This window comes from Chryseobacterium sp. MYb328, from assembly GCF_037572595.1.
In the GTDB taxonomy this organism is placed as follows: domain Bacteria; phylum Bacteroidota; class Bacteroidia; order Flavobacteriales; family Weeksellaceae; genus Chryseobacterium; species Chryseobacterium pennae.
This window is the reverse complement of sequence record NZ_JBBGZQ010000030.1, coordinates 1-57671: the sequence shown is the minus strand read 5'-3', so window position 1 is coordinate 57671 and position 57671 is coordinate 1. Positions and strand designations below refer to the sequence as shown.

Annotated in this window: 51 protein-coding genes, 1 tRNA gene and 1 pseudogene (1 of these 53 running past the window's edge); 36 read left to right on the top strand and 17 right to left on the bottom strand. The window is 35.4% G+C overall.

Annotated features, from left to right (window positions below; translation table 11 throughout):
- From WH267_RS22670 to WH267_RS22645, 6 genes are all read right to left on the bottom strand, one after another.
- Positions 1-844 carry the beginning of a DUF6443 domain-containing protein gene (locus WH267_RS22670; protein WP_340011158.1) on the bottom strand. It extends 2672 nt beyond the left edge of the window, so 844 of the gene's 3516 nt are visible here — the first part of the coding sequence; it begins with the start codon at positions 842-844; its stop codon lies beyond the left edge, outside the window.
- A gap of 133 nt (positions 845-977) precedes the next feature.
- Positions 978-4520, bottom strand: coding sequence for a DUF5977 domain-containing protein (locus WH267_RS22665; protein ID WP_340011157.1), 3543 nt, complete (start codon positions 4518-4520; stop codon positions 978-980).
- Between the two features lie 11 nt (positions 4521-4531).
- Positions 4532-6151, bottom strand: a complete 1620-nt coding sequence (locus WH267_RS22660; protein ID WP_340011156.1) for a T9SS type A sorting domain-containing protein — start codon at positions 6149-6151, stop codon at positions 4532-4534.
- A gap of 418 nt (positions 6152-6569) precedes the next feature.
- Positions 6570-7064 (bottom strand): hypothetical protein, encoded by a 495-nt coding sequence (locus WH267_RS22655; protein ID WP_340011154.1) that lies wholly within the window; start codon positions 7062-7064, stop codon positions 6570-6572.
- 25 nt (positions 7065-7089) lie between these two features.
- Positions 7090-8286: a hypothetical protein gene (locus tag WH267_RS22650; RefSeq protein WP_340011153.1), complete on the bottom strand. Its 1197-nt coding sequence runs from the start codon at positions 8284-8286 to the stop codon at positions 7090-7092.
- 580 nt (positions 8287-8866) lie between these two features.
- Positions 8867-8937, bottom strand: a tRNA-Gln gene (locus WH267_RS22645).
- A 370-nt stretch (positions 8938-9307) separates the two neighbouring features.
- Between WH267_RS22645 and der the strand changes: the two genes are divergently transcribed.
- The gene (gene der / locus WH267_RS22640) at positions 9308-10618 is read left to right on the top strand and encodes a ribosome biogenesis GTPase Der (RefSeq protein ID WP_115970043.1); all 1311 of its coding nucleotides are present in this window, start codon (positions 9308-9310) and stop codon (positions 10616-10618) included.
- Positions 10619-10872: 254 nt separating this feature from the next.
- Positions 10873-11523, top strand: a complete 651-nt coding sequence (gene upp / locus WH267_RS22635; protein WP_340011150.1) for a uracil phosphoribosyltransferase — start codon at positions 10873-10875, stop codon at positions 11521-11523.
- 2 nt (positions 11524-11525) lie between these two features.
- Here upp and WH267_RS22630 read toward each other — a convergent pair whose 3' ends face one another.
- The 3 genes from WH267_RS22630 to WH267_RS22620 all read right to left on the bottom strand — a co-directional run bounded on the left by WH267_RS22630 (position 11526) and on the right by WH267_RS22620 (position 14522).
- Complete coding sequence (locus WH267_RS22630) at positions 11526-12212, bottom strand: alpha/beta fold hydrolase (RefSeq protein ID WP_340011148.1); 687 nt, start codon at positions 12210-12212, stop codon at positions 11526-11528.
- 122 nt (positions 12213-12334) lie between these two features.
- Positions 12335-12991: a ComF family protein gene (locus WH267_RS22625; RefSeq protein WP_115970046.1), complete on the bottom strand. Its 657-nt coding sequence runs from the start codon at positions 12989-12991 to the stop codon at positions 12335-12337.
- Positions 12992-13049: 58 nt separating this feature from the next.
- On the bottom strand, positions 13050-14522 hold the full coding sequence (locus WH267_RS22620) for a helix-turn-helix domain-containing protein (RefSeq protein ID WP_115970047.1): 1473 nt from the start codon (positions 14520-14522) through the stop codon (positions 13050-13052).
- Between the two features lie 126 nt (positions 14523-14648).
- On the opposite strand from WH267_RS22620, the gene aceB reads away from it, so the two are divergent.
- From aceB to WH267_RS25205, 12 genes and pseudogenes are all read left to right on the top strand, one after another.
- Entirely contained in the window at positions 14649-16223 is a 1575-nt protein-coding gene (gene aceB, locus WH267_RS22615) for a malate synthase A (RefSeq protein ID WP_340011145.1), read from the top strand.
- 117 nt (positions 16224-16340) lie between these two features.
- The gene (gene aceA, locus WH267_RS22610; protein WP_115970049.1) at positions 16341-17621 is read left to right on the top strand and encodes an isocitrate lyase; all 1281 of its coding nucleotides are present in this window, start codon (positions 16341-16343) and stop codon (positions 17619-17621) included.
- Between the two features lie 227 nt (positions 17622-17848).
- Complete coding sequence (locus WH267_RS22605) at positions 17849-18421, top strand: OmpH family outer membrane protein (RefSeq protein WP_115970222.1); 573 nt, start codon at positions 17849-17851, stop codon at positions 18419-18421.
- Between the two features lie 99 nt (positions 18422-18520).
- Entirely contained in the window at positions 18521-18910 is a 390-nt protein-coding gene (locus WH267_RS22600) for an acyl-CoA thioesterase (RefSeq protein WP_115970050.1), read from the top strand.
- Positions 18911-18949: 39 nt separating this feature from the next.
- Positions 18950-19615, top strand: a complete 666-nt coding sequence (locus tag WH267_RS22595) for a DUF6624 domain-containing protein (protein ID WP_340011143.1) — start codon at positions 18950-18952, stop codon at positions 19613-19615.
- 97 nt (positions 19616-19712) lie between these two features.
- Positions 19713-21155, top strand: coding sequence for a serine hydrolase (locus WH267_RS22590; protein ID WP_340011141.1), 1443 nt, complete (start codon positions 19713-19715; stop codon positions 21153-21155).
- A gap of 72 nt (positions 21156-21227) precedes the next feature.
- A complete protein-coding gene (locus WH267_RS22585; RefSeq protein ID WP_340011140.1) occupies positions 21228-21674 on the top strand; it encodes a 6-pyruvoyl trahydropterin synthase family protein in 447 nt (148 codons plus the stop codon).
- Between the two features lie 24 nt (positions 21675-21698).
- Complete coding sequence (locus WH267_RS22580) at positions 21699-22469, top strand: UDP-2,3-diacylglucosamine diphosphatase (RefSeq protein WP_123317975.1); 771 nt, start codon at positions 21699-21701, stop codon at positions 22467-22469.
- Between the two features lie 194 nt (positions 22470-22663).
- On the top strand, positions 22664-23656 hold the full coding sequence (locus WH267_RS22575; protein WP_340011138.1) for a LuxE/PaaK family acyltransferase: 993 nt from the start codon (positions 22664-22666) through the stop codon (positions 23654-23656).
- Between the two features lie 52 nt (positions 23657-23708).
- A complete protein-coding gene (locus WH267_RS22570) occupies positions 23709-24254 on the top strand; it encodes a hypothetical protein (protein WP_340011136.1) in 546 nt (181 codons plus the stop codon).
- A 156-nt stretch (positions 24255-24410) separates the two neighbouring features.
- The gene (locus tag WH267_RS22565) at positions 24411-25079 is read left to right on the top strand and encodes a hypothetical protein (protein ID WP_340011135.1); all 669 of its coding nucleotides are present in this window, start codon (positions 24411-24413) and stop codon (positions 25077-25079) included.
- 130 nt (positions 25080-25209) lie between these two features.
- Positions 25210-25355 (top strand): annotated as a pseudogene (locus WH267_RS25205) (penicillin-binding transpeptidase domain-containing protein); the annotation flags it as partial.
- A gap of 167 nt (positions 25356-25522) precedes the next feature.
- Here WH267_RS25205 and aqpZ read toward each other — a convergent pair.
- On the bottom strand, positions 25523-26239 hold the full coding sequence (gene aqpZ, locus WH267_RS22560; protein WP_123319053.1) for an aquaporin Z: 717 nt from the start codon (positions 26237-26239) through the stop codon (positions 25523-25525).
- A gap of 220 nt (positions 26240-26459) precedes the next feature.
- On the opposite strand from aqpZ, the gene WH267_RS22555 reads away from it, so the two are divergent.
- The 15 genes from WH267_RS22555 to WH267_RS22485 all read left to right on the top strand — a co-directional run bounded on the left by WH267_RS22555 (position 26460) and on the right by WH267_RS22485 (position 44193).
- Positions 26460-27080 (top strand): DUF5715 family protein, encoded by a 621-nt coding sequence (locus WH267_RS22555; RefSeq protein ID WP_165852187.1) that lies wholly within the window; start codon positions 26460-26462, stop codon positions 27078-27080.
- A gap of 66 nt (positions 27081-27146) precedes the next feature.
- A complete protein-coding gene (locus tag WH267_RS22550) occupies positions 27147-27917 on the top strand; it encodes a hypothetical protein (RefSeq protein WP_340011134.1) in 771 nt (256 codons plus the stop codon).
- Between the two features lie 16 nt (positions 27918-27933).
- Positions 27934-28557: a hypothetical protein gene (locus WH267_RS22545; RefSeq protein WP_123317979.1), complete on the top strand. Its 624-nt coding sequence runs from the start codon at positions 27934-27936 to the stop codon at positions 28555-28557.
- A 95-nt stretch (positions 28558-28652) separates the two neighbouring features.
- Entirely contained in the window at positions 28653-29339 is a 687-nt protein-coding gene (locus WH267_RS22540) for a sensor histidine kinase (protein ID WP_115970060.1), read from the top strand.
- Positions 29308-29985, top strand: coding sequence for a response regulator transcription factor (locus WH267_RS22535; RefSeq protein ID WP_115970061.1), 678 nt, complete (start codon positions 29308-29310; stop codon positions 29983-29985). The genes WH267_RS22540 and WH267_RS22535 overlap by 32 nt, the downstream gene beginning before the upstream one ends.
- A 153-nt stretch (positions 29986-30138) precedes the next feature.
- Complete coding sequence (locus WH267_RS22530; RefSeq protein ID WP_340011132.1) at positions 30139-31482, top strand: T6SS phospholipase effector Tle1-like catalytic domain-containing protein; 1344 nt, start codon at positions 30139-30141, stop codon at positions 31480-31482.
- 262 nt (positions 31483-31744) lie between these two features.
- Complete coding sequence (locus WH267_RS22525; protein ID WP_340011130.1) at positions 31745-32476, top strand: hypothetical protein; 732 nt, start codon at positions 31745-31747, stop codon at positions 32474-32476.
- Between the two features lie 27 nt (positions 32477-32503).
- On the top strand, positions 32504-32752 hold the full coding sequence (locus WH267_RS22520; protein ID WP_123317984.1) for a hypothetical protein: 249 nt from the start codon (positions 32504-32506) through the stop codon (positions 32750-32752).
- Between the two features lie 138 nt (positions 32753-32890).
- Complete coding sequence (locus WH267_RS22515) at positions 32891-34819, top strand: ABC-F family ATP-binding cassette domain-containing protein (RefSeq protein ID WP_340011128.1); 1929 nt, start codon at positions 32891-32893, stop codon at positions 34817-34819.
- 147 nt (positions 34820-34966) lie between these two features.
- Positions 34967-35320, top strand: a complete 354-nt coding sequence (locus tag WH267_RS22510) for a hypothetical protein (protein ID WP_340011126.1) — start codon at positions 34967-34969, stop codon at positions 35318-35320.
- 271 nt (positions 35321-35591) lie between these two features.
- On the top strand, positions 35592-37976 hold the full coding sequence (locus tag WH267_RS22505; protein ID WP_340011124.1) for a TonB-dependent receptor: 2385 nt from the start codon (positions 35592-35594) through the stop codon (positions 37974-37976).
- A gap of 20 nt (positions 37977-37996) precedes the next feature.
- Positions 37997-38551, top strand: a complete 555-nt coding sequence (locus tag WH267_RS22500) for a hypothetical protein (protein ID WP_115970067.1) — start codon at positions 37997-37999, stop codon at positions 38549-38551.
- A 176-nt stretch (positions 38552-38727) separates the two neighbouring features.
- Positions 38728-40062 (top strand): trigger factor, encoded by a 1335-nt coding sequence (locus WH267_RS22495; protein WP_123317986.1) that lies wholly within the window; start codon positions 38728-38730, stop codon positions 40060-40062.
- Between the two features lie 207 nt (positions 40063-40269).
- Positions 40270-40956: a hypothetical protein gene (locus WH267_RS22490; protein WP_340011123.1), complete on the top strand. Its 687-nt coding sequence runs from the start codon at positions 40270-40272 to the stop codon at positions 40954-40956.
- Between the two features lie 393 nt (positions 40957-41349).
- The gene (locus tag WH267_RS22485; protein WP_340011121.1) at positions 41350-44193 is read left to right on the top strand and encodes a M16 family metallopeptidase; all 2844 of its coding nucleotides are present in this window, start codon (positions 41350-41352) and stop codon (positions 44191-44193) included.
- Positions 44194-44273: 80 nt separating this feature from the next.
- Here the strand turns inward: WH267_RS22485 and WH267_RS22480 are convergent, their stop codons facing one another.
- The gene (locus tag WH267_RS22480; RefSeq protein WP_340011120.1) at positions 44274-44858 is read right to left on the bottom strand and encodes a DUF3109 family protein; all 585 of its coding nucleotides are present in this window, start codon (positions 44856-44858) and stop codon (positions 44274-44276) included.
- A gap of 6 nt (positions 44859-44864) precedes the next feature.
- A complete protein-coding gene (locus WH267_RS22475; RefSeq protein ID WP_115970071.1) occupies positions 44865-45770 on the bottom strand; it encodes a DUF6427 family protein in 906 nt (301 codons plus the stop codon).
- A 42-nt stretch (positions 45771-45812) separates the two neighbouring features.
- On the opposite strand from WH267_RS22475, the gene WH267_RS22470 reads away from it, so the two are divergent.
- Positions 45813-46046, top strand: coding sequence for a DUF6341 family protein (locus tag WH267_RS22470; RefSeq protein ID WP_115970072.1), 234 nt, complete (start codon positions 45813-45815; stop codon positions 46044-46046).
- Positions 46047-46128: 82 nt separating this feature from the next.
- Here WH267_RS22470 and WH267_RS22465 read toward each other — a convergent pair whose 3' ends face one another.
- The 5 genes from WH267_RS22465 to WH267_RS22445 all read right to left on the bottom strand — a co-directional run bounded on the left by WH267_RS22465 (position 46129) and on the right by WH267_RS22445 (position 49248).
- Entirely contained in the window at positions 46129-46566 is a 438-nt protein-coding gene (locus WH267_RS22465) for a universal stress protein (RefSeq protein ID WP_115970073.1), read from the bottom strand.
- A 59-nt stretch (positions 46567-46625) separates the two neighbouring features.
- The gene (locus WH267_RS22460; protein ID WP_340011119.1) at positions 46626-47231 is read right to left on the bottom strand and encodes a fumarylacetoacetate hydrolase family protein; all 606 of its coding nucleotides are present in this window, start codon (positions 47229-47231) and stop codon (positions 46626-46628) included.
- Between the two features lie 77 nt (positions 47232-47308).
- Positions 47309-47710: a putative signal transducing protein gene (locus tag WH267_RS22455; RefSeq protein ID WP_115970075.1), complete on the bottom strand. Its 402-nt coding sequence runs from the start codon at positions 47708-47710 to the stop codon at positions 47309-47311.
- Positions 47711-47712: 2 nt separating this feature from the next.
- On the bottom strand, positions 47713-48477 hold the full coding sequence (locus WH267_RS22450; RefSeq protein WP_115970076.1) for a 3'-5' exonuclease: 765 nt from the start codon (positions 48475-48477) through the stop codon (positions 47713-47715).
- A gap of 57 nt (positions 48478-48534) precedes the next feature.
- Complete coding sequence (locus tag WH267_RS22445; protein WP_115970077.1) at positions 48535-49248, bottom strand: CDP-alcohol phosphatidyltransferase family protein; 714 nt, start codon at positions 49246-49248, stop codon at positions 48535-48537.
- 89 nt (positions 49249-49337) lie between these two features.
- Here WH267_RS22445 and WH267_RS22440 point away from each other — a divergent pair, with 89 nt between their 5' ends.
- The 6 genes from WH267_RS22440 (at position 49338) to WH267_RS22415 (ending at position 57487) form a co-directional block, all read left to right on the top strand.
- On the top strand, positions 49338-51266 hold the full coding sequence (locus tag WH267_RS22440; protein WP_340011118.1) for an LTA synthase family protein: 1929 nt from the start codon (positions 49338-49340) through the stop codon (positions 51264-51266).
- A 124-nt stretch (positions 51267-51390) separates the two neighbouring features.
- Positions 51391-51810, top strand: a complete 420-nt coding sequence (locus WH267_RS22435; RefSeq protein ID WP_340011116.1) for a DUF2147 domain-containing protein — start codon at positions 51391-51393, stop codon at positions 51808-51810.
- A 294-nt stretch (positions 51811-52104) separates the two neighbouring features.
- Positions 52105-53085: a pyruvate dehydrogenase complex E1 component subunit beta gene (locus tag WH267_RS22430; RefSeq protein ID WP_115970080.1), complete on the top strand. Its 981-nt coding sequence runs from the start codon at positions 52105-52107 to the stop codon at positions 53083-53085.
- 123 nt (positions 53086-53208) lie between these two features.
- Complete coding sequence (locus tag WH267_RS22425) at positions 53209-55200, top strand: KUP/HAK/KT family potassium transporter (protein ID WP_115970081.1); 1992 nt, start codon at positions 53209-53211, stop codon at positions 55198-55200.
- A 67-nt stretch (positions 55201-55267) separates the two neighbouring features.
- Positions 55268-55741, top strand: coding sequence for a Fur family transcriptional regulator (locus WH267_RS22420; RefSeq protein ID WP_027374694.1), 474 nt, complete (start codon positions 55268-55270; stop codon positions 55739-55741).
- A gap of 3 nt (positions 55742-55744) precedes the next feature.
- Positions 55745-57487: an OstA-like protein gene (locus WH267_RS22415; RefSeq protein ID WP_340011113.1), complete on the top strand. Its 1743-nt coding sequence runs from the start codon at positions 55745-55747 to the stop codon at positions 57485-57487.
- The last annotated feature ends 184 nt before the right edge of the window (positions 57488-57671 follow it).

Sequence of the window (57671 nt, the reverse complement as noted above, 5' to 3'; positions counted from 1 at the left end):
CTACCAGACGGTTTCTGCTATCATAACGATATTGATAACAAAGGTCGTTAAGCAAAGGCTCTGCCGTTCCTTTGTTGACTGCTTTGGGGGGAATGACAAAGGCTAGCTGATCATATTCATTATACACATAGTAGGTATCTGCATTTTCAGTAGAATTCACCTTCCTTACCATCAGAGTCTGGCCTCTTCCATTCTTAAATTCTACCGTTGGATTTCCGTCTTCGTCTGTGACAGTATTTTTATATAATGTTCCGGGAGCATAAGTTGTAGCAGGAGATAAACTTAGCTCACTTTTAGTAGCGCCGTTCTCCCATGTCGTCTTGGTTGTATATTGGTATACTTCATTGGCTACATTGGCTTCATATCCAAAGCCTACAGGTTTATTAGCCCAGTCGTTACCCGGCTGAATCTGTTGCAAGATTCTGTCCAGCGGAGATTTTTCCAATACTTTCTCAGAATAGATCTTTTCGGATCCATAAGAGTTTGCAGCATTAGATAAAGGATTAGAAATAATAGCACCATTCTGAGTTCCTGACTGAGGAATGGGTAAATAATCTTTTACCTGTCTTCCAAACGGATCATATTCAATAGGAATAACCACATCTTTTCCTTGAGGAGAGGCTTTTACATTTACCACCTGCTTGGGTCTTCCCAAACCATCAAAATACTGAACAGTTTGGGCTTGTTTAGCAGCAGGATCACTCTGGGTTTTCTCTTCCAGATAGGTTCTGGTATATACATAGTTTTCATTAGCAGTTCCAGCCAAACCACTCGGCAGCTGAACCTGCGCTTTGATAGTTCCCATCATAAGAAGGGCACTTATTGGGATTATTATATTTTTCATCAGTATTAGTTTATATGTTTTATTCTTTCCTTATGCTGATCATGAATGCAGTGTAGCTCATCTTCTATGCATTTACTTTTTAGAGGTAATAATTTCATTGCGGAAAATATTTTGAGGTTAGACATAGAACTCATTATTCAGCATAAAAAATGAAGGATAACTGATAAGGTATGATCGGCTCAAGACTATCATATTTTAAAAAGACCTGTCCTTTAGGATCTACATACACCGTCCATATAGAATTAGGATTTATTATTCCAATATCATATCTGAATGTTTTATAGACAGGAGCACATTCTAATTCAAGCTGCGCTATTTTTACTCCTTCTTTCCAAGGATAGGATAAATAATTGAAGGGGAGATCAATATTAACTTTTACTTTTCTATACCCTATTTTATTTATACTCAATCCGTTCCAGAATGAACTCATATATATACACTGTGTGATATCACAGCTTTCGTATAAATTAGCCTCTTGTTGTCCACTTATGGTGAGATCCTGCTGAGCTTTACTATCTGCATCCTGCTGGCTAATGAATGAAACATATCTTCCAAACGGAACAATATATTCATAATCACCTCCTTCAGCTCCATTGGGACAATCATTTTTTGTAATATTCCTTTTTCTCTCATCACTGTAATAAATATCTTTTACAGGATCTACACTTGAATGGTTATATGTAAACTCTTTGATGATCTTTTGATTAGAGTCTTTAATTGCTTGTAGTCTGTGTAGGCTATCGTAGATATAATATTCTGTAATTCCTGTTGAAGGGGAAATGCTTTCCACCCCGATATTAGGAAAGTAAGTATAAGCAGTTACCTGGTGTTCCGGCAATAATATTCTAATATCTTTTTGAGCATTGATGATAGAAGTGTTTATAGAAGTATTGTTTTCACAAAGATTGATCAGTTCTTCTATTTTGGAATCAAGGGCAGTATTGCTTACAATGCCTCCTTCAATTTTCAGAATAGGATATTTTCCATTATATGCATAATAGTAATAATGATAGGCTCCCCCCTTGGTATGTCCCATCATTATATTGCCGTATTTATCATATTTGTCAATCGTCAGTTCATTTTCTACAGGACTTCCATTCGTTGACTTATTAAAGATTGTAGGAAAAATATTCTGAGTATTGGTAGCCGTTCCTTTACTATTAAATATTGGAACCTTTGTGTATTCTATTTCTGATTTGATAATAGAGACTGCATCTAATTTATTTTCTTTTGAAACTATGGTATACTGTCTTTTATTGGCAAGCTCATTGTACAAAGGAGTTGTTTTTTCAAAAGTATAGACATAAGTCTCTTCTTCTTTTCTGTTGTCAGGATAAGTTATAGCTTTTCTTTTAAGGAATTGGTCTCCAAAATTGTCTTTCTGGTCATACGCATAAGATTCTTTACTTTCAAGTACTTGCCCTCCTTCGTATGTCTTGGTAATTTTTTCTCTTAACGTAAAATCCGCATAAGGAATTTGATAGGCAGTACCGTTTATAATATTCCCTGATTGACAGGAGCCCTTACCTCCGAATTTAAATGCTTTGGCATATTGCACCGGACTAAATGTATAATTATATTTCTCCTCTTTTAGCAAAGCATTTGCTGAGCTATAATAAGATTTTAATGATAGTTTTCCTCTTTTAAATCCCATTTCGTTTTGAGGATCCATAATACTATATGCCTCTGCAATAGTGACCCCTTTTCTATTCGGATACTCCAGAGAGTTGGTGAATTGATTGATCGTATACCCTTTATCCTTTTCTTTTTCAACAACACTGCTGTATTCGATAAAGGAGCCAGAAAAATTAGAAAGTGGAATGATGGAGTTGATGCTGAAAGTCCATCCTGTATACAATTGCCCTGATGTGCTTCTTAAGCTCCAATTAGTAAAGGTATATAAATTCTTTTTGGCCAAAATCCCTGTAGAAACGCCTGAGTTTATTCCGTTAGTATATTGATATTCCACACTTTTAGCTTCCTTAAAAGTGGTGTCATAATCTGCTTTTCTCTTTATTCTTAATCCTCCTATATATCCGTTCTCAGGAACAATCTGAAAATCCGAATTTAATGCCTGAGAATACTGATGCGGCTCAAATTCAAAAAAACTGCTTCCCTTTGTTGGGTAAATAACCCTGTTTAAGGCACCATACTGAACTGTTGACCTGTTTGACTGCCTTGTTCTGGAGTGCATGTTGGGATCAAGGGTAAAATCTTTACCATTATAATACCCAAAATGATCGACCTGGGTAGATAAATATTTCGGTAACGCATCGAATTTTATATAGGAAAATTTGTAAGATTCCTTATCATTCAAATCAACGCTTTCCAGCTTAAGTCTTGTATCTGGAGAATCATCATAATTAAAACGGATCTGTTTAGAAAACTCTTTTCCGGCAATTGAGATATTATCAAGTTTTCTCCATTTAAGTCTGTTAAGAACAGTATTTATACTAAACTGATTACCGAACCCTTCGTCGGGGTAATTAGGTGTTACGCCATCCATTTCATAGAATAAATAGAAAAGTTTGCCAAGGACTTTTCTTTGGTAATCTGCTGTTGGAACAAGCTCTATATCATATGTATTTCGTAAAGTAGGTTCAGAAGCTAAATAATGAAGAGAATTACTTTCAGATGAGTTAAAGTTAAACGTAAGATTAGACTGCAATGCTGTTATTTTCTTTAAATAAGAAGGAACAATAAGATTTCCCGCAGCCCCCACCTGTCCCAGGTAAGTAGTAGAACCACAGCCGGGCTCCAGCCAACCCCCATTAGGTACTTTATAATTGGCTATTGAAAAATTATTATAAAATGCGGCCTGATAACCTCCTCTTTCATATTCCAATGCATATACTTCATTGTCGTATTTATCCAAAACCTTGGTTAGATACCATGCAGAAGAAAACATGATATAACTGGATTGATTAAAGAAGTCAGAGACGTTAAATTCAATCGAATTCATATTTCCTCCGAAAATATACTGGTTACCCACACTGTCGGTGAGTTTAATTTTACCAATGCTTTTTACTTGTGGATAATTTGAAGAAGCATAAGGGTAGCCAATAAAATCCAATCCTAAAGGCTTAATATTGTTATTAAGGTCAATCTCTACTTTGAGGTTACTATCCGATGCCACTTTCCATTCCCCATCTTCGCCCAGGAAAAATTTCCCACTCATTCCCATAAAATTGAACGTAAAAATATCAGGTTCAAGATCGGGAGCGTTAAAAGGTGATCCGGTAGCAAGATTTTTTAAATAGTTTCCATCTTGCCATAATGGTGTATTTAAAAGATCGTGAGTTAATATATAACCTCTTTGCGGGTATCCGGTGGCTAATTCAGCTTCATATTCATCAAATTGCTGCCCCTTCATAGTACGGGTGATTACACCACCAGCATTTAATGACCAGTTTTGTCCTACCCATCCCGGATGGTCATTGACACGAACCCCGCCGGTATCATAGCTCAGATTAATGTCTAGAGGAATATTACTATCATTTAAAGAATACACCGGCACATTAACGTCTGCTCTTCCTGTAGATAAATTCATGGGAATATCTCCATACTTCCCTAATGAAGCAGCATTGGGAGATTGAATATTTTTAGGTAACTCCAGGGTTTGCCCCCACATCATTATAGCCGACAATACCGTAGTCAGACTTATTATTTTCTTCATAATTAATGTTTTTATTTCTTAATCAGCTTTGCATTCGCCGTTTTATTAGTATCCGTTTTTATCGTCACCAGATAGGCTCCCTGTATCAAAGCCTGGGCATTAATCTTGGTCACTCTGTTCTTTGTTTTCAAGCTTTGAAGCTGTCTTCCGCTCATATCATACAGCATAATATCTGCTTCCTTAAAATCAAAGCCAATTTCTACATAAGCATAATCAGATACAGGATTCGGATAGATCTTGATATCGTATTTTTCGATCAGATCATTCACCTGTTTATCTCCCAGCTTTACAATCTTCCAGTTCTCTTTTCCTAATTCTTTGGCACTGGTTCCGGCTAAAACAATAGAACCATCCTTATTCAGTTTCAAGTCTGAAAGTCTTTCCTCTTTCTGTCTTGAGTCACCTGTTACATATTTTCTCCACTGTTCATTACCGTTACCATCCAGATACAGCATCCAGAAGGTTTCATCATCCTTTTCGATTCTTCCTTCAGCTTGAGTGTAACCGCCTAACAGGATTCCTTTTGAAGACTGAGCATCTCCTGAATGAATCACACTGGCTCCCATCAGGATATCACGGTTTTTGAAATTGTAAGACTTCTGCCACTGTTCATCACCTTTTTCATTTAAAGAAATCAGCCACAGATCGGTTCCTTCTTCAATTCCAACCGTCTTGTTTCCTGATCTTTCGGATCGGGATTCACCACCGATGATATAACCATTTGAGGTCAAAGACAGGGTTCTGATATGGTCATCTCCTTTTCCACCATAGTTCTTTTCCCATTCTACTTTTCCGTTTTTATCCAGTTTGATGATCCAGTAGTCGCCTTCACCGAAGTTGCTGCTGGCTTTTGGCGTCTGGCTAATGGCTGTTGAACTGACAGACCTTTCATCTGAAGATTTACTTTCAGGATTTCTTACCCCGAAATTCTTCACCTCGGAACTCCTTGAATAAATTCCCAATAATGCTCCACCATCTTTTGTGGGAATCATTTTCTCTACTTCATCCAAACCTTTTCCGCCTACTATCAATTGGGAAAGTTCTTTTCCGTCTTTGTCGAGTCTGGTGATCCAGACATCTTTGGAGCCATACCCTTGGGAAGAGTTTTGTACGTTTCCGGCAACGAAAAAGCCTAAATCTGCACTTTGAATGACTGCTTTAGCTTCTTCATCGGAAGAGGTTCCTAATGTTTTCTGCCAGATTTCATCGCCGGATTCATTGATTCGGATCAGCCAGATATCTGAGCCGCCTTTGGAATCTTCTTTCTTATCCAGTCCTTTTCCGGAGTATGAGGTTCCTGCTAAAAGAAATCCTCCCTCCTGAGTGCTGACTGTTGCAGATAAATAATCGTGATTGTTTCCTGAGAAATACTTTTCCCAGGCTTTTTCTCCTTGCTGATTGAGTTTAACCAGATGGAAATCGTAACCATTGTTCTGTTTACTTCCTGAAGTTTGCTGTTTGTCGCTTTGTATAGAGCTTCCTGTGATAAGATACTGCTGATCGATAGTGGTAGTGACCTGGCTAAGGAAATCCTGAGTAGAGGACTTGATATCTTTCTGCCAGAGAACATTCTGGGCAGATACGCCAAGAACTGTGCATAAGGTCAATGCACCGAGATAAATCTTTTTCATTCCCGTGTTGTTTTTGAGTTTAATGATAGTTTTAATTTTGCAAATTTAACTTTTTTTAACAGTTTACCTGTTTCATGATAAGGTGATTTAAGGTGATTTTTATCACAATTTAGTGGAGTTAATTTTTGTTTATTTCATCTGGGAACAAAAGTATTTATGCAGTGCGTCAAAGCATGGCGTATTAAATTTTGTTTTAATTTATTTGAAAATGATTGGAATAGAGATTAATCTGCCTTTTAAATCATAATACATCAAACTGTTTAAGCTGATTTCGCCCAGTTTTAAAGACAGCCTGACGTGTAGGTGCAACAATGATGAGTGTCTGCAGGCAACTTAAAATAAAAATGATTGGCACTATAGGTAGAGCCAATCATTTTAAATGTTGTTTTGAAAATATTAATCCTTCTTTTAGAATAGATTATTTAGCAGACCAATCTTTACTGTTATATCCGTTAACTCCTACGAATTTTATTTTTTCTATTTTCATATTCGAGAAAAATTGAGCAAAACTATTATTCCACATTCCATGATGTTGCAGCACCATACTTTTAATTTGAGGAGGAATTTCATCCTGGAAGGTAATTGTAATCCAGGGAATCTGATACTTATTATCTAATGCAGGTTTATCCATATTAGAATCACAGAAAAATAATCTTAAGATATAATATTTTATACCGGTATCTGTTTTGCTGTCATATGATAAACCAATAATGTTTATATTTTTACTTAATAATTCGTTGTGGAATTGTGAAAAGTTTTGTCCGTAGAATTGTGTTTTATTCGAGGCAATAGTATTCAACTTAGGAACAACACCATTATAAAATGTAATATAATCATTTACTGATTGAGCTTTATACGTATGTATAAAACATATACTTATGAATAATAAGCTTCTTAAAAATATAGATTTCATATTATTTTTTTTCTAAACCATTAAATTATGGACATTTTGATATTTTTATACCCTCTTTAACTCCACTGTATGGAATTGTTACTTGTGTTACTTCTGTATTTATCTTTTTAAGATTTCCATTCACATCTGCTTTAGCGACACTGATGCCAGCATTATATTTATCCAAAATATAAGCCATGGCGACAGCTTTGCTATCATAAGCTTCTCCGGAAGTATTATCATACGTTCCTGATTGATGATATACAAATGCTTTATAGAACTCTATTCCCAATTGGCTGTCTTCTTTAAACGAATGATTTTGAGAATCATAATTTTGATCCTTAGGAAATTGATTAAGAAATTGTCGGGCTAAAGTAGCATTACTAATTACAAGAGCATATACTTCACTTGTTCCTTCATCGGAATTACCATACACAAAACGATATTTCAGGTTAGGGCTGCTAATGGCAAGAGAATTTATCATACCATACAAATCTCCTCCCGAAGGATTACCCCTTCCTCCTGAATGAGAATGGCCATCACCAATGTATGAGGTTGTTAATTGAGAAGTAGGAATTGCTCCACTATCCTCATTCTGCTCTACAGCTGATGTTACTTCGTAATCTCCATTAGATTTCTCACCGATAGCAACTGCCCATTCATTGGAAGCTTGAATTTTCCCTTTTAAAACTGCATCCATTTTTTGCCTTATTTCACTGTTTTTTAGAATGGTATTGGCATCACTCATAGAGCTTTCTGCATTTTTGCATGGATTTTGGGAGTTTTCTTCCGGGCTTTCACTACCACTACCGGTACCTCCATACAAATTGGCGCCACCACTCATTCCGCCACCAAAACCTCCGAAGCTTCCATAATCCATGTAAGGCTGATAAATAACATACGAAGGTCCGGGAATACTGTCATAAGCAGTAATTATAATTTCCTGTATAGCTTCTTCCTGTTCAGGTTCTTTTCTTGAAGTTGTTGAGGGTGAATTATAAAAGTTTTGAAACTTTGCTATAACAGCCTGTACTTCGGGCGCATCATTTTTTACTACTATAAAATTTACCCAGTCTCTTTGAGGATTCACCAACCCTATAAGTATGGCATTTACTTTACCGTCTTTTATGATAGGGTAGGCAATTCCTTTTGTGGTATCCCCATAGGTAAGACTTCTCAGATTAAAATAAATATCTCCCACTTCATTATGAAATCTCTCTGTATAAGAAGGGTTTTTACTCATAAACGATTGAATAATCTGTTTAAAAGGTTCATGATAACTTACATACCCGGAGTTACTTTTTTGTGTGATTTTTTGAGAAGGTAAACTGCTCTCAAATCGACTGAAAGCTTCAATCCTCTCTCTTTCAGTTCTTTTTTCTTCTTGTGTTACTTCATCCGTCCTACAAGAGTTGAAAAAGAATAAAACTGTTACTACTAAAAGTAACCGCAAAATAAATTTCCTGTTCATCGGTTCTCTATAATTTTTTTAGGGTGGCTAAAGTAAAAATAATTTTTATTTCACGAAATATAGATTTTATCATGTTCTGAATTGTCTTTATACAAAGGTTTTTCCGGGATACGACAAATCATGTCATATTATAATTTAATTTGTTTTTACCTCTTCATTAAAATTTTATTTTGAATAGGAGATTATCTTTCTTTGGAATCTGATGACAGGAATTTTTTGAATTTAAAACTGGAACGATATCATTAGCTTGACAGTTTGTTAATTAGATATTGTAGAAAGTGAATCTAATGCTTGATTGCTTTGAGTGAAAATAAAAAAGCCTTGTAAATCAAATGATTAACAAGGCTTTTTGTAGACCCACAGGGATTCGAACCCCGACTGACGGTACCAAAAACCGGAGTGCTACCGTTACACTATAGGTCTGTTTCGATGCTGCGAAATTATAGAATTTATTTTAAATATGAAAATCAAAATTGAAGATTAATTAACATAATAGAGCGGGAATAGCTTTACTTATTGATAGCCAAATAATTATTTTTTTTATTTTTTTCGATAAATCTGTTTTTAAAGTTATATTGTAGAGTCAGAAGGCTTTTTGATGACATCATTTTCTGAGATTAACTGTAGGATAGTAACTCCCATCGTCATTTTTTCATCTTCCATCCTTCCCATCTTAGCCTTCTTTATGTTAAATAATAAAAACTTATCTTTGCAAAAAATTGGGCTCCAAAAGTTGGAGTAACCCATTAATAACGTATCCTTAGCATAGCAAAAGGATTATTAAACATTTTTTATGTCAAATATTGTTGCAATCGTTGGACGCCCCAATGTAGGGAAATCCACGCTTTTTAACCGTTTATTAGAGAGAAGAGAGGCTATTGTAGATTCTACAGCCGGTGTTACCAGAGACCGTCACTACGGAAAATCTGACTGGAATGGGGTAGACTTTACCGTAATTGATACCGGAGGATATGATGTAGGTACTGATGATATCTTTGAAGAAGAAATCCGTAAGCAGGTACAGTTAGCAATAGATGAAGCAACTTCCATTATCTTTATGATGAACGTGGAAGAAGGTCTTACCGATACCGATCAGGAAATTTACAGACTCCTTAGAAGATCAAATAAACCTATTTATATTGTTATCAATAAAGTAGACTCTTCAAAAGAAGAACTTCCTGCAACAGAATTCTATCAGTTAGGAATCGATAAATATTTCACTCTTTCTTCTGCTACTGGTTCAGGAACCGGAGACCTATTGGATGATATTGTAAATGATTTCCCAACAACAGAGTACAAAGATCCTTTTGAAGGACTGCCTAAAATTACAATCGCAGGTCGTCCGAATGTAGGGAAGTCTACAATGACTAATGCCTTATTGGATGTTGAAAGAAACATTGTAACTGATATTGCAGGAACTACAAGAGACAGTATCCAAACGTTATACAACAAATTCGGACACGAATTTGTATTGGTAGATACGGCTGGAATGAGAAGAAAGTCTAAAGTAAATGAGGATCTTGAATTTTATTCCGTAATGAGATCCATCCGTTCTATTGAATATTCTGATGTAGTCATTATCATGGTAGATGCTACACAGGGATGGGAATCTCAGGATATGAATATCTTCGGATTAGCTCAGAAAAACAGAAAGGGAATCGTTATCCTTGTTAATAAATGGGATTTGATCGAAGATAAACAGACCAATACAATGCGTGACTTCGAACAATCGATCAAAGATAAAATCGGTCAGTTCCAGGATATTCCAATTCTTTTCGTTTCTGCATTGACGAAACAAAGAATTCTGAAAGCAGTAGAAGTAGCAATGGAAGTGTATGAGGATCGTAAAAAGAAGATCAAAACTTCAAAATTGAACGAAGTAATGCTTCCTATTTTCGAAAGAACTCCACCACCGGCGCTTAAAGGAAAATATATTAAAATCAAATATTGTGTTCAGCTTCCTACACCATCACCGCAGTTTGTATTTTTCTGCAACCTGCCACAGTATGTGAAGGAGCCATATAAAAGATTTACTGAAAATCAGCTGAGAAAAGAATTCGGATTTACCGGAATTCCGATTGAAGTATATTTCAGACAAAAATAAAAGAACAGGTGTTCATATAAAGATCTGGTAAGGAAACTTACCAGATTTTTTATTTTGAAGAATTCCATCTCAAATGACAGTATTTTTAGAACAAAATAGAAATCTTCAGTTTCCATTGTTGTCACTAAGGTTTTCCTAAAATAGGACTTTTTGTTATTCAATAAGTTCATGCCCTAATCTTCAAATTCGTTTTTTAGTTGTAATTTTGCAGCAATTAATGTTTTACTAACTGTAATTAAAAAACCTAAATCTTCATGCTTACTATTTTATCGCAAAATTTTTCTCTTGTTAATGAATGGATTAATGAACTTCGAAACGTTGATGTTCAGCATGACCGAATGAGATTCCGGAGAAATATGGAAAGAATCGGAGAAATTGCGGCCTTTGAAATCAGTAAAGGATTGGAAGTAAGAGATGTTGAAATCCAAACTCCTTTAGATACTATTAAAAGTAGGGAAATTGCAGTACAACCGGTGATTACAACCATTTTAAGAGCAGGAGTTCCGTTATTTGAAGGAATTCTTAATTACCTTGACAGAGCAGATTGTGGTTTTGTGGCTGCTTACAGAAAGCACGATGCCAATGATTATTTCTCTATCAAACAGGATTACCTTACTTGTCCGAATATTGAAGGAAGACCTTTAATCGTAGCAGATCCTATGCTGGCAACAGGTGCATCCCTGATTGAAGCAATCAAAGACTTGTTGACCAACGGGAACCCAACTCAGCTTCACATTGTAGCAGCCATTGCTTCAAGACAAGGGGTAGAAACTGTACAAAATGCCTATCCTGACGCTCACATCTGGGTAGGGGCCATTGATGAACAGTTGACCTCAAAAGGATATATTACACCAGGATTGGGTGATGCCGGAGATTTAAGCTACGGAGAAAAACTTCAACGATAATTTTAAGAAAGATTCCAGAAATCTTTCATTAAATTCAACAATAAATTAGGTCGTACTTTATCCAGTGGATGCTTTGTATCCGGGAGTACGGCCAATTTTGCATTTGGAAGCTCTCTGTATACAGCTGTACTTTCGTCAATAGTTACCATATTGTCCTGATCTCCTACCATAATCTGAACCGGAATATTAATTGTAGCCAGATTATTTTTTAATGGTGGATTTTTGCCCAGAGCAATCATTAAATCAGCAATAGCCGGAAGTAACTGTTTCCATTTCGAGCCATGCTGTTTCTCTAAAGTTTGTGCATATTTTGGGATTTTTTCAAGAATAACATCAGGATTAAGCATTTTACTTTCCTTTAAAGCCTGTTCCTCTGTCCAGTTGAATTTTGTTCCCAAAGTCATAATAGAATTTATGTTTTCAGGATGTTTTACAGCATAGCAAAGGGCAACATAGCCACCCATGCTGTGTCCTAGGATGTGTACATCCGTTAGATTATTTTCTGTACAGTATTCTGTCAACTCCTGAGTATATTTTTCTATAGTGATTCCATCTGCAGGAAGATCATTACTTCCATGTCCTGAAAATAAAGGAGTGTGAATTGTAAAATAGGATGAGAGACTATCCAGATAAGGGATAAATATTTCAGAGTGACCTAAAGCTCCGTGTAATAAAACCAGGTTCGGCATGATTATTTTGTTTCCGGAAAATTAAGCAAAAGAATCGGAACACAAAAACAGGAGAATTATACTGAAGTCCTTCCATAGAAAGAACGGTGCTTGTAAATCACAATCTAAAACTTTAAACCTCTTTACACATCCATTGCCATTACCAGCACACTTACCTTGTTATGCTCACCGGCATTTAAAATCTCCCATGCAATAGACGAAACGGTGGTTCCTGTTGTAAAGACATCATCAATTAGTAATATGTGTTTTCCGTTTACAGGTTGAGTAACAGAAAAGGTATTGATGGTTTCCAGACGATGCTGCTTATCTTTTAAGGCTTGTGCTTTGGAATAATAATTTCGTTTGACTAATTGATGGTCAAAGGGAATTCTATAATATTTTGAAAGGGTTTCCGTGTATAAATGAAGCTGGTTATAGCCTCTTTCCCTTATTTTTTTAGGATGAAGGGGAACACTTACCAGAAGATCCGGTTTTTGGTTTTTGAAATCAAGTCGGTCGGTTGTCCATTCACCAAGAATTCTTCCGGTTATCTCTCTGCTTCTGTATTTCAGTTCATGAATAATTTTCCGGCTTAAACTTTCTTCTTCAAACTGTATAAGAGCATAAGTATTCTCAACAGGAAAAAGAAGCCTGCATTTTTCTTTCACAGGATTGTTTTCGAAATAGTCATAATGGGTAAAATGAATCTGGTTGAAACAGATATCACAAACCAAAAGATTAGACTCAATAATTCTGTTACAATGAAGACATCGGTTGGGGAAGAGTAGGTCCAATATCATAAGTGTGTTTTTACTAAGATATGAAATAGTTTTTAGCTCCCACTCTAAAATTTCAGGTTCAGAACTCTTTCCTTATCTTCTCAATCGAGTTCTTCATACTGAGATTGAAATGCTCCTTCTCCAATCGAACTGGTGGAGCCTGTCTTACTTCACAATCCGGGATACTGCAGGATTCACAGGTTACTCCTACATTGATGGTTTTTAGTGATGGAGATTTTATAAAGCCTATTTTTTTTATTGTTTGTGAATTCAGTAAAATACCCAGACAATAACTTCTGTTGCTGCCATCAGAAAAAGGGTTTTTCTGAGAGGTGGAAATAACAAGATAGCTTATTCCCTGATCTTTATAATGGGAGATCTGAGCATCTGTCAGAGTTTCATTTTCCTTTAAATAATGCAGGTTTTTTACAGCGATCCATTTTCTGCAATAGTGCTCATTGGTTGCATTGGCATGAGGAGCCTGTTGGTGATTAAGGTGGAGCTCTTTTAGAATTTGAATCTTTTCAGATCCTTTCTTTTTTACCAGACATAGATAGAAAAGATCTTTAATGCCCATTTCGGCAGAAAGGATATTAGTAAGGCGATAATAAAAAGTTTCAGGTGAGTTTGTAAAGCTGTTGATAAGACTGGCGAAATTCTCAGGTTCCCAGGTGTTTTGCTGAAAAAATTCTGAGGTCTTTTCAATTGTAGGCTCCTTTGAAATCAATAAAGCACCTGCAAAATAAGAAGCATAAAAATTGTTCAGAATTTCTTCAAAACTTCCGAAGTCAAGCCATGAATAGGTGGTTGGACGGACTTTTAGCTCCAGTACATTGAATCCTATTTCCTTAGCCAGAATAAATGTTTTCTGATCCTTTTCCAGTTTTTTATTCAGAAGCAGCAATTTTTTTTCAGGAATAAACAGGGATCTTAGATTGTCTAATGTTCCATATCTTTCAAAATCTTCAGACTGAATAGTATAGCTGAATTTTTCCGTAAGGATATTCTCCAGAATGTCAGACTTTAAATTCTTATCAATCTGAAGATGGTTTTCTTCAGTGAAGAGGTCTACTTTATCTTCAATTTCAGGGAAATAATTGTCATACAATTCCTGGAAGGATCGTAAAACTGCAAAATAAAACCTTTCCTTCCCGAGATTATAGTTCTGAGAAATCTCTATTAGTGCATTAATAAAAGCAGTTACTTTTTTAGGAGCGTCACTGATAATACTGATGAGATTGTTTTTATTAATCCCGAACAATTCCAAAGGAACTTCCTTGAAGAAATCAGATTGGAGGATTTCATTAAACGGAGCAAGGCTTTTGTCCAGCTTTGTGGATACCAGATCATCAAAAGTGCAGTTCAGGGCTTCAGAAAGCTGGATGATCTTGTCGTGTTTCGGATATTTTTTCCCGTTTTCAATTTCGTTAAGGTAAGATTTTGATAATCCGGTTTTTACGGCAAGATCCTGCAGAGACCAATTTTTCTTTTGTCTCAGCTGTTTCAGTTTTAGCCCGAAAACGGTCTTGATAAAGTCGCTGTCTGAATTCATTACTCAAATATAAATAAATAGATGCGATTATTCGCATAATAATTTTTAAATAAATTTAGCGAACGTTCGCTGTTTGTGAAAATTTTTATTTATGTTTGTAACATCAAATCACAAAATCAATATGTTATGGAAACTAAGACTCAATTAAAAATAACAGCTCAGAAGCAGTTTGAAGAAATTTTCACTCCGGATTTGATCGATTTCTTAATCGCCCTTCATCAGAATTTCAATCATAAAAGAGTAGAACTTTTAGAAGCAAGGAAAAAAAATCAGAAAGAATTCGATCAGGGGATTCTTCCGAAATTTTTAAAAGAAACAGAAGAGATCAGAAATGGAAATTGGGTGTGTGCCCCATTGCCGGAAGATTTGCTGGACAGAAGAGTTGAAATTACAGGACCTGTTGACCGTAAAATGATAATCAATGCTTTGAATTCAGGAGCTTTTACTTTCATGGCAGATTTTGAAGACAGCAGTTCGCCAACTTGGGAAAACTGTATAGAAGGACAGATTAATCTTACGGATGCTGTTAACAGAACTATTGATTTTGTCAACGAAAAAGGGAAAGCTTATCAACTGAATGAAAAGACAGCTGTTTTATTGGTTCGTCCAAGAGGATTACATCTTCCTGAAAAACATATTCAGATTAATAATGAAGAAGTATCAGGATCATTAACTGATTTTGGAATTTACTTTTTCAGAAATGCAAAAAACCTTTTGGAAAAGGGAAGCGGACCCTATTTTTATCTTCCAAAATTAGAACATTATAAAGAAGCAGGATGGTGGAATGAAGTTTTTGTCTTCGCACAGAATTATCTGGGAATTCCTCAGGGAAGTATTAAAGCAACTGTTTTAATAGAAACCATTACCGCTTCATTTCAGATTGATGAGATTTTATATGAATTAAAAGAACATAGTTCAGGGCTTAACTGTGGCCGGTGGGATTATATTTTCTCATATATCAAAAAATTCAGAAACCTTCCGGAATTCATTGTTCCGGACAGAGATCAGGTTACTATGACTTCACCTTTTATGAGTGCCTATTCAAAAAGGGTAATTGAAGGCTGTCACAAAAGAAACGTTCATGCTATGGGTGGAATGGCTGCACAGATTCCGGTAAAGGATGATGATGAAGCTAATACTATTGCTTTTGAAAAAGTAAGAAGTGATAAAGAAAGAGAAGTGAAAAACGGTCATGATGGAACTTGGGTAGCCCACCCTGCATTGGTTTCGGTAGCTAAAGATATTTTTGATCAGTATATGCCTTCCAAAAACCAGATCGATAAGAAATTTGAATACAGCATACAGGAAAGTGACCTGCTGGAAATCCCTAAAGGAGAAATTACAGAAAAAGGAGTAAGAAAAAATATCAATGTAGGGATTCTGTACCTGGAGAGCTGGCTGATGGGAGTAGGGGCAGCAGCTATTTACAATCTGATGGAAGATGCTGCTACAGCAGAAATTTCAAGAACACAGATCTGGCAATGGCTGAAAAATGAAGCTGTATTAAGCGGTGACAGAACATTAACCAGAAATATGGTTCTTCAGTGGGAGTCCGAAGAAATGGACAATATTGAAAAATATGTTGGTGAAACCCGCTTTAAAAATGGAAAGTTCAATCTTGCCAAAGAACTTTTCAATGAGCTGGTGTTCTCAGAAAACTTCGAAGAATTTTTAACTCTTAAAGCATATCCTTTTATTTAACCTGAGAGTAGGGGTTTTGAGTGTTTTACAGCTTGAATTTTACATCTGTAGATCATTATTCTAAACCTCAGATCTCGTATCTCGAACCCGTAATTCAACAAACAAAATCCAAATATTATGAAAACAAGACAAGAACAAATCCAGACTCTGGAGCAAGATTGGCTGACAAACCCACGTTGGAAAGGTGTAAAAAGACCATATACAGCAGCAGAAGTTTTAAAACTTCGTGGTTCTTACACAATTGATTATACCATTGCGACAGAAATGTCTAAAAAATTCTGGGAGAAATTAAATACCCAGGATTATGTGGCAGGACTTGGAGCCTTAACGGGTAATCAGGCAGTACAGGAAGTAGATGCAGGACTGGAAGCCATTTACCTTTCAGGGTGGCAGGTAGCTGCAGATGCTAACTTGTCTGGAGAAATGTATCCGGACCAGTCTTTATATCCAGCGAATTCAGTGCCTTCTGTGGTGAAAAAAATTAATAATGCTTTATTAAGAGCAGATCAGGTACAGTCTGTAAGCGGAACCGGAGATAAAGAATATCTTGTGCCCATCATTGCAGATGCTGAAGCAGGTTTCGGTGGAAATCTGAATGCTTTTGAACTGATGAAGCAGATGATTGAGGCTGGAGCTGCCGGTGTACACTTTGAAGATCAGCTTTCTTCTGCAAAGAAATGCGGGCATTTGGGCGGGAAAGTATTGGTTCCTACTCAGGAGGCTATCAATAAATTAATTGCAGCACGTCTGGCAGCTGATGTATTGGGAGTTCCAAGTCTCATCATTGCAAGAACAGATGCCGATGCGGCAGACTTACTGACCTCAGATATTGATGACAGAGATAAAAAATTCGTAACAGGAGAAAGAACTTCTGAAGGTTTTTATGTAGTAAGAAACGGGGTAGAGCAGGGGATAGACCGTGGTTTATCTTATGCGCCGTACGCAGATCTGATCTGGATGGAAACTTCAAACCCGGATTTAGAGCAGGCAAAAAGATTTGCCGATGGAATTCATGCGCAGTTTCCGGGAAAAATGCTTGCTTATAACTGCTCACCTTCTTTCAACTGGGCTGCTAAACTGAGTGTTGAGGAAATGTCTACTTTCCGCGAAGAGTTGGCTAAAATGGGATACAAATTCCAGTTTATTACACTGGCTGGTTTCCATGCATTGAATACAGCGATGTTTGAATTGGCTTTAGCATATAAAGAAAGAGGGATGGCTGGATATTCAGAATTGCAGGAACGTGAATTTGCTTTACAGGAAAAAGGATTCAGAGCAGTAAAACATCAGTCTTTTGTAGGTACAGGATATTTTGATGAAGTTCAGAATGTTGTTACCAATGGATCCTCTGCTACCGTAGCGATGAAAGATTCTACAGAAACGGCACAGTTTCATTAAATAGTCAGTTTTTTACATTATACATATTTTCGAAGCTCTCTCCAGTTTTTGGGGAGAGCTTTATTTTTTATTCAGTTTTTATGAAAAACTCTTTGCAGGATCTGAAGTATTTATAATGATATTGATGACTTAATTAAGTCTAAAAAAACAGGATGACAGTAAATGAAAAATTATATTATATTTGGGCACGGAAAAAAAGTAAATTTTTCGAAAAAGTATATATTATAATGAAACTAATTAAATTATTTTTTATTGCAGCAGGATTAACTTTAACGGCTAATGCTGTAAATGCTCAACAGAAGATCGGGAATATAAGCACTGATGAGGTTTTTGCTAATTTACCTGATGTAAAAATGGCCAGTGAAACGGTTGATAATCTGACAAAAGTTAAAAAAGCAGAAATTGATAAAGTTATTGCTGAATATCAAACTAAATTAAAAACAGCACAGGATAAAGAGAAGACTTTAACTGAGGCTAATAAGGCTGTTTTAACCAAAGAATTAGAAGCAGCACAAGTGGAATTGGATAATCTGGCTAAAAAGATAGAAGATACAAGAGCACAGGCGGCTAAAGAAATTTCAGCTAAGCAGGCTGAGCTGTACAATCCTTTACAACAGAAAGTAAAAGATGCTGTTGCTGCAGTAGCCAAGGAAAAAGGGCTGAACTATATATTTGACGTTTCAACACGTGGTTCCAACCTTGTTTATACTGAGGGAGGTGAGGATATTACGGATCTGGTAAAAGCAAAACTGGGAGCTTCTGCAACAGCTACAAAGCCGGCAGGAAAAGCTAAAAAATAAATTCAGAATATTGAATATTGTAAAAACGGAATCAGATCAACATCTGGTTCCGTTTTTCTTTAATTTAAAACCATACATTTGAGTAAATATTTCATTGGAATGAATTTAGTCTATGAAAAGCAGATCAGAGTTACAGAAGATCATATAGACCAGAACAACCACGTTAATAATGTTCAGTATGTGCATTGGGTAGAAGAAGTGGCAGCGGAGCATTGGAATCTCTTAAAACAAAAAACAGAATATGTAAACGATGCGTGGATGCTTCTGGATCATCACATCCGGTACAAAAAGCAGGTGTACCTGAATGATATGATTACAGTAAAAACTTATCCACAAACTCCTGAAGGCGCAAAGCAGCCAAGAAAAGTAGAATTTTATTGTAATAATGAGCTGGTTGTGGATTCTTCTACACTTTGGGTTCTGTTTGATACAGAAGCGAAGAAGATAAAGCGGCTGGAAACTAATTGGCTGGAGAAACTGAAAATTTAGTTGAGAATGTTGGTATTCGAAGTATTATAAATAATTAATATGAAAAAAATATTACTATCGTGGGCTGCGATAACTTTTATCAGCTGTAATTCTAATAAAAATATATCTGCTTCCGAACGTGAGAAAATTATTTCCGAATTAAATTATATTGGGAAAATAGATCAGAAATTTGCAGGAATTCCCCCGGCAGATATGGCAGAAAAATACGGGGAAAATGTTTGGAAAATATTTGAGGCAAAAAGAGACAGTGTAGGAAAAGATAACCAAAACAGAATTAAAAAGCTTTACTCTCAGTATGGTTATTTAGGTTTTAAACAGGTTGGAAAAGAAAATTCAACACAATTTTGGTTGCCCATTCAGCATGCGGATCATGATATTGAATTTCAGAAAGCAATGCTTGTGGCTATGCAAAAAGAAGTCAATAGGAATAATGCTTCTAAAAATGAATATGCATTACTGGAAGATCGAATAGCTGTTAATACTCATCAAAAACAGAGGTTTGGTACACAGGTAACTTATAATAATTTTGAACAGGCTGTTCCTAAAAATGGATTAATAGACAGTGCAAATGTTGAAAAACTGCGTGCTAAATATGATTTGCCTACGCTTAAAGAATATTATAACGGAATGACCGAGAGGCATTTTAAAATGAATGAAAAAGTCTTTTTACAGAGAGGAATTACAGAGCCAAAACTTTATAAATAAAAGATGAAAGCTTTTGCAATGATAGAAAAAAATGTTATTCAGTGTAACATAATAAAGCTAGTATTTGTCTTATAAGAAATAAATGAATAGATACACAATGAAACAGACTGTTTTAGCAGCCTTATTTTTTAATATATCCATTTTAGGATTCAGCCAGACGGCAGAACAGTCAAAAATAATTGACAGTTATATAAAAAATGTTATCCAGATTAATGAAATCCCTGGAATGGCTGTAGGAATTGTAAAAAATGATAAAGTAACATTCCAGCAATACTATGGACGTGAAAATCTTGAAAGTGATAAAAAAGTGGATTCCAAGTCCATGTTCAGAGTTTACTCTAATACAAAATTAATTGCTAATGTTGGGCTTTTTAAACTTGTTGAAGAAGGAAAACTGTCGGTGGATGATAAGATTTCAAAATATATAGAGAATTTGCCAAAAGACTGGCAAAACATACAGGTGAAAAATCTTCTTTCCCATTCTTCAGGATTACCGGATATGGCTGATATTAAAGATTTTGCCGAGAAAGCAACGCATAATGAAGTCATTGATCGCCTGTCAAAAGAAAAAATAGAGTTTGAAGCCGGAGATCATTACCGGTATAATCAGACCAATTATCTTTTGATTATGATGATCATTGAAGAAATAACAGGCAAAACCTTTGAAGAATATATTCTGGAAAATCAATTCTCTGATTCCAGAAACCAGGTCGTGTTTTCTTCCAACTCAGTTGAAAAAATTCCTAATAGAGTAGGGAAGTATAATTATAATCCGGAAAAGAGACAGTATGAGAAATTGATGACTATTGATGGAGTGAGATCTCATTCAGCAAATGGTTTGGCGATTACGCTTCCTGCTTTTCTACAGTGGAGTATCCATTTCAGCAAAAACGATTTTCTAAAACCGGAAACAAAAAAGATGATGTGGAAACCATTTAATTATAAAAATAATGACTGGGAATTCGCGCATGGCTGGGAAATTACAGACTCTAATAATATAAGATCATATGGTTTTTCCGGTGGAAATGTAAGTGCATACAGCATCTTCCCGGATAATAATATGGCGATTGTTGTGATGTATAACGGAAATAAAGGATTTCCTGTGATGTATCAGATGGTGAATCATATTGCGGGAATTATAGATAAAAAACTGATGAATCCTTATATGCTGGCTGAAGAAATCACAATTGCAGAACCTTTTGCTCATCCAAATCTGAAGAAGGAAGTGTATGGATATAGGATAGAAAATGATAAAGTGATTTTTTCCTATCAATATCCTGAAAATTCAAATACAGAATTTATTAAGAATGTTTCTGTAGCAGGTGCATTTAATAGCTGGAATATGAATGATGTATCTTATCAGCTGACTCTAAAAAAGAATAATGTCTTTGAGGTTGCAGTACCCAAATCCCAGTTCGAAAAAGGAAAAACTTATGGTTTTAAGTTTGTGATGAATAAAAGCGGATGGCTCACCATTCCTTATAATACGGCTAATACAGATGGAACTCCGGATAATAATTTCGCCCTGAAAATTGATTAGACCTTTATTTGAAAATCATTGTAATAGAGACAGTCTTTTCTTTGTTAAGCGGTTTTGTCATATCTTTGCAATATGATACGTATTACAAAAATTTTTACATTCGAAACAGCCCACGTACTGTACAACTACGATGGGAAATGTAAAAATATGCATGGACATTCCTATAAGCTGTTTGTAACAGTGAAAGGAAAACCGATTAATGACATTGAAAACCCTAAAAACGGGATGGTAGTTGATTTCGGAGATATCAAAAGTATCGTAAAATCTGAGATCGTAGATGTATGGGATCATGCAGTGCTTTTGAATGCCCTTTCTCCCCATAAAGAATTGGGAGATGATCTTGAACAGAAAGGACACAAAGTAATCTATTGCAGTTTCCAGCCAACCTGTGAAAATATGCTCTATGCTATTGCAGCTAAAATAAAATCAAGACTTCCTGAAGGAATTTCTTTGGCTTATCTTAAACTTCATGAGACTGAAAACTCTTATGGAGAATGGTTTGCAGAAGACAATCAATAAATATTATCCCATAAAGTTCAGACGGTGTTAAAAACAACAATTAATTTAGAACCTGGAAAAAAAGTATACTTTGCTTCAGATCAGCATTTCGGTGCACCTACTCCTAAAGAAAGTAAGGTTCGTGAAGAAAAGTTTATACGATGGATGGATCAGATCAAAGAAGATGCACAGGTTTTATTTTTAATGGGTGATCTTTTTGACTTCTGGCATGAATGGAAACATGTGGTACCTAAAGGATACATCCGTGTTTTAGGGAAAATTGCAGAACTGAAAGACAGAGGAATCCATATTTATTTCTTTGTAGGAAACCATGATCTTTGGATGAAAGATTATCTTGAAGAAGAGATTGGATGTACGGTTTTTTACCAGAAACAATATTTTGAAATGGGTGGAAAACAGTTTTTGCTGGCCCATGGAGATGGATTGGGGCCTGGTGATAAAGGTTATAAGAGAATGAAAAAACTTTTTACCAATCCGGTGGCACAATGGTTTTTTAAATGGCTTCATCCCGATATTGCCATGAAAGTGGCATTGTATCTTTCCCAGAAGAATAAAATGATCTCAGGAGAAGAAGACAAAGCATTCTTAGGGGAGGATAAAGAATTTTTAATTATCTATTCCAAGGAGAAGCTGAAGACAGAGAATATAGATTATTTCGTATATGGACATCGCCATCTTCCCATGGTATTGGATTTGGGAAAAAACTCAAAATATATCAATCTGGGAGACTGGATTTCCTATTTTACCTATGGCGTTTTTGAAAAAGACTTTGAACTGAAGACTTTTGAAAAATAAAACAAAAAAAATTACCCCTAAAAAGAGGTAATTTGAGAATGAGTGGGGGACTCATTCTGTTTTTAATCCATATTCCGATTAGGTAATTGCAAGAAGTTTACCAAAGTCAGATTCATATATTAAAAAAACATTAAATAAAAATATTTTATCCAGATAATTGCTTTATACAGAGGTAATAGGAAGATCGAAAAATTATGGAGCCGAAGAATATATTCAACATACAGACCGAGCAGGATTTCCTGAATGTAACATTGAAAACATTTCGTTATCAGTATGAAAATGTTGAGATATATAAGAAGTTTGTAGATTTTTTAAATATCAATACTGATGAAGTTGACGATCTGTCTAAAATTCCTTTTCTGCCGATTGAAATGTTTAAAAATCATCAGATTCTTGATAAAAATGTGAATACAGATCTCTTTTTTCAAAGTTCCGGAACCACGCAGATGAATCTTTCAAAACACTTCATAGCCAATACAGATTTGTATGAAGAAAGTATTTATAAAAGCTTTGATCAGTTTATTGGAAAACCTGAAGACTTTATTTTCCTTGGGCTGCTTCCAAGTTATCTGGAAAAACAGAATTCATCCCTAATTTACATGGTGGATTATCTGATGAAAAAATCTGACAAGTCAGAAAACGGTTATTTCCTTTACAATCATTCCGATCTTTTTGATCTTTTAAATCAGTTGCGCGATAAAAAAGTAATTCTTTTCGGGGTTTCTTTTGCCCTGTTAGATTTCTTAGATTACTGCCATTCCGAGCGAAGCGGGGAATCTATAAATGTTCTTGAAAACCTAATCGTTATCGAAACCGGAGGAATGAAAGGACGAAAAGAAGAAATGACGAAAGATGAGCTTTTGAAAATATTGCAGGAGGGCTTTAAAACCGATAAGATTTATTCAGAATATTCAATGACAGAATTGCTATCCCAGGCTTATTCTCTTGGAAATAATGAATATCAATGTCCCAATTGGATGCGGATTAAGATCAGAAACGCAGAAGATCCTTTCTCTTACGAAAAAGAAGGAAGAACAGGAGCAATCAATATCATTGATTTAGCCAATATCCATTCCTGTGCCTTTATTGCCACTCAGGATCTGGGTAAAATAACAGGTGATAAATTTCAGGTGCTGGGAAGAATAGATCACTCTGATATCAGGGGTTGCAGCCTGTTGGTAAGTTAACAAAGAACATTCTTTGTATGAGGTTTCAGGTCTCCGGTCTAAATTCTAAATTATGCTTAAAATAGAAGAACTTGTTCACGCATACATCCATACCCACTGCGATTTTGAAAAAGAACTCGTCTTGACGAATTATTTTCAGGCGGATTGGGAAGCTGATATCCTTATTATTGACGCTGTAGGATTGAGTCATGAAATAGAGATCAAACTTTCAAAAAGCGATTTTAAAAATGATTTTAAAAAATCATATATCAATAAAGATACTGGAGAAAAATTTCTTAAACACGATAAAATTTCCTGTGGAGATTATGTCTGTAATACATTCAGTTTTTTGCTTCCGATGGGAATGGTAGATGTAAGTCTCATTCCTGAGCATTGTGGAATTATTGAGTTTTATCATAATGAAGATACCTGGAATACGGAATTCTATCTTATCCGTCCTCCAAAAAGACTTCACGAAGATTCTTACTGGAAACTGAATGATAAAGATCTTTTTATTAGAAAAATAGCTTTAAACTTACTTCAGCGTAAAATGGAAATCAAAGGAAGACAAGAAGAACTCATTTTTAAAAATCCTTTTGATCTTAAAAAAAGAAAATAGAGGTCCTGTCGGAAAGACAGGATTTTTTGTTGCTCTCTTTTTGTATATTAGCAGGATAACGATGCTATTTAAGAGTTAGATATAAATCATATTGTCCATAAATAGTTATTGTTTTATATAATTTTCATTGAGATGACTTACTATTGAAACAGGAATATGGAAGATATTATTTGTCCTTACCCTTGGGATTGTGGAAAAACAATTGAACCCAAGAAGCTAAGCAAACATGATTATGATTTTCTAAGCTCAGCATCCGAAAAAAAAATGATTTTTATGATCATACATTGCCCTGAGTGCTCAAGAGAGTTTAAGTTTAATACAGTACAATGGAAATCAGATAAGTTTGGGTATTCTGATCCCAATATCACTATTGAAAAAAAGAAAAAAAGAAAAAAACAACTGACAGCTATTCTGAATAGAGTAAAAGTTGATATCCCATTAGCCTATTTTGATTACTTGATCAGTGGTGAATTCGATTCTCAAATTTCAATCTTTTCAAATGAAGAGAACTTTAATCTGTATGATCTTAACCAGCTTTGTGAAAAAATAAATGTAGACGGAACGTCTTATCTTACCATTAGTCAATTAAAAGGGTTTGTACATTCATTATTGGAGATTACTGATGGAATCTCTCCAAAAGGACAAGATTTGAACTATAAAGATATTTCGAATTGCTTAACAATCGGTTCAGAAAATACAAAGCTCTTATGTATTGATTATCGAGACCAGAATTCTTTATGGATTTTTCATCCTGATGGTGGGGATATTGAACGTATATCAGTAACATTAGAAAATATTATTAAGAGGCAGAATCTCTATAAATAATAAATTTTTAGGGTGTCTTTATTTACATAGTCTTTTATTTTTAGAACTTATAGTAATACCATGAGAGTAGGACAAATTATTCAATTGATTAGTATCGTTGGATTCAGTAAATAAAGATTTTAATCACTTTACTATTAGATCAAAAACAGGCCGGACAAGAGATAATGGAATAAACACTGGCTGGTAGAAAATAGGGATGGAACTTATTTTTTTGCAACCAGACTCCTGCAGAATAGAAAGGTAAACAGCTCAAATTTTGGTGTCTGTAGAAAATAAATTAAGGATCTGGGTATTCTAAAATAAAATTGTATATCAGTTTTCTACCTAATATTGGAATTCTATATTGATTATTATAAATTTCCGGCTTTACAATTGTTATAAAAAAAAAATAAACTATCTCGATCGAGATAGTTTATTTTGATTAAAATTTATCTTTAATTTAATTAATCCGTTACTTCCTCAGAATCTCTCTGAAGTAAGAATTTGTAGATCAATCCACCTACAATTCCACCAAGAATAGGAGCTACCCAGAACAACCAAAGTTGTGACATAGCCAATCCGCCTGTGAAAACTGCCTGCGAAAGGGATCTTGCAGGGTTTACAGAAGTATTCGTAATAGGGATAGAGATCAGGTGGATCAAAGTAAGGGCAAGTCCAATCGCAATACCGGCAAACTTACCATTAGCCCATTTATCTGTAGCACCCATAATCACGATAAGGAAAAAGGCAGTTAATAAAAACTCCGCCAGAAATGCAGCACCCATACTGAATGCTTTCCCGTTGTAGACTGCTTCCCCATAGAAATTGGTAGCAAAAGCTCCAGGTGCTGAGAAATCTACAACCCCGGCTCCGTTAAGAATCGTGTATAGACATCCTGCAGCTACAATAGCACCAAGACACTGCGCTACAATATAAGGGATGAGGTCTTTAGCAGAGAATCTTCCCCCAGCTAAAAGCCCGAAAGAAACTGCAGGATTGAAGTGACCACCGGAAATATGACCTACAGCATACGCCATTGTAAGAACAGTAAGACCGAAGGCTAGCGCAACTCCTAAAAGTCCGATCCCGATATCAGGAACACCCGCTGCAAAAACAGCGCTCCCGCAACCTCCGAAAACAAGCCAAAATGTGCCGAAAAATTCAGCGAAAAGTTTTTTTATCATGTTGTTTATTTTAAAAATGTAACTCAAATGTAGAATTTATATCTTAAAGTAAAAAGTTAAAACTGAAAAAATATTTCAAAATTAAAGGAATAAATATTATAAATTAAACAAATTGGTTTAATGTTTGTTTGGGATTTGTCGGAATACGATTATAGTTGCTGGTGAAAGAGCTAACATAATCGTTTTATTGTTCGGTACTAATTTAAAGTGGTGGTTAATGAGAAAGTTTCTTTGTGTGGTCTTTGTACCTTTTATGTATAGTTTACATTATTCGCAGGCAGTAAAAAAAACGCTTCCCTGTTATGATCTTACAACTGTTTTAAAGGTGGAACCAACAGCACTTTATAAATCCCATCTGGATGCCTCCAAAAGTTTTGGAGTACACTTATTGAAAGACTCCAAAACCATACAGAAATATATCAGCAAAGGAAAGTTCCATAAAATAAAGAAATCCGGAAAAGGATACCAGATTCAGAGGCTTGATTATAGCAGAGCTTATATGGTTTCTAAAGGAAAGACTACGCTGGAAAATATTGGGTCTAAATTTAGTAAGGCAACAAAAGGGGGAACCTTTACGGTTTCATCTATTACCAGAACATTGGAAGATCAATGCAGGCTGAGAAGGGTGAATTCCAATGCTTCACTGGGAATAAGTTCTCACAACTATGGCAACTCCTTCGATATTTCTTATGTAAGGTTCAATAATGTTCTCAAAAATAACCCTAAAATGGAAGTTGCTTTGGAGAAAGTTTTAAAGCATTATGCTGATGCTGGTAGAATTTATTACATAAAAGAAAGACAGCAAAGTTGTTATCATATTACAGTGCGGAATTATTAATTAAATTCCTACTTGCACAGCATGTTTAGTTTGTATAATTTTATACAACTAAAAACCACCATGCTTATGACAACATTAAACATCGTAGATTATTTACTTCCTGTAGAAGAATGCAAAATTGCTGCAGACGAATGGAGTTTTTGCCGTTCTAATTTCTTAAAAATCAAGGATCTGATTCCTACCACGTATGTTTTTACTATTTCTGATGGTCCGCTCGAGTGGATGAAAAGCTATAAGGACTATCCTGAATTCTGTGCCACAATGGGAATATGGAAAGACCAGTTGATTCTGATCTTTTATCCTATGAATGAAAAAGGAGACAGAATAGATCAGAAAGAATATCCCTATTGTGCTCTTGCCGAACTGACTAGTGATGTGAAGCTACAGGAGATACAAGAGTATACCATTGTTAAAAATACGATCCTTTCCAAAGGGCTTGAAAAAGTAGAGAAAAATACAGATATGGCTTTCCCTATATCCGATAAACCTATTCTTGAGCAGGATATAGCTATTGAAGCCATTGAAAGCTGGAGAGAATCCGGAATGGATTGGTTTTACAAAGAGTGTAGCGAATCTCAAGGAATGGGAATATTTAAAAGGTTTTATGTTCCTACAGCAGATTTATGCCTTTCGGATGAAGGGTTGACGGAAATGAAATGTTCCTTCGGACTTAAATATAATAATGTGTACGGAAAAATGTTGGTAACCCTTATTTTTATCTCTTTCCGCCAAAATCTTCAGAATTCAGAACGTGCAGATATGATGTCTAATACCTATGACTGGGCAAAACCATGTCCACCTATATGTCGTATACCGGGAATGGAAGGTGAATTTTAAAATAATAATTTAAGGAATGGCAGATCTTTATAAGACGATTTTATTCCTAAACTATGGATTGCTTCTTGCTGTTATAGTGTTGGGAGCTGCTAAATACCGTATATTAAATCATAAAGAAAGGCAGTATTTCTATTGTATTGCTTTTCTTTTTTTTATTGAACTGTTGAATCTTGTTTTGCCTTATATTTTCAGGCTCAATGATACCTCATTTCTTTATCCGTTCTATATTGGCGGAGAATTCTTTTTACTGACGGGCTTGTTTATCAGAAAACTGGATTGGCCCAAATATCTCTTGGGATTGAGTGCTGCGATTGCAGTTGGTTTTATGATCTCAAAATACGGTTTTGATTATCCTGCCAATGCAGATATAGCAAAGGTAGTTTCCAATATCATGATCATCTGTCTTTCGGGAATAGCCTTGATTAATGAGATTAAAAAGACTTCAGATCAGAATCGTTTTCTTTGGGTAGATGCCAGTATTTTTTTCTATTACTCTGTTTCAGTATTTATTTTTATCATACAGCATCAGATTGCTAATCTTTCAGAAAACAATTATTATATTCTTTTCAGTGCCAATAATATCTTTTCAAGTATTTTATACTGTTCACTTATATATACCTTTATCCGATTAAAGAAGTAACATTAAATATCAACCTTTTGATCCTTATAATTGTTACCATAGCAGTTATAGTATCCTTTATTATGCTTGCCTACAGAGCTTTTATAAGCAGGATTATGAAGGAAAAAAATGTACAGCATGAAGCAGAAGTTCTTCATCAGAAAAAACTGGCATTGGAAAACATCAAAGCTCAGGAAGAAGAAAGGAAAAGAATGGCTGTGATGATTCATGATGATATAGGAAACAGGCTCAATATTCTTTCTTTATGGCTTAATAATCTTGATACCAAGGGCGATGAGCTGATCAAAAAAAATATCCACAGCCAGATGTCTTCGCTGATTGATGCAGCCAGAAGCATTTCCCATTCATTATATCCGGTGAATCTTGAATCGGTGGGACTCGTATTGTATGCGGAAGAACTCATTGCGAATCTTTCCCATAAAATTAATATTTCCTTGCAGGTAATGCCCGGATATGAAAAGAAAGATCTCTTTGTGGAAGTACAGCTGTACCGGATTATTCAGGAATTTACCACCAATGTAATCAAACATTCTAATGCCACAGACCTGTGGATTTATATAAAAGATTATCCGCAAAATATGGCTGTCATTATTTCAGATAACGGACAGGGTTTCGAGTATGAAGAGGTGAAAAAAGGGATGGGAATCAAAAACATTGAATCCAGAATCAAATCGATGAATGCCGTTCACAAATGGAAAAAATCTTTTTTAAATAAAGGAAGTCGTTTAATCATTAAAATTCCGAAACATTATGAGTTCCCAAATCAAAATAGCATTGATTGATGATGAACAGCTAATCCTTGAAGGGGTGAAAATGCTGCTGTCCAATGAAAAAAATATATCTGTATGCCTTACCGCAGATAACGGACCTGATTTTATAGAGTCTCTGGGAAACCTCTCAGAAAAAGAATTTCCTGATATTGCACTTGTAGATGTCCAGATGAAGCCCATGAATGGGTTTGAGCTGGTAGAAATTCTTAAAGACAGGTATCCGGATCTTAAAGTCATCATCCTTTCTTCTCATTATAAAACATCTATACTGGGATATATGGTGAAACTGGGCGTTTCTGCTTTTCTTCCTAAAAACTCGGATAAGAAAACATTTATTGACGCGATTACTATGGTAGATAAAAATGGAGTTTTCTTTACAGCTGAAGATCATCAGATGCTTTTTACCTATATGAACAGTTCAGCTAAGAAAAATTCACTTTTTGAAACCGAAGATGAGCTGTCTGAAAGAGAAAAAGATGTTGTAAAGCTCATTTGTCAGGAGTTTACCAATAATGAAATAGGAGAAAAACTTTTTATAAGTCCCAGAACCGTTGAAAGCCATAGGCAGCGTATTCTGGAAAAAATAGGTGCTAAAAACACAGTGGGAATAGTCATTTATGCCATTGTCAACAATATTTACTCACTCGAAAAAATTTGATTAGATTCCGTAGAAATACGGAATTTTTTATTTGGTACTTTCCACTCTAGCCAGACTGCTCTTTCTTCCGTTATTTTGAAATGTCTCTTTTAGGGATTTTAAATAAAAACATAAATGTACAGAGAAGATCTGTAATAAAAAATTAACAAAAGAATGAATGGCAGTAGAGTGATTTCCGTCGGAATTTTCTTTGACGGCACGGGAAATAATGGAGTAAATGCACTTTCATCAGATAAACCACTGAATAACAATGAAAGCTATCATGGTGCATTCACCAATATCTATAAATTATACAAACTATTTATCGGTAACGAAAAAATATATATTGAAGGAATAGGAACCGTTTCAGGTGGGGAAGACAGTAATTTCGCCATGACTACATGTGCCAATCCACCTTATGGAAAAGGATATTCTTCAGATGATAAGCTTCAGAAAGCAGAAAAATTTGTACAAAGGATTATTCATGATGAAGACTGTGAGTATCACTTTTACTTATATGGCTTCGGAAGAGGAGGAATGCTGGCCAGAACCTTTTGTCACTGGCTTTTTTCAAACTATTCTTTTGCTAAGATGAAAGTGAAATTTTTGGGCGCTTTTGATACTGTAGAATCGAAACCATTTAATACCTACGATCTGAGTATTCCTCATCAGGTGGAAAATGTATTTCATATCTGCGCACTCAATGAATGCAGATTCTTTTTTCCACTGACTGTTTTTTTTGAAAACTCAAAAATGATGCAGGATTACCAGTTTCGGAATCATATTTCTGTTTGGAAAGAAATTTTTGTTCCGGGAGCTCATGCTGATATTGGAGGAGGCTATCTGGAAGGACCGCAGTCGGTTTATATTTCTACAGATTTTGCTGATACGGATGATCTGAAAAATTATGTTCAAAACATCAGAAACACAAAAACAGATACCGAAGGAAGTAAAATCTGGGATGCTTTACTTTCCGGATTTAGAGTGGAAAAAAAAGATGCTTTTGCTAAAGCCTATATGAGTAGGGATAAAGTTTACACTGAACTTTCAAAATTATATGGAAAACTCATGCTGCAGGAAACCAATAGAATATCGCAGGTGTTTATCTCAGGAAAAGATTTGGAGACAGATTATAACAGGCATCCTTTATTACAAAACTTGTTTGAAGAAATGAAAGTTTATGTACAAGATCTTTCCATAAATAAAAAACCAATGTACAATTACAGTAAATTGGCTGATTATATCCATATTGCTGCCAATTTCGGGCTCTATCAAGACGGTTTGTCGAAACGGTCCGAGTATGAAGTAAATGTTGAACTTCTCAACAACGGAATGAATGTTTCAAGCAGTACAATTGTAGATCAGAAAAGTCATGCAAGACTTTCTGCTGAGCTTCACCTTCCCGAAGACAGCTTTGTAGCCGATTTTCTGTATGGAACCAGTGTTCCTAACAATGATATCTGGACCCGTTCAATTATCAAAACTCCGGCAACAAGGCTGGATAAAATAGATAATTAATGTCAGTCCTTTTTTAGTTTTAAATTTTAGGTTAGGGAGCGTCATTTCAGATGTTCCCTTTTATTTTATAATATGTCTTTTTGAATTCAATAGGTATAATTACTGAACTGTAAATTTGGTACATTATACTGTAGTTTTTGGATTCTCATTCCCGTTAATTTGAAATTGTTCATTTCAATAAGCTTTACAATAGAAATATGAACAAAGGCGTACTCTGAAAAGCCTGATCATAAAAAGAGTAAGAACACCAAAGATTAAAACAATGGAAAAGACACTCATGCAAAAACTAACACTGTTTTCAATGAATTTTGATTTTAGTACGGGGCAACAAAAAGAAATACTGAATGATCTCCAGAGAAATAATTATAAACTGGTAGGATATAAAGGAGCCACTGGTAACAACCAGATCACTGTGGGAGTACCCACCTGGTTTATTATACCCTATGGAACTCTTTTTGGGGAAGTTGAAATAGATTATGAACCTAAATATAAAGTATATGTTTTCAATAAATCAAATATTGATATCAATACAAGGATTACCATGCAGGCACTTTCAGATGAAATCCCTTTAGGGACAAAGGTAGAATTTAATCAGGATGGTTCTTTTCGTACAAGTCCTGGAGGCTCAGAAGGAGTAATCATTGTACAAAATAACAGGCCAGCAGGTACGTCTCCCTTAACTGTAGGGCTTGCTGCAAAAGTAGATCTCCAATACCTACCCTTCTGTGCATTTACATGTGCTCCACAACAGACTGTAAGTATGAAACCTAGTGAAAGAGTAGCTTTAGTTGCATCTCAAACAAATGCTACTCCCGGATCAATGGCCAATCAGATCAATAATCCAGGTTGTAGCTTTATGTTTAGTGCTGAGAATACAATATTTGATCTACAGATGATCCCGGCAACTTACGGTATTGAAAATATTCCAGGAAAAGCTCCTGTAGAAACTATTTCTCCGGGGTCGTCATTGGTGAAAATTCTCAATACTTTCTAAAAATAATTAAAAAAGAAAAATATTGATATGACAGTTTCGGAATGGCTTGATAAAGCAAAACAGCTTTTAAATATTTGTAATTACGAGATTAGTGTTAGAAACGGGAATAAAATAATGATAAATACCCATATGATAACATTAACAGAATTGGAAGATGAAATACATTATCGCCACGGAATTGCTCCGGTTAGTTATAAGGAAGCTTCAGATATCCTTAGCAATATGATTGGATTGGTTCTGTCAGGACAGAAAACACCGCCACTTATTCCGGGATAAATCTTGTTCAGAAATCAATTTATGATAAAGTAAAAGTTGCCTGTTTGGGGGCAGCTTTTTTTATTTCTGGGCTATTCATTTCTTTTTCCGTATTTTTGCCCCCGAAAATTCATTATTCATTACTAATTATCAATTAAAATGCTTTCGGTTCAAAGTTTAGGATTACATCATTCGGGAAATTATTTATTTCAAAACGTAAATTTCACCATTAAAAAGGATGATAAAGTAGGACTTGTAGGTAAAAATGGAGCGGGAAAATCCACTTTATTGAAAATGCTGTCCAAAGAAATTAATTTCTACGAAGGAGAAGTTGTAACAGAAGGAAGCATTACCATTGGTTTCCTGAAGCAAGATCTTGATTTCGTAAAAGGAAGAACAGTTTGGGATGAAACAATGCAGGCTTTCGAGCAAATCAATGCTTGGAAAAATGAGCTTGAAGAGGTTAATCACCAAATGGCTACAAGAACAGACTACGAAAGTGATTCTTACACGGATTTGATTAATAAAATGACCGAGTTGAATGACCTTTTAATGAACCATGATGCCTACAATCTTGAAGGTGATATGGAAAAAGTGTTGTTTGGTTTAGGATTTAAAGCCGATGATTTCCAAAAAATTACTGATGAATTTTCCGGAGGATGGAGAATGAGAATTGAATTGGCAAAACTGCTTCTTCAAAAGAATGACATTATGCTTCTCGATGAGCCTACCAACCACCTGGATATGGAATCCATCATCTGGCTGGAAAACTTCTTAAAAGATTATCCGGGAGCAATTGTTCTGGTAAGTCACGATAAGCAGTTCATGACCGCTGTTTGTAACCGTACTTTTGATATCAACAATAAGAAGGTTGATGATTATAAAGCCAACTATACCAAATATCTTGTGATGCGTGAAGACCGCCGTGAAAAACTGATTCAGGCTAAAAAGAATCAGGATGCGGAGATCAAACAAATGGAAGATAATATTAATAAGTTCCGTGCAAGTGCTACCAAAGCATCTTTCGCTCAGTCGCTTATTAAGAAACTGGATAAAATAGAACGTATTGAAGTTGATAATGAAGACGTTTCAAAATTCAATATCCGTTTCGTACAGTCTATGGTTCCTGGAAAAGTGATTTTCGAAGCAGAAACCCTTGGAAAAGCTTATGGTCAGAAACAGATTTTTGACGATGTAGATTTTATCGTTCAGAGAGGAGACAGAATTGCACTATTAGGGCAAAACGGACAGGGAAAAACGACATTAGCTAAAATTTTAGCAGGAGATATCAAAGATTATTCAGGAGTCTGGAACCTTGGGCACAATGTAAACATCGGATACTTTGCTCAGAACCAGGAAGAGGTTTTAACACCGAACAAAACGGTTCTTGAAGAAGCAGAAGACGCTGCTACAGAAGAAACCAGACCAAGAGTAAGAGACTTGTTAGGATCTTTCCTGTTCCAGGGAGATGCCGTTTCCAAGAAAACAAAAGTACTTTCCGGAGGGGAAAGAAACCGTCTGGCACTTTGTAAACTGTTGCTTCGTCCTTTCAATACGTTGATTATGGATGAACCTACCAACCACTTGGATATTCAGTCTAAAGAAATCATTAAGCTGGCTTTACAGAATTTTGAAGGTACATTGATCGTAATTTCTCACGACAGGGAATTCCTTCAGGGACTTTGTGATAAAATCTATGAATTCCGTGACGGAAAGATGAAAGAATTCCTTGGGGATATCAATGAATATCTTGAGTACAGACAAAAGGAAACCATCAGAGAGATTTCTGCAGAAAAAGCAAAACTTCATAGTGATGTGAAGGAAGAACCTAAGAAAGTGGAAGAAAAACCTGTTGTTAGCAACAGCCAGGCATCTAATATTGTCAGCAAAGAACAAAAAAATATTCAGAATAAAATCAAAAAGGTAGAAGAAAAAATTTCTGAGCTTGAAGCTAAAGTAGAGGAAATGGAAGCTTCTTTCGCTAAAGAAAACCCATCAGATGAAACTTTAGAAAAATACAATAAAGCTAAAGAAGAGTTGGATAACGCTCTGCAGGAATGGGAATATTTAGGAACCCAACTTGATTAATCAATAATACAAAAGCTTCATAATTTACTTTATGAAGCTTTTTTTTGTAACAAATTATAATCCTTTTCTACTTATCAATAATGAATCGTAAAAGTAATTTAATAGAAGTTTAGGCTGAAAATTAAATTATTTTCATAATTTTGACCCATGATTAAAGAAAGCAGAAACTTAAAAGTATTTATCTCCAGACTATTGTTTGGAGTATACTTCATTGCGCTGCTTTCTCAGAGCTTTCACCATCATGAATCTGTAGATTATTTTAAGGCGTTTAATCTTAAAAAAATCGAAAATTCTATAACGAAAGCCATTACTAAAGAGAAAGCAGGTGACTGTCTGGCCTGCCACTTTTTGGTGACCGGACACACATTAGCTCCTGAAGAATTCAGCTTTAGCTTCGAGCATTACACGCACGAAGTAAAGCAGATTATCGCGATTCAGGAAAAAATCTGGTCTCAGACCAAATTTACCTTTCAGCTTCGGGGACCGCCCACAATTTCCTAATCAATACATTCTTATTGGGTTTTTGGCTCTATACTGTAGAGTTGAATGTTCAAGGTTTGAAGTTTAATGTTTAAAGTTGTTGAAAAACAGCTGTAGTTCGTTATAGATAAGTACTTGTGACTTATTTCTGTAATCTTACATTTTGGCTTCTTATCATTAATTCATTTTACGTGATACATCATGCATTGTATCATGAACCTAAACCCATTCAATAAATTTTAACGAAAATGTACCCCTCATTAAAAGGGTACATCAATCAATCTATTTTACAATGAAATTGATATATTGCCTGTTGCTGATCTTTTGTGGATCGGTATTTACGAGTGCACAGAAAACGTATACTGTACAAGGAACGGTTCAGGATTTTCATGATAAAACTATGCTGGAAAATGCAGTGGTGAAAATTGGGAACCTTACAGCAAAAACAGATAAAAAAGGTGCATTTTCCTTTGATAAAGTCCCTGCAGGGAAGTATACACTCATTGCAAAACATCCTGATTGCAATGATTATACTGAAAATATAGGAGTTGATCAGGACCTTCATCTTACCATTATTTTAGAACATCACTCGGGTGATATAGAAACCATTACATTACATGGAAGCCATAAAAATAAAGGTTCTGTAGTAATGAAAACGCTGGATAAAGCCGAAATTGAAAGGAACTCTACAGAAAATCTGGGGAATATTCTTTCGAGAATTTCAGGAGTTTCAGCGTTGAAAACAGGAAATAATATTACCAAACCTGTGATTCATGGCCTCTATGGAAGCCGTATTTCTATCATGAATAATGGAGTGAAGCTCGCAGAACAGGAATGGGGAGCAGAACATGCACCCAATGTGGATGTGAATGACTTTGAACATATAGATGTCATCAAAGGAGCATCCGCTTTGAAATATGGAAATGACGGAGTGGCAGGAGTTGTTCTTTTAGAACCTGCAATCCCGCCAAAGAAGGATACGATCATGGGAAATGTGAAACTTTCGGGAATTTCCAATGGAAAAGGAGGCGAAATTTCTGCCAACGTGCTTAAATCCTGGGAAAACGAATGGTTTGTAAAAGCAGGAGGAAGTTATAAGAAGCTGGGAGATTTATACATTCCGCATCATACGCTTCAAAATACCGGAGCAGAGACGAATTCTTTTAATTTTTCATTCGGGAATCATGGTTTTATGCAGGGATTTGATGTTTCCTATAGCGGGACCAACCAGGATTTTGGAATTTATAGAGGTGCACACCTTGGAAATGGGTATGATATCTATAAAGCAATGACGTTGGGACAACCTTATTTTCTGGATGATTTTGGCTATAATATTGGATATCCGAAACAGACTGTGGAACATCATATTGCGAAGATTTCTGCTTATAAACGTTTTGCTGATTTTGGTAAAATTACTTTTCAATATAGCTTTCAATTGAACAGACGTAAGGAATATGATATCAGAAAAGGAGACCTGAAAGATACTCCTTCTATGGATTTAAGACTGATTACGCACTCCGCAAGTCTTATTCATCTTATAGAGCGTTCAAAATGGAGTCTGGAAAGTGGAATTTCAGCAGGTTTTCAGGATAATTATCCTAACCCGGCGACAGAAGTAAGACGTCTGATTCCCGATTATTACCGCTATGATGCAGGAGCATTTTCTGTTTTTAAATACCGTTTTACTCCAAAACTGAATGCAGAAGCCGGAGTAAGATACGATTTCAGCAGATATGATTCCTATAAATATTATGATACTAAAGAATGGAACGATAAGTATGCAAACGTTTTTCCGCAATTTTATGTGAAAGAAAGTGGAAGCAGAACACTGTCTCGACCAATTATTGACAATCATAACTTCTCAGCGAATGTAGGGTTGAATTATAATCCTTCTAAAAACTTTGATATCAGATTTAATTTCTCAAGAATGAGCAGAACACCAAACCCGGCAGAATTATTTGCTGATGGGCTTCATCATTCTGCGGCCATTATTGAAAAAGGAGATTTAAGAATTAAAAAAGAGGAAATTTATAATGCCAATCTCTCATTAACAGGTCGTTTCAATGTTTTGAAAGGCTTGCAGGTAGAAGCAAATCCATATATTATTTTCTCTGATAGTTTCATTAATCAAATGCCGGTGGAAATCCAGAATACAAGCAGAGGAACCTTTGCCGTTTGGGCTTATCAGCAGGTAAAAGCCAGAATGTACGGAATAGATGCTGATGCACAGCTTAATATTCTGGATAATCTGAAATGGACAACCAGCTTCAGTGCACTGAGAGGAGATGATTTGACTAACAATGAACCTCTTATTCTCATGATGCCTATGAATCTTAGAAATTCATTGGAATTGAAACTGAACAAACCAACCAATTTCTATATCAGACTGGAAAACGAAAATGTATTTAAACAAAATCGTTTCCCTATCAGAGATCAGTCTGTACAGTTTATTGAGGATGGAGAAATGGTAACTAAAATAATAGATTACAGTACTCCTCCTGCCGGATTTTCGATATTTCACGCATCTATTGGTGCAGATCTATTCAAAAACATGAATCTGAATTTCAGAATCAACAATATTTTTAACAAAGAGTACAAGGAGTATCTTAACCGATTGAGATATTATATGCCGGAACCGGGAAGAAACTTTGTGGTTACTCTTAAATACAATTTTTAACTCTTAAAATTTAAATTACAATGAAAAAATTATTCAACATATCACTTTTATTATTCGCTGCTGTTTTATTGTTTTCCTGCCGTGACGGGAATAATGATATTCCTGAAGATATTCATGAGCATGAAGAGGTGGGGCAGGTGATTGTGACAGCTATTAATAAAGCTGATGGAGCCAAGCAGACTGTAACCGTTACTAACGGCCAGACAAAAGACCACTTTCATCTTACTCAGGGAGCAACATATGCTATAGATGTTAATTTCCAGATTAAACACGGAGATCATTACCATGATGCAGAAGAAATTATAGAAGAAAAAGATATGCACTTTGTTACTTACAAATTCTCTGGAGCAGATATCAAAGTAAAAAGAACGGCTGATGATGTGGTAAGAACTGATGGTAAGAAATTGGGACTTAAAACTGAATGGACTGTAGCTACGGCTGCAGCAGGTAAAGCAAACATTACTCTTGTACACGGAGCAACAGCCGTGAATGACAACTCGCCTTCAGCAGATAACCAGCAGGGAAGTACTGTAGGAGGGGAAAGTGATGTAGATATCTTTATTGATTTTCATTAATTAAGAAGTAAGCTCTTCAAAGAAAAAGGGCATACATATCGTCATATTAATTTGGGAGAACCACTGATTTTTTCAGTGGTTTTTTTATTTAACAATATTTGGCTGTATTAGTTGATTTTAAATGAGTGATTTTCATAAAAAATTCATATTTTTGCAACCTAAAATTTTAATCGATAATGAAGGTTACCGCACAAAACCATGATGATGTAAGTGCATTACTTACTGTAACATTGGAGAAATCTGACTACAAAGAAAAAGTAGAAAAGCAATTGATTAATTATGCTAAAAATGCGCAAGTTCCTGGATTCAGAAAAGGAAAAGTGCCTTTGAGTATGGTTAAAAAACAATATGAAGCAGGAATTGCATTTGAAGAAATCAACAGACAGGTTTCTGATGCATTGAACAGCTATGTTAACGAAAACAAGTTAAGATTAGTTGGTCAGCCTATTCCTCAGCCTGTAAACGAATTAGATTACAATGCTGATCAGGTAACAGTTGCTTTCGAAGTAGGATATGAGCCTGCATTCACTATAGATTTAGCTAAATATGAAGCGCCTCACTACAAAGTAGAAGCTTCTGACAAAGAAATCAGCAAGAGTATTGAAAACATGCAGAAGCGTTTCGCTGAGCAGGTTCCTCAAGATAAAATCACTAAAGATTCTTACATCGCTTTAGAAGTTTCTCAGGTTGTAGAAGAAGATGCTGAAGGAGAACACCACCACCACCCAAAGAACGTTACCATTACAGGTGAAAACAAAGAAGCTTTCAAATTAGTAAAAGCTTTAAAAATGGATGGATCTGTAAAAGTAACTAAAGAAACTCTTGCAGGTGATGAAGAATTAGCTAAAGAATTAGGATTCAGCAAAGAAGAAGTAGAGCACCTACACCACAATGAAGTTGAAGTTAAAGTAAAAGACTTCTATTCATTAGACTTAGCTGAGCTTAACCAGGAGTTATTCGACAAAGTATATGGAGAAGGAAACATCACATCTGAAGACGAGCTTAAAGACAAAGTTAAGACTGAATTAGACGAGTATTTCCAACAAAATGCTGACGTTCACTTCGTGAATAAAGTATTGGAGCAGGTTACTGAAAAAGAAGAAGTAGCACTTCCTGAAACTTTCTTAGTAAAATGGTTAATATTCTCTAACCAGAATATCCAGTCTGAAGAGCAGGCAAAAGAAATTCTTGAAAACGAGAAAAACCAGTTGAGATACCAGATCATCGAAGGTAAATTGATGACTGATAACGAAATCAACCTTGACTATGCTGATGTATTGGCACAAGCTGAGCAATTAGTGAAAAACCAATTGGCTATCTACGGAATCCACCACTTAGGAGATGAAGAGATCCAAAAATATGCTGTTGAAATGTTGAAAGATCAGGAGCAGGTAAGACAAATCTCTTCTGAAGTAGCGATGGCTAAATTAAAAGATGTAATTCTTGAAAAAGCTAGCAAAAAAGAAACTAAAATTTCTCACGACGAATTTTTAGAAGAGCTTAAAAAATAATTATATTCAGATATAAATATTTCAAAACCGTCAATTTTTTGACGGTTTTTTTATTTTCGACCTTTCCTGTTCTCTTTATATTCTTTACCTCAGGCTTCTGAACTAACTATTTATCTTTATATTTCTTCATTACTGATTACTCATGACCCATAATGTATTCATGTCCGTCAATATTCCTATATTTACATCATAAACTTATTACATATTATGAAAAAGATCATCATTCCATTTTTCTGTGCCGTACTTTTCTCTGTTCCGGCAGCAGCTCAGAAGAAAGATGCCGCTTCTGTAAAAACAGAGGCTGTAAAATCTACAACAACGGCTAAAGAAGTTCTGGATAATTACTTTAAGGCATTAGGAGGAAAAGAAAAATTAGAAGGGGTAAAAACTCTTTATATGGAAAATACTATGTCTGCTCAGGGAATGGAAATTACTATGACTACCAAAAAAATGGGAAACAAATTCAAGTCTGTACAGTCGCTTATGGGACAGCAGATGGTCCAGTTTTTTGATGGAGAAAAAGGATATTTTGACCAGATGGGAAGCAAAACTGCAATTCCTGCAGATAAAGTAGCAGAACTGAAAAAAGCAAAACCAGTGGATGCATTAGCATTTGACGGAGCTACTTTTCAAAATGTTGCAGTAGAAAAACTGGATGGTAAAGACTATAATGTATTGTCTTCCGATAAAGGAAAATTTTATTTTGATACTGCTACAGGACTTTTATATAAAACGATTGCCGGAGAAGGAAATGTAACGATAAAAAGTTATATGACAGTAGACGGATTGCAATTCCCTGCTGATGTAGATGCAGAAGGAGGAGGTCAGAAAGTGAATATTAAAACCACTAAGATTACAATTAATTCCGGAGTAACGGATGCAGATTTTAAATAATAAATTACTTTTTAAGTGATCAAAACCGGGAATTCCCGGTTTTTTAGGCTAAAAGTGCTATTGCTGAATTTCAGAAATCAGGATTGCGATTTAAATTTTTTAATCAAAATTAAAAAACCATTGTAAAATACAATGGTTTTTTTGGTTTGGATGAATAATATAATGATAGATTACCTTAATTTCAGGATAAATGAAGTAAATGGTATTATTTTTAATTAGTCTATTTTAATTAATTGATGAATGTTTTTAATTAAAAACTGTTTTAAATAATATAAAAGACATTGTATATTTTCATTTTGTAATATTTAAATTTTTTAACTCGAATTTAACCCAGTAGTAAAAGGCGAATTGCAGAGAGAATCGATATTTTTGAGGCGTCAAAAAATAATGCAGATGAAAAAAATATTATCTTCGTTTTCAGTCATCTTCCTGATGTCTATCAATGTCTATGGACAAAACATCCCTGTGGATCCGTCCCTAAGAATCGGTACTCTTTCCAATGGAATGAAGTACTACATTAAAAAGAATGTTTTACCAGAAAAAAAAGTAGAGTTCCGTCTGGCAATCAATGCCGGATCTATTCTTGAAGACGAAAATCAGAGAGGATTGGCGCACTTCATGGAGCACATGAATTTCAACGGGACTAAAAATTTTCCGGACAATAAGTTAGTAGACTTTTTGCAATCTATCGGAGTAAAATTTGGGCAACACCTTAATGCTTATACCGGCTTTGATGAAACCGTTTATATGCTTCCTGTCCCATTGGATAAACCAGGAAATCTGGATGCTGGTCTGAAAGTAATAGAAGACTGGGCATTTAACGCAACGCTTTCTGATGAACAAATCAATAAAGAAAGAGGAGTGGTACTGGAAGAATTAAGATTAGGTCTTGGACCGGATAAGAGAATGATGGATAAATATCTTCCAAAACTTTTATACAAATCACAGTATGCAGAAAGACTTCCAATCGGTAAAAAAGAAGTCCTGGAAAATTTCGAACCAGATCTTATCCGAAAATTTTATCAGGATTGGTACAGACCCGATCTGATGGCAATTGTAGTAGTAGGAGATATCAATGTAGATGAAATAGAAAAAAAAATAAAGACTAATTTCAGTAAATATAAAAACCCTTCAAACCCCAGAGAAAGAAAATCTTTTGATCTTCCGGGGCATAAAGAAGCGCTGGTAGCCATCGAGACAGATCCTGATGCTACAGGTTCCGGAGTGCAGTTCATTATCAAAGATTCTGAAATGTACCAACCGGATGTAACAGTTCAGCAGTATGATCAAAGTATTGTAGAAGGTCTTGTAAATATTATGCTGAACAGCAGATTGGCAGAATTGGTTAACTCTGCGACCCCACCTTTTACTTATGGTTCGGTTTACCATGGAGGAACTTATGCAAGAAGCAAAGAAGCATTTCAGGGATCAGCAGCTACAAAAGACGGTGATCAGCTGAATGCGCTGAAAGTTCTTTTGGAAGAAGTGGAAAGAGCCAAAAGATTCGGATTTACCCAATCTGAACTGGACAGAGCAAAAGACCAGATGCTTTCCTCTTATGAATGGGCTTACAACAACAAAGACAAAAACCAAAGTGGTGAGCTTATAGATGGTTTTGTGAACCATTTCCTGAGACAGGAACCAATACCTGGAATTACCTGGGGATACGAGCATATTAAAGAAGTTCTTCCAACCATAGCTCTGGAACAGACAAATAGAATTATCAAAAAGCTTGTAAAGGATGACAGCAGGGTAATCGTGATTACAGGGCCAGAAAAGGAAAATATTGCCATGCCAACAGAGGTTATGGTCCTGAACACATTTGATGCCGTAAAAATGGCTGATCTTAAACCTTATGAAGAAAAAACAAAAACGGAGAGCTTAGTAAAGCCTTTTAAATCAGAAGGGAAAATTACTAAAGTAGAAGCGGACAACAAATTAGGAACTACCACCTGGACTTTGAACAACGGAGCTAAAGTGACTTTCAAAAAAACAGATTTTAAAGATGATGAGATTGTTTTTGCAGGAATAAGCCTGGGAGGAGTGTCTGTCATTCCGGATGCCGATTACAATAAAACAAAATTCGCATTTGATGCTTTGCTGGAAGCTGGATTAGGCGGGCTTTCAAAGACAGATCTTACACACTATCTTGCAGGAAAACAGATGAGTGCAAGCTCTTATGTAGGTGGACTTACAGATGGTATTTCAGGAACAAGTTCGAAAAAAGATCTGAAGACAGCTATGGAGCTGATCTATGCTTGCTTTACAGACTTAAATTATAACCCTGAAGCATTCAACACTTATAAAATAAAGAAATCCGCAATGCTGACGAATGTGGATTCAGATCCGCAATACTACTTTTCTAATGAATACTCTAAATTTATCAATCAGAAAAATCCAAGATTTACCGGACTTGAGCCTACCGAAAAAGATTGGGTGAATACAGATTATAAGAAAGCCTACGATATCTACAAACAGAAATTTGCCAATGCTGGTAATTTTCACTTCTATTTTGTGGGGAATATAGATGAAGGGCAGCTTAAAAATGAAGTCCTGCAGTATATTGCTTCACTTCCTGCAACAGGAAAATCATCAACATTTAAAGATACAGGTTACAGACCTGTGAAAGGAGGATATACAAAGGTTTATAAAAAAGGAAAAGAGCCGAAGAGTCTTGTAACAATTTCTTACAGTGGAGAAGCTCCTTATAATGAGAAGGAAGCTATGGCACTTTCAGCTCTTGGAGAAGTAGCTACGATTAAAGTTCTTGAAAAACTAAGAGAAGACGAAAGCGGTATTTACGGCGGAGGTGCAAGTGGAAGCTTCAGTAAAATCCCGTACAGTGCTTATGATTTTAGTGTTAATTTCCCTTGTGGTCCTGAAAATGCAGATAGGCTTACAAAAAGTGCAATGGCCGAATTACAAAAATTTATAGATAAAGGTCCTGAGCAAAAAGATCTGGATAAATATAAAGAAGGTGAATACAACGAATATAAAACAAGCCTTAAAGACAATGGATTCTGGTTACAGGGAATTGCCCAAAATCAATTGGACGGAAGTGATAAATACGATATTCTGAATTATCCGGATAAAGTAAAAGCACTTACTGTAAAAGACCTTCAGGATGTTGCTAAAAAATACCTTACAAAAGAAAAAAGTGTAGCAATACTAATGCCGGAAGATGGTTGGGAAAAGGCTAAAAAAGATGAAACCAAGAAAGCAGAAACAGTGCACTAATTCATTTTTATTTACAGGAAGAAATAAGAAAACCGCAGATCTCTCTGCGGTTTTTATTATTGTATTCAAATATGGATCGGTTAAGAACCATATTCCTTCTTCCATTCGTCAGCAGCTCCGCTCAGAACTGTGTAGAATTCTTCACCATACTTTCTGATCAATGGGGTCTTCAGGAATTTATAAACAGGAACCTGAAGCTCTTTTCCAAGCGTACAGGCGTCGCTGCATACATTCCATTCATGATAATTTAGAGCAGTGAATGCAGAGTATTCTGTAACCCGGATAGGGTAAAGGTGGCATGAAATAGGTTTTTGCCAGTCTACTGCTCCATCTTCGTACGCTTTTTCAATACCACATTTAGTGATTCCTTTATCATCAAAAGTTACATAAGCACATTCACGGTTTTCCACCATGGGAGTAACATACATTCCGTCGTGCGGATCAGTAGTCCATGTACCTTGCTCTTCAAGGGCTTTGATGCCTTCCTGAGTAAGATAAGGTTTGATTTTGTCAAAAATACCGTCCAGTATTTCAAGCTCACCTTTGTCCAATGGAGCTCCTACATCACCTTCCACACAACATGCACCCTTGCATTTGCTAAGGTTGCACACAAATTCTTCGGAAAAGATTTCCTCAGAAATCAATTTATCGTCTATCTGAATCATAATTTTCTAAAATAAATCAAAAACTGTACCTGCTTTAAAGGTAAGTAAACTCAAAATAATAAGCCATAAGCTCACCTCCTGCATCCAGTATTTCGGTAAAAATCTCATCATCCTGCTCAGAATAATGCTTGACGGAAATGCCAGCAACAGTAAATATTCATAGCTTTTATTCATATATAAGATGATGGTGACAAGTTGAGCGAGGGAAAAAACCAGCAGAAAAGTATATTTATATCTGCTTATCGGACTTTTCTTATTATAATTTTGAAAATGGTCATATACTGCATAAATAAGCATTATGGCAACCGGAATCAAAGGCAATAATTCCATATAATCTGTTACCGGCTTCATCTTTCCAAACGGAAAATAATCAATATTCCATGAAGTGAACTGCACAAAGTACATCACCGAAAAATAACTGAATGCAATCAGAATAACCCCTAAAAGGAATCTGAACAGATTTAAACCTACTTTGGCAGAGGTAGCTACCACGTGAATAATAACAAAAACAGCCATTGGCCAGGTGGTGGGCAGGAAAATGAAATTCAGTGCAACAATGGCACCTACCAATACATATGATTTCTTCCTTATATCTTCATCAGCACTTGTTAAGAGCAAGATCAGGAATGAATTGGTAAGCAGCGAAACTGCAATTCCTATGTCTAAATTACCCGGGTACAGGCCAAAAATAAAAAATGTATATAAGAATAAGGGAAGATGGGTCTGATAATTAAGAGCAATACTGTGAAAACAAAAATATCCCAAGGCAATTCCTAAAAATGTAATTCCGGCTATAATTGCTTCATAAGTGTTGAAATTCAATATGTTAAATATTACAACGACTAAAAGAAGACAACCAATATAAACAGGAATTGAAAAAATATTGCTTTCTTTTGAAAGTAATTTAAACATTTTTTATAAATTTGTACAAAGTTAATTTAAAAAAGGAAAATAATGACGTCTTTCTTTCTATTCTTAAGCAAAGTTTTCAAATCGAGTTTCGCATTCTTTGATACTTTCGGAAATGTTTTAAACTGGATTTTATTTACAGTTTGCTGTGTATTATTCATTTACTGGTGTTACGTATTGGTTGTAACATTAGGTGGTGACAAAGATAAAGACTATTATTCTCCAACGGAAGGTAAGCACCCTTACTACGATCCGAATATCTACAAAAAAGAAGGTTAATTAATTGGTTATATAGTAAAAAACCGATCAAATAATTTATTTGATCGGTTTTTTTATACTAACGATTAAAATTTTCTTTTACTTAGTCGTGGATCGGAAGTACCAAAACCGGAACATTTGAACTTTTTGTGAGTCCTTTGGTAAGACTTCCTACAAATACATCATAGATTCCGCTTCTTCCATGTGATCCCATTACAATATAATCTGCATTTTTTTCTTTGGCATATTCGAGGATAATATCTTTTGCCAGCCCTTGTTTTAAAAGGTGCTCACAATCGATATCATGGGCAATGATTCTTTGTTCTATTTTATTAAGCTGAACCAGCTCTTCCCTGATTTCGTTTGCTTCCACTTCCGGAAAATATTGAAATCCCATATCTCCAATGGCAAAGCCGATATCTGATGGAGCAACATGGATCAGGTAAATTCTACCATTAAGTTGTTTTGCAAATTTTATGGCACCGTCCACCAATTGGTCAGTTTTGTCCCCAAAATCTACGGGTAAAATAATATTTATCATAACCTTTCATTTTGTTATCTAAAGATATGAAAAATTTACCAAACTTTTATGTTAAATACTTACAATATTCTGATATCAAGGATTTTTTCTTCACCCAGGTAAGCTTCCAGAATATCATTTTCATCTACTTTTCCAACTCCTTTCGGGGTCCCTGTGTAGATAAGGTCACCTACTCTTAAAGTAAAATATTGAGAGACAAAAGCAATGATGTCATCAAAATGGAAGAGCATATCCTTTGTGTTTCCATCCTGAACTTTGTCTTTATTTTTTAGCAATGAAAAAGAAAGATCATTGAGATTAAAATCGTCTTTTTTGAAGAAGTTTCCTACTACTGCGGAACCATCAAATCCTTTAGCAAGCTCCCATGGAAGCCCTTTGGATTTTAATTCACTCTGAAGATCTCTGGCTGTAAAATCAATTCCTAAGCTAAGTTCTTCATAATGTTTGTGAGCCGTTTCCTTCTGAATGTATTTTCCTCCTTTAGATACTTTTATCACTACTTCAAGCTCATAGTGGATATGATTGGAGAATTCAGGGATATAAAAATCATTTCCCTTTAAAACGGCTGTATCCGGCTTCATGAAAATAACAGGATTCTCCGGAATTTCGTTTCCTAATTCTTTAGCGTGTTCGCTGTAGTTTCTTCCAATGCAAATGATTTTCATAATTCTTTATTTATTTCAGACTGCGTCATGCAAAGAACGAAGCAATCTTTTTATTAATGTAAATATTTATCTTGTACTTATTCATGGGTAAATTCATTGCCACAATAATAACACACAAACTTATGGCTCGTCAGAAAAGAAATTCCGAAAAAGCTGGTCGCCCTGTCATCTCTGTAAATATGATTGGAGCCACATTTAGGACATACAAAATCAAATTCCGGGTTTTCAATAGTGTGTTCTACCTCCAATGAATATTGCTCATTGTCTTTATAGTCCTGAAGAACCTTACCTGCTTTTTCCAGATCTTCTTCAAAAACCTGAAGCTGGATTCCTCCTACAGCCTGAGAAAGCAGCCAATCCGACTGGATAAGCTGTTCATTCGCAATGAAACTATTGATTCCGTTTTCAGCCAGAATCTGTTTGTCCCTGTTAGCTTCAAGGGCAGTTTCATAAAATTTAAAGCGAACCAGATCAGACATATTTAAAATTTGCTTGAAAGTTGAATTTTTGTGAAAACTTTCTTGGTGTACAATGGAAAGTCAGCATTCTGCAGCCATCCGAAATATCCAAGATCCTTCTGGAAGACAGCTTTTACTCCCTGTCCCTTATATTTTCCGAAGTTGAAAACTTCTTCCTGTTTATCATTATAACCTATGAATCCTGCAAGATCGGCATTCTTATTATGGAATGTAAACTCGCTTAATGGCGCTATTTCATTTGGTATATCGTCATATTTTCCAACCTGAGCGTCCAAAACTTCAAAAGTAGCCCATACATCAGCTTCTGCAGAGTGGGCATTTTCTAAAGTTTTTCCACAATAGAACTGATAGGCAGCTCCAAGGTTTCTAGGTTCTTTTTTATGGAAAATAGTCTGTGCATCTACCAGTCTGAATTTGCTAAGGTCAAAATCCATTCCCACTCTTAGCAATTCTTCAGCTAGAAGAGGAACATCAAACCTGTTGGAATTGAATCCGCCAAGATCAGTGCCGGTAATCATTTCCATCACTTTAGAAGCAATGTCTCTGAATGTTGGAGCATCTTTTACATCCTCATCATAGATTCCGTGAATCTCACTGCTTTCTTTTGGAATCAGCATTTCAGGATTCACACGCCATGTTTTGCTTTCTCTGGAAGCATCAGGATTTACTTTTAAAATACAGATTTCAACAATTCTGTCTTTTCCGATGTTGGTTCCTGTAGTTTCCAGGTCAAAAATACAAAGTGGTTTATGGAGTTTTAAATTCATGTTAATCAATAATAATTTGAATATGTATTTATTTAAAAATAAAAGGTTATTTGGCTTCTATTTTAATTGTCTTTGAAAAATAAGCGATACCAATATATAATAGATGACCAGCATTGGAATTCCTACAATCTGGAAGATCACAAGAATCGCAATTCCACCCAGCAATAATACTACTTTTGGATAGTTGTCCTTTAGAGTTTTGGACTTAAACTTCATTGCCATCATTTTGATAGGACTGATCAGAAGCCATGAAGTAAGGAACGAAAGGATGATAAGAAGTAATGCATTGTCAAACAGGAAACTGAAAGTCCCGGTTTCTTTAAAAGCATAATACAAACCGAACAAGAGAACAGTATTGGTAGGTGTATTTAAACCTTTGAAATAATATCTCTGTTCCTCATCCAGATTGAAAATAGCAAGCCTTAAACAAGAGAAAACGGTTACTACTAATCCTATATATTTAATTTCAAAAGGAAAATGTATTCCAAGAAGTTCTGCTCCAAATGGTTCAAGAGCTTTATACATTGTTAATCCAGGAATAACCCCAAAACTCACCATATCGGCAAGAGAGTCGAGTTGAAGTCCCAGGTTGGAGTTTGATTTTACGGCTCTGGCTACAAATCCGTCAAAGAAATCGAAAATAGAGGAGAGGATAAGGCATATTGCCGTGGTTTGATAGTCTCCTAAAATAAGATGTATTGCACCCACGCAGCCTGCAAACAGATTAGCCAGGGTCAAGGCATTAGCCAGATTATTCTTTATAAAATCCATAAGTACAAAATTACAGTTTTTAAAAATTCTAACTCAAAATAATATGCACTAAAAAACGCCATAAAGTGATTTTGATGTAAATTTGTCCCATGAAATTTTTAAAAGGATTTAGAAAACAGGAAGTTCTGGCACTGCTTTACAGAATTTTTTTAGCCTATGTTTTTTATCAGATCGCAAGACTTTTATTCTGGTACTTTAATAAAGACCTCATTAAGGTAGACTCTGTTTCAGAGTATCTTAAACTGGCATATCACGGTACAGCCTTCGATACCACAGCTATTTTGTATGTGAATGCCTTATTTATACTGTTAAGTCTCCTTCCATTAGTCATCAATACAAAGAAAGGATTTCAGAAACTCCTTTTCTGGGTTTATTTTCTGACGAACGGAGTAGCATATGGAATGAATTTCGGAGACTTTATTTATTATAAATTTTCCCAGTCGAGACTTACTTCAGCAGTGTTTCAGGTAGCCGAGCATGAGTCTAATGTTTCACAGACCCTGATGATTTCTGTTCAGCAGCATCCTTTTGTTCTGATCTGGTTTATTATTTTAATGGGATTGTGGGTTTTCCTTTATAAAAAAGTGAAGGTTGATGAAACAAAACCTACTCAATTGCTTCCATACTTCTTGTCTTCTATAGTTACTTTGTGTATCACAGTTGTTTTAGTGGTAGGCGGAATCAGAGGAGATTTCAAACACAGTACAAGACCTATCAATATGGTGGATGCTACCCGTTTTGTAACCAATCCATTGCAGGGAAATGTGGTACTGAACAGTACATTTTCATTTTTCAGGACTTTAAATACCAACAATTTTAAGGAGGTTCATTTTGTAGATGAAAAATATATAAAAGACCATGTCCAGCCTTATAAACAATATGACAGAAAGATAGAAAACCGTCCCAATATTGTTATTTTCATTGTAGAATCGTTTGGCAGAGAATACTCAGGAGCTTTTAATAAAGATAAAAATATAAAAGACTACATTTCTTATACTCCGTTTATGGATAGTCTGGCAGCTCAGAGTCTTATTTTTCCAAATAGCTTTGCGAACGGGAGACAGTCTATTCATGGTATGAGTAGTGTATTGGCGGGAATTCCGAGTCTTACTGATGCTTTTACAGGATCTCCATATTCTAATCAGAAAATACAGTCTATTGTTTCTGTATGTAATGATCTGGGATACGACACTTCTTTTTATCATGGTGCTCCTAATGGTTCTATGGGATTCCTAGGATTTGGGAACATTTTAGGATTTAAACACTATTTTGGCAAAACAGAATATAACCACGATGAAGATTTTGATGGAATGTGGGCGATCTGGGATGAACCATTTCTTCAGTATTTTGCTAAAAATGTAGGAAAGAAGCAGCCTTTTATGACCACTGTGTTTACGGCGTCTTCTCACCATCCATTCAAAATTCCGGAAAAATATCAAGGGAAATTCAAAAAAGGAAAAATAGAAATGCATGAACCTATACAATATACGGATTATGCCATTAAAGAATATTTTGAAACGGCTAAAAAGCAACCATGGTTCCATAATACGATTTTCGTTTTTACGGGAGACCATACGAATCAGATCTATTATCCGGAGTATGAAAAAGCGATGAACCGTTTCGCTGTTCCGTTGGTATTCTATTCTCCAAATCCAGACTATCAGCTTAAAGGTGAAAATACTGAGATAGCTCAGCAAATAGATATTTATCCAACATTAGCAGACCTGATTGGCTACAATAAACCAATCAGAAGCTGGGGGAGAAGTCTGGTAAGTGATAAAAAATATCCAGGTATTATGGTGAATTCGGATGGAAACAACGAACAATTCATCATCGGAAATTATATTTACCGTTTTGATGGCAAGGATATTGTGGGTGTATATGATAAAACAGACCTTGCTCTTGAAAAGAACCTGATTGGCCAGCTAAAAACACCTGAAGTAGAACAAGGAAAACAAACAGCAAAAGCGTGGTATCAGGATTATATGGACAGAGTGATTAATAGAAAGCTGAATTAGATAAATTCATTTACCAGGTCTTTTATGCTTTGTATAATAAAAGTTTTTGTTCGTTAAGAATTAATTTATATTTTTATCAATACATAGAAAAGTATATTGTATTAAAATTAAAACTATAAGAAATATGAAAAAAATAATGTTCACGTTCGCGCTTTCTTTATTTGGTGTGATGACATTCGCACAGATAGAAGGAAAGTGGAAGACGATAGACGATGAAACCAAACAGGCTAAATCTATTGTAGAGATTTTCAAGAAGTCAGACGGAAAGTATTACGGAAAAGTTTCTCAGTTATTGATAAAACCGGCTGAGCCTAACTGTACCGCTTGTAAAGATGACAGAAAAGGAAAACCAATTGTAGGACTGGAAATCATCAGAGGATTAAAAAAAGAAGGTGATGAATTTACAGGAGGTAATATCACAGACCCTAAAACGGGAAAAACTTACAAATGTACCATTACAAAGAGCGGAGATAAGCTTAATGTAAGAGGGTATTTAGGATTATCATTATTAGGAAGAACCCAGGTTTGGGAGAAAGCTAATTAATATAAGTTTAAATAGAATTTTAAAATGGCATTTCAGAAATGGAATGTCATTTTTTAGTATACCCGGAAAAATCTCTTATCCCTGGAACGTTTTGAGATGAAGGTGTCGGGAATTATTAAAAATTAATTTCTAATTGTTCTCTCAGGCTTCAATAGCTTTCAGGGTCCTTCTTTTCAGAAATCTCTGAGTTTAAATTATTCTTAATATTAAGAAACTTCCTTCAAATGAGATGCCTTTTTATTATGTGTATAATAAAAAAACACTATTTTTGTAGTCTAAATTTTTCGAATAAATATGGCAGAATATACTTTTCGTGAGGTAATTGCACAGGCAATGAGCGAGGAAATGCGTAAAGACGAATCCATCTTTTTAATGGGGGAGGAAGTTGCAGAATACAATGGTGCATACAAAGCTTCAAAAGGAATGCTGGATGAGTTTGGTCCTAAAAGAGTAATCGATACCCCAATTGCAGAACTTGGTTTTACAGGAATTGCTGTTGGAGCTGCAATGAATGGTAACAGACCAATTGTAGAGTATATGACATTCAATTTCTCATTAGTAGGAATTGATCAGATTATTAATAATGCTGCAAAAATCCGTCAGATGAGCGGTGGACAGTGGAACTGCCCAATTGTTTTCCGTGGACCTACAGCTTCTGCAGGGCAATTAGGAGCTACGCACTCTCAGGCTTTTGAAAACTGGTTTGCAAACATTCCTGGCCTTAAAGTAGTGGTTCCTTCAAATCCTTATGATGCGAAAGGATTGTTGAAAACTGCAATTCAGGATAATGATCCGGTTATTTTCATGGAATCTGAGCAGATGTATGGAGATAAAATGGAAATTCCTGAAGAAGAATACTACTTACCATTAGGAAAAGCAGATATAAAGAGAGAAGGTAAGGATGTTACTTTAGTTTCTTTCGGTAAGATCATGAAATTAGCGATGCAGGCAGCTGAAGATATGGAGAAAGAAGGAATCTCTGTTGAGGTTATCGATCTTAGAACTGTTCGTCCTCTTGATTTTGACACTATTTTAGAATCTGTAAAGAAAACAAACAGATTGGTGATTTTAGAAGAAGCTTGGCCATTTGCGTCTATATCTTCTGAAATTACTTATATGGTACAGCAAAAAGCATTTGATTATTTAGATGCTCCAATCAAGAGAATTACGACTCCTGATGCACCTGCACCTTATTCTGCTGCATTATTTGCAGAGTGGTTCCCTAAACTTGAAAAAGTAAAAGAGGAAATCAAAAAAGCGATGTACGTAAAATAATGATAGATTATAGAGAAAAACTTCCGAAAGGAAGTTTTTTCATTTATTATATTCATGAAGAAAAGTTCTTGGGGTCATAAAATTGATATAAATTTGCGCTTTTAAAAAAATAAATTGGCTGATATGGCAGAAGTTACAGAAGGCGGTCATCACTTTGACTTAAAGAAGCTTTCATTTGTAGGCGTTATCGTTTCTCTCGGGATCGTTTTCGGAGATATAGGTACGTCACCGCTTTACGTAATGAAAGCGATTGTGAACGCAAGAAAAGACGGCGCTACCATGCCATTTGATGAATACATTGAAGGAGCATTATCCTGTATCATCTGGACATTGACGCTTCAGACTACCCTGAAATATGTGATTATTGCTTTAAGAGCAGATAACAAGGGTGAAGGTGGAATTCTTGCACTGTATTCACTAGTAAAAAAACTCAAGAAAAAATGGCTGTACGTAGTCGCCATTATTGGAGCATCCACGCTCGTCGCAGATAGTGTAATCACTCCCTCCTTAACGGTGATGTCTGCAATTGAGGGATTAAAAATCTACAATCCAGAAACTCCAGTAGTCCTCATTACTTTAGTCATCTTATTCATAATTTTTGTTGTACAGCAGTTTGGAACCGCATCTATTGGTAAATTCTTTGGACCAGTGATGGTGACGTGGTTCCTGGTATTAGGAATTTCGGGATCAATGCATATTTTTGACCACATTGAAATCTTAAGAGCTTTCAATCCGATCTATGCCTATAATCTCATTACACATTCATCCAGTGCCATTGTCATTATGGGAGCCGTATTCCTGTGTACAACAGGAGCGGAAGCTTTATATTCAGACTTAGGACACTGTGGGGCAAAGAATATCAGAATCAGTTGGATTTTTGTTAAGCTTATGCTTATCCTGAACTATTTAGGACAGGGGTCTTGGTTATTGGATAATTATCATCAGGTACACAACGGAGTAAATCCTTTCTTTGGAATCATGCCGGAATGGGCTGTTTTACCAAGTGTAATTCTGGCAACTGCAGCGGCAATTATTGCCAGTCAGGCGGTAATTACCGGTTCATTTACCATGTTCTCAGAAGCAATGTCTATTTCTTTCTGGCCTAATCAGCATATTGAATACCCTTCAGGAGTTAAAGGACAGATGTATATCCCAAGAATTAACTGGGGGTTGATGGCTTTCTGTTTTGTAGTGGTTATATTCTTCCAGAAATCAGAAAGTATGGAAGCAGCCTATGGGCTTACAATCACCATTACGATGCTGATGACAACAATCCTTCTTTTATTCTGGCTGAGCCGTACAAGGGTCAATAAAGTTTTTATTGCCGGTTTTGCGGTTGTATATCTTTTCCTGGAATCGGGATTCTTCTATGCCAATGTAATCAAGTTTGTAGACGGAGGTTGGTTAACAATGGTATTAGGTGGATTTATTGCCGTATGTATGTACGCATGGTATAACGGAAGATTAATTAAAGCTAATTTTATCCAATATGTGAAAATAGAAAAATATGTTTCTATTCTTAAGGATATGAAACTGGATGAAACCATTCCGAAATATGCCACCAATTTAGCTTATCTGAGCCGCGCTAAAAGAAATGATGAAGTGGAATCCAAAATTATCTATTCCATCATCAAAAAACAGCCGAAAAGAGCAGATCATTACTTTATTTTAAGTATTGTTAACCAGGAAGATCCATATACATTCAAATACACAGTAGATGAAATTCTGCCTGGAACCGTTTATAAGATCAATTTCCTTTTAGGATTTAAAGTAGACCGAAGAATTAATGATTATTTCAATATGGTGCTTAAAGATTTAATGGCTGAAGGAACCATCCCTTCAAGAAGCAGTCATCCATCTTTAAGAGCTCATAATATACCGCCAGATCTGAAGTATGTTATCATTGATAACACCTATATCAACGATATACTTTTAACTGTTAAACAGAAGATTACCCTTAATATTTACAACTTTGTGAAGTATATAGGAAGTGATGACTTTAAGGCCTGGGGAGTATCTTCGCATAACGTAGAAGTGGAGTCTGCCCCTATTACAGAACTTACTGTTTATGATAATAAAATTGAACAGTCTGGGTACTTCCGTCACAACTCTTAATCCCCGGAATATTTAACCATACTATCTATTTAAATAAAATTCAATAAATTTGTAGATAATTTTTTTAATGGATACAGTACAAAAAGAAAAAAATATAGCTTTGATCAAGGATGTTTTAAGAAACTACTTATTAGAAAAAGGGTTCAGAAACACGCCTGAAAGATATACGATATTAGAAGAAATTTATAATATGGATCATCACTTTAATGTTGATGATCTGTATCTTCTGATGATGCAGAAGAAATACCATGTTTCTAAAGCTACCATCTACAATACTATTGAGATTTTCCTTGATGCAGGTTTAATCCGTAAGCATCAGTTTGGAGAAAAAACCCTTACCTCTTCATCTTATGAAAAGTCTTATTTTGACAAGCAGCATGACCATCTGGTAATCTACAAAAAAGACTCTGATAAAGAAATTGAAGAAATTATTGAGTTCTGTGACCCAAGAATTCAAGGAATCAAAGAAGCCATTGAAGAAGCATTTGGCGTAAAAATTGATTCTCATTCGCTATATTTCTATGGCACTAAGAATGACTAATTAATGAGAATAATCCTTTTTCTGTTTATCTTTATTTCTACGTTCAGTTTGGCGCAGGACAAGACGCCTGTGAAGCGAGATCCCTATTTACAGACTCCTTCACCTGCAAAACCACAGCCCCTGAAACCTGAAGATAAAATAAAACTTATCAACGCAGATAAAATTATTAAAGATCCCACAAAATATGATGGTAATCAATACTTTGTAGGAAATGTTCAGATAGAACAAAAGGGATCTATACTTACCGCAGATGAAGTTGTTCTTTATAGTGAAGAAAACTTTGCCAAAGCAATTGGAAATACAAAACTTCAGAATGCAGATGGCTCTGTGATTACAGCAGGAGAAATGGAATATGATGGGAATACCCAAAAAGGTGTTGCCCGGAAAAATGTTGTCTTAACAGATCCCAAGCAGACTATTAAAACTGATATTCTGTATTATGATAAACTTTCTAGTCAGGCTTATTTTAATACGGGAGGTACTATTTCTGATAGTCAGGGGAATATAATGTATACTAAGTCTGCAACCTATTTTCTCGATACCAAAATGATTGATTTTGTTGGAAATGTGAAAATAGACAATGCCCAATACATTATTGAAGGAGTTAATATCAAGCAGAATCAGAATACCAAAGTAGCCGAATTTTTTGGACCTACTACCATCACCAACAGAGCTAATCCTAAAAACAGGGTTTATACAGAAAGAGGAACCTATAGGATGGAAACCAAAGAAGCTTTCCTGAATAAGAATTCCAAGATCTTTTATAATGACAAAATCCTTACCGGTGATGATATGTATTTCAACCAGATCACAGGTTTTGGAAAAGCGACTGGAAATGTAAAGCTTGATGATCCGAAAGAAAGGAGATATATGAAAGGAGGATATGGTGAAATCTTTGAGAAAAAAGATTCTTCCATGATGACTAAAAATCCTTATGCTGTCAAAATCATGGAAAAAGACACCGCGTATTTTGCAGCAGAGAAGATTATATCTTACCAGAAACAGGATTCTTTAGATATCAGAATAAAGAAGAGCTTTTTAAGAGCTTACAAAAAGGCTAGAATATACAAATCCAATGCACAGGGAAGGGCTGATTCCATTGCGTTTAATGAGACGGATGGTATCTTACATATGTATACAAAACCTATTTTATGGAGTGGGGAGAAACAGGTAACAGGAGATAAGGTTGAAGCCTATTTCAATACCCAGAATGAAAATATAGACTCTTTAAAAGTAACTGGAAATGCTTTAGCGATCAGCAAAGTAGATTCCTTAACCCTGAAAGATGAATTCAACCAGGTGAAAGGTAAATTTATGACGGTTTACTATCAGGGGAATGATATTAAAGAGGCAAGGGTAGTAGGAAATGCCCAGTCTATTGCTTATGTAGATGATGTAAACAAAGAAACTCAAAAGCCTGAAAGAATTGGAATCACACTTTCGGCCTGTGGTATTATTGGTGCTTTATTTGAGGAAAGAACTTTGCAGATTATTTCCTGCAGTATTGGGGCTACAGCAGATACCTATCCGATGAGTAAAATAGAACCTGTAAGAAGGAAGTTCCCCGATTTTAACTGGAATACAAAAGACCGGATCAGGAAATGGCAGGATATACTGGTAGACAGCCCGAATTATGAAGAAATCAAGTATTCTTCAGATAATGAGCTGTACGATCAGGCACAGGATGCTATAGAGAAAGAACGGGCCAAAGAAGAGGCTAAGAAACCGAAAAGAGTTAGAAAATAACATAAAATGAACCGCTTTATTGTAAAGCGGTTTTTTTATTTATAATGGTTAATTTGATGTTTTTTTGAAGAATAAAAATTATAAATAAAGGTTTTGAAATTTTGTTCAGCTAGGTTTTGGTTAAACAAAGACTCAGTTTTTTGATGATTATGAATATTTAAATAAAATAAGTATAATTTTATAT

Coding starts and splice junctions, on each gene's coding strand:
- WH267_RS22450 (WP_115970076.1), bottom strand. CDS start 48,477: ATGAATTTAAAACTCCATAAACCACTTTGTATTTTTGACCTGGAAACT.
- WH267_RS22600 (WP_115970050.1), top strand. CDS start 18,521: ATGAATTTAGTCTATGAAAAGCAGATCAGAGTTACAGAAGATCATATA.
- WH267_RS22485 (WP_340011121.1), top strand. CDS start 41,350: ATGAAAAAAATATTATCTTCGTTTTCAGTCATCTTCCTGATGTCTATC.
- WH267_RS22505 (WP_340011124.1), top strand. CDS start 35,592: ATGAAATTGATATATTGCCTGTTGCTGATCTTTTGTGGATCGGTATTT.
- WH267_RS22495 (WP_123317986.1), top strand. CDS start 38,728: ATGAAGGTTACCGCACAAAACCATGATGATGTAAGTGCATTACTTACT.
- WH267_RS22490 (WP_340011123.1), top strand. CDS start 40,270: ATGAAAAAGATCATCATTCCATTTTTCTGTGCCGTACTTTTCTCTGTT.
- WH267_RS22455 (WP_115970075.1), bottom strand. CDS start 47,710: ATGTCTGATCTGGTTCGCTTTAAATTTTATGAAACTGCCCTTGAAGCT.
- aceA (WP_115970049.1), top strand. CDS start 16,341: ATGAAAACAAGACAAGAACAAATCCAGACTCTGGAGCAAGATTGGCTG.
- aceB (WP_340011145.1), top strand. CDS start 14,649: ATGGAAACTAAGACTCAATTAAAAATAACAGCTCAGAAGCAGTTTGAA.
- WH267_RS22585 (WP_340011140.1), top strand. CDS start 21,228: ATGATACGTATTACAAAAATTTTTACATTCGAAACAGCCCACGTACTG.
- WH267_RS22650 (WP_340011153.1), bottom strand. CDS start 8,286: ATGAGTAAAAACCCTTCTTATACAGAGAGATTTCATAATGAAGTGGGA.
- WH267_RS22480 (WP_340011120.1), bottom strand. CDS start 44,858: ATGATTCAGATAGACGATAAATTGATTTCTGAGGAAATCTTTTCCGAA.
- der (WP_115970043.1), top strand. CDS start 9,308: ATGTCAAATATTGTTGCAATCGTTGGACGCCCCAATGTAGGGAAATCC.
- WH267_RS22625 (WP_115970046.1), bottom strand. CDS start 12,991: ATGATATTGGACCTACTCTTCCCCAACCGATGTCTTCATTGTAACAGA.
- WH267_RS22465 (WP_115970073.1), bottom strand. CDS start 46,566: ATGATAAATATTATTTTACCCGTAGATTTTGGGGACAAAACTGACCAA.
- WH267_RS22500 (WP_115970067.1), top strand. CDS start 37,997: ATGAAAAAATTATTCAACATATCACTTTTATTATTCGCTGCTGTTTTA.
- WH267_RS22475 (WP_115970071.1), bottom strand. CDS start 45,770: ATGTTTAAATTACTTTCAAAAGAAAGCAATATTTTTTCAATTCCTGTT.
- WH267_RS22550 (WP_340011134.1), top strand. CDS start 27,147: ATGACAACATTAAACATCGTAGATTATTTACTTCCTGTAGAAGAATGC.
- WH267_RS22545 (WP_123317979.1), top strand. CDS start 27,934: ATGGCAGATCTTTATAAGACGATTTTATTCCTAAACTATGGATTGCTT.
- WH267_RS22420 (WP_027374694.1), top strand. CDS start 55,268: ATGGATACAGTACAAAAAGAAAAAAATATAGCTTTGATCAAGGATGTT.
- WH267_RS22570 (WP_340011136.1), top strand. CDS start 23,709: ATGCTTAAAATAGAAGAACTTGTTCACGCATACATCCATACCCACTGC.
- WH267_RS22575 (WP_340011138.1), top strand. CDS start 22,664: ATGGAGCCGAAGAATATATTCAACATACAGACCGAGCAGGATTTCCTG.
- WH267_RS22430 (WP_115970080.1), top strand. CDS start 52,105: ATGGCAGAATATACTTTTCGTGAGGTAATTGCACAGGCAATGAGCGAG.
- WH267_RS22540 (WP_115970060.1), top strand. CDS start 28,653: ATGAAGGAAAAAAATGTACAGCATGAAGCAGAAGTTCTTCATCAGAAA.
- WH267_RS22460 (WP_340011119.1), bottom strand. CDS start 47,231: ATGAAAATCATTTGCATTGGAAGAAACTACAGCGAACACGCTAAAGAA.
- WH267_RS22660 (WP_340011156.1), bottom strand. CDS start 6,151: ATGAAAAAGATTTATCTCGGTGCATTGACCTTATGCACAGTTCTTGGC.
- WH267_RS22555 (WP_165852187.1), top strand. CDS start 26,460: ATGAGAAAGTTTCTTTGTGTGGTCTTTGTACCTTTTATGTATAGTTTA.
- WH267_RS22440 (WP_340011118.1), top strand. CDS start 49,338: ATGAAATTTTTAAAAGGATTTAGAAAACAGGAAGTTCTGGCACTGCTT.
- WH267_RS22605 (WP_115970222.1), top strand. CDS start 17,849: ATGAAACTAATTAAATTATTTTTTATTGCAGCAGGATTAACTTTAACG.
- WH267_RS22425 (WP_115970081.1), top strand. CDS start 53,209: ATGGCAGAAGTTACAGAAGGCGGTCATCACTTTGACTTAAAGAAGCTT.
- WH267_RS22590 (WP_340011141.1), top strand. CDS start 19,713: ATGAAACAGACTGTTTTAGCAGCCTTATTTTTTAATATATCCATTTTA.
- WH267_RS22565 (WP_340011135.1), top strand. CDS start 24,411: ATGGAAGATATTATTTGTCCTTACCCTTGGGATTGTGGAAAAACAATT.
- WH267_RS22520 (WP_123317984.1), top strand. CDS start 32,504: ATGACAGTTTCGGAATGGCTTGATAAAGCAAAACAGCTTTTAAATATT.
- WH267_RS22530 (WP_340011132.1), top strand. CDS start 30,139: ATGAATGGCAGTAGAGTGATTTCCGTCGGAATTTTCTTTGACGGCACG.
- WH267_RS22595 (WP_340011143.1), top strand. CDS start 18,950: ATGAAAAAAATATTACTATCGTGGGCTGCGATAACTTTTATCAGCTGT.
- WH267_RS22445 (WP_115970077.1), bottom strand. CDS start 49,248: ATGGATTTTATAAAGAATAATCTGGCTAATGCCTTGACCCTGGCTAAT.
- upp (WP_340011150.1), top strand. CDS start 10,873: ATGCTTACTATTTTATCGCAAAATTTTTCTCTTGTTAATGAATGGATT.
- WH267_RS22415 (WP_340011113.1), top strand. CDS start 55,745: ATGAGAATAATCCTTTTTCTGTTTATCTTTATTTCTACGTTCAGTTTG.
- WH267_RS22665 (WP_340011157.1), bottom strand. CDS start 4,520: ATGAAGAAAATAATAAGTCTGACTACGGTATTGTCGGCTATAATGATG.
- WH267_RS22525 (WP_340011130.1), top strand. CDS start 31,745: ATGGAAAAGACACTCATGCAAAAACTAACACTGTTTTCAATGAATTTT.
- WH267_RS22620 (WP_115970047.1), bottom strand. CDS start 14,522: ATGAATTCAGACAGCGACTTTATCAAGACCGTTTTCGGGCTAAAACTG.
- WH267_RS22470 (WP_115970072.1), top strand. CDS start 45,813: ATGACGTCTTTCTTTCTATTCTTAAGCAAAGTTTTCAAATCGAGTTTC.
- WH267_RS22535 (WP_115970061.1), top strand. CDS start 29,308: ATGAGTTCCCAAATCAAAATAGCATTGATTGATGATGAACAGCTAATC.
- WH267_RS22655 (WP_340011154.1), bottom strand. CDS start 7,064: ATGAAATCTATATTTTTAAGAAGCTTATTATTCATAAGTATATGTTTT.
- WH267_RS22630 (WP_340011148.1), bottom strand. CDS start 12,212: ATGCCGAACCTGGTTTTATTACACGGAGCTTTAGGTCACTCTGAAATA.
- WH267_RS22515 (WP_340011128.1), top strand. CDS start 32,891: ATGCTTTCGGTTCAAAGTTTAGGATTACATCATTCGGGAAATTATTTA.
- WH267_RS22435 (WP_340011116.1), top strand. CDS start 51,391: ATGAAAAAAATAATGTTCACGTTCGCGCTTTCTTTATTTGGTGTGATG.
- WH267_RS22510 (WP_340011126.1), top strand. CDS start 34,967: ATGATTAAAGAAAGCAGAAACTTAAAAGTATTTATCTCCAGACTATTG.